Origin of the sequence: Butyricicoccus sp. OF10-2 (assembly GCF_003481925.1) — a bacterium.
Lineage (GTDB): Bacteria > Bacillota > Clostridia > Oscillospirales > Butyricicoccaceae > Agathobaculum > Agathobaculum butyriciproducens.
This window is the reverse complement of the sequence record NZ_QUMC01000002.1, coordinates 111,652-168,996: the sequence shown is the minus strand read 5'-3', so window position 1 is coordinate 168,996 and position 57,345 is coordinate 111,652. Positions and strand designations below refer to the sequence as shown.

Genomic DNA, 57,345 nt, shown 5'->3' with positions numbered 1-57,345 from the left:
GGCTGAAAAATGAGCGGGCGGACAACGCCGTGTATGATCTTGTGTCGAACGAGAATCCGGAACAGACAGCGTTCGGCATTATCAACCGCTATGTGCGTTTTGTGGATAAGGAGAGCGGAAAACCGCGTGAGGAATGGCCGCTGAACCCGATGTGGGAAACCTTTATCGGCAAGCACCGCAATACGCTCAAACTGACAACTGCACCCGAGCCGTACACGCTGGAACGGACGCTGAACTGGTTTTCGCATCAGGTGGCACCGACGGCGAAAATGCTCATGCTGATTGATGAAAAGTGTGGAACGTCCCATGTCAAGGATATTCTGGACAACACAGAACTGCGGGACAAGCACCGTAAAATCATTCAGCAGAAGATGAGAACGGTTAATGAAATGATTCAGATGGAGGATAACTAATGAATTTTGGCGTAAATCTGTATAACTGGCTGCTGTCGAACGCCCAGCCGCTGGTGCTGGTTGCTATCGTGGTGATCGGCCTGTATCTCGGCTTCAAGCGTGAGTTTACGAAGCTGATTGGTTTTCTCGTGGTGGCCATGCTGTCGGTTGGTCTGGTGTTCAACGCGGCAGGCGTTAAAGATGTTCTGCTGAATCTGTTCAATCAGATTCTTGGTGCGTAAGGCTGGCTGAAAAGTCAGCCTTTTCTTATGAGATGGAGGTGAAAACATGGAAGAAATGCGCGTTTATATTGCCAATCTCGGCAAATACAACGAAGGCGAACTTGTCGGCGCGTGGTTTGAACCGCCTATCGACATGGACGAAGTGAGAGAGCGTATCGGGCTGAACGACCAGTATGAGGAGTACGCCATCCACGATTTTGAACTGCCGTTCGAGATCGGCGAGTATACGCCTATCGAGGAGGTCAACCGCCTGTGCGAAATGGTGGAGGACCTGCCGGACTACATTCGGGATAACATGGGTTCGCTGCTCAGTTATTACAGCGGTGTCGAGGACTTCTGCGAACACGCGGACGATATTATCCTGTGGAGCGGTTGTGATACAACGGCCGATGTGGCAGAGCAGATGTTGGACGAGGGCCTGATTTCGGATGAAACACTGCGCCGGTATTTCGACAGCGTGCAGTACGGACGCGATCTCTCGATGGAGGGCGACTTTGTGGAAACCAAAGACGGCGTGTTTGAACTGGTGAGGTGAAAATGATATTAGAAATGCGAGTTTACATCGAAAAGCGGCATAAGAGCCGCGAAATTGAGCTGGTCGGTGCGTGGTTTACGCCGCCCATCGACTATGACGAGCTGGAAGAACGTATTGGCGTGACCGACCAGGAGCCGGACTACGTTATCCGTGATTACGAGCTGCCGTTCGAGATTGATGAAGATATGATGATCGAAGAACTGAACTGTCTGTGTCAGCTTGTAGAATATCTGCCGGAATCCGTGCAGAACAATACGGGTGCACTGCTCAAAGAGTATGGCAGTGTGGAAAATGTGTATAAGCACTTTGCCAAAAATCAGAATCCCGTTCTATAAAAGGAGGGCCGCTGCGAGAATGGTGAGGGGGTGAAGCACGGCTGTGTGTAACTGCCGACAAGGAGTTATACATCAACCGTGTAGGGGGAGAGGAAAGACGCCTGCGGCAGGAACTCGTTCCTCTCCCCCTATACCCTTTATATAATGTAGAAAAGTGAAAAGGAGCTGCAATTTGAAAAAACTAAGAAGTTACAGCAGTGTATGGAAAGTAGAACAGGTAATATACTCGTTCGGTGACGCAAAACTGCCGACACCTGTCACCGTGACCCAGCTGCTCTGGCTGGCGGTAAGCGGTGTGCTGGTGTTCATGTTCCGTAAAGTGCCGCCGCTGGTGCTTATTCATAACCCGCTGATTTTGTGCGGTATTCCGTTCGGTGTGACGTGGTTTATGAGCAAAAAGACCTTTGACGGCAAGAAACCGTACAGTTTCGTGTGCTCGGTAATCGCCTATGCGCTGCGTCCGAAAGTCACCTTTGCCGGAAAGTCTGTCCGGCTGAAAAAGCACCGCGAGAACGCGGATATTACCGTAGTGAGGAGTGAGATTATCCGTGCCGTATCCGATTAAATATATTGAAAATAACCTTGTTTGGAACATTGAGGGCGAGTGTTTTGCATATTACGAACTGATTCCGTTCAACTACTCGTTCCTCTCGCTGGAACAGAAAGACGCGGTGCATGACGCTTTCCGGCAGCTTATCGCGCAGAACCGTGATGGCAAGATTCACGCTTTGCAGATTAGCACAGAAAGCAGTATCCGCGCCGCACAGGAGCGTTCCAAGAAAAGCGTGACCGGACGACTGAAAGAGATCGCTTGCGCCGAGATTGACGAGCAGACGGAAAATCTGATTGCTTCTCTCGGTGATACACAGGTCGATTACCGCTTTTTCCTCGGCTTTAAGCTGGTTGTGACGGATAAGGAGTTGTCCGTGAAAGATGTGGGAAAACAGGTCAAGAATGTGCTGTTCGATGCGGCAAACGCTATCAGCAGTTCTTTCATGGGTGATTTCGTGAGTATGCCAAACGACGAAATCCGCCGTTATTCCCGCATGGAAAAGTTGATGGAAAATAAGCTGTCGCGTCGTTTTAAGGTGCGTCGGCTAAATAAGAATGACTTCGGCTATCTGCTGGAGCATATCTACGGCAGGACCGGCACGGCCTATGAAGATTTTGCGTTTACGCTGCCACTTAAAAAACGCAAGCGTGATACACTGGTTAAAAAGTATGATCTTATCAAGCCTGCCCGTTGTCTGATTGAGGAAAAACAGCGGTATTTACACATGAAGTCCGAGAATTCGGAAAGCTACGTTGCGTACTTTACGATTTCGGATGTGGTCGGTGAACTGGATTTCCCATCCAGTGAGATTTTCTACTATCAGGAACAGCAGTTTGACTTTGCGATTGATACCTCAATGAATGTAGAGATTATCACGAATAAAGCTGCATTACATACGGTTCGCAACAAGAAAAAAGAGCTGAAAGACCTCGATAATCATGCGTGGGAAAATAACTCGGAAACCACCAATCAGGTGGCAGAAGCGCTGGACAGCGTAGATGAACTCGAAAGTGTTCTTGACCAGAGCAAAGAATCCATGTACAAGCTGTCCTATGTTGTGCGCGTTACCGCGCCGGACGTGGAAGAACTCAAACGCCGCTGTAACCAAGTGCGCGATTTCTACGATGACGCAAGTATCAAGCTGGTTCGGCCGATCGGTGATATGATGGGACTGCACAGCGAATTTATTCCGGCAAGTAAGCGGTACATGAATGACTATATGCAGTATGTCACCAGTGATTTTCTCGCCGGTTTGGGATTCGGCGCAACGCAAATGCTCGGTGAGCGTGACGGTATCTATCTCGGCTACAATGTCGATACCGACCAGAATGTCTATGTTCAGCCTGCCAAAGCGGCACAAGGCGTTAAAGGCTCTGTCACCAATGCGCTGTCCGGTGCATTTCTCGGCTCTCTGGGCGGCGGTAAATCGCTGTCGTTCAACCTGCTTACTTACTACGCTGTTCTGAACGGCGCACAGGCTCTTATCCTTGACCCGAAATCCGAGCGCGGCCGTTGGAAAGAGAGGTTGCCGGAGATTGCAGACGAGATCAATATTGTAAATCTGACCTCGGACGAGGAAAACAAGGGGATGCTTGACCCATATATCATCATGCGGAAAACTAAGGATGCAGAAAGCCTTGCGCTTGATGTGCTGACTTTCCTTACGGGCATTTCCTCGCGTGACGGCAAGCTGTTTCCTGTCCTGCGACGGGCGGTGCGTGCGGTCACAAACAGCGAAACGCGCGGTCTGCTCCGCGTCATTGATGCGCTGCGGGACGATGGCTCGGAAACCGCGCTTGCGATTGCCGAGCATATCGAATCGTTCACGGACTATGACTTTGCTCACCTGCTGTTCTCAAATGGCAAGGTGCAGCAGACGATCAGCCTTGAAAAGCAGCTGAATATCATTCAAGTTGCCGATCTGGTTCTGCCGGATAAGGATACCGCGCCTGCGGACTACACCACCATTGAAATGCTGTCTATCTCCATGCTGATCGTCATTTCCACCTTTGCGCTGGACTTTATCCATTCGGACAGAAGTATCTTCAAGATGGTCGGTCTTGATGAAGCATGGGCGTTCCTCAATGTGGCACAGGGCAAAACGCTGGCAAACAAGCTGGTTCGCGCCGGTCGTTCGATGAACGCTGCCGTTTACTTTGTCACCCAGAACGCCGGTGATGTGGCAGACGAGAATATCAAGAACAATATCGGCATGAAGTTTGCGTTCCGCTCTACGGATATTAACGAGATCAAGAAAACGCTTGAATTTTTTGGCCTGGATTCCGAGGACGAAAACAATCAGAAGCGGCTTCGCAATCTGGAAAACGGTCAGTGCCTTTTCCAAGACCTTTACGGTCGCATCGGCGTTATCAAGTTCCATGTCATGTTCGATTATCTGTTCCATGCGTTCGATACGCGCCCGCCGGTTACAGGGAACGAGGTGTAACGTGTGACAAATGCCTTAAAAGTTCAGAAATTAGCCATTACAGCCTTTATCGCGGTTGTGATGGCTTTTCTTTTTCTCAATTTGTTCACCGTGCAGGCGCACGCCGCCGGACTGCTGGACGAAACCATTGATACGGCGCACGAGTTCAGCAGGTATCCCATTGATAACTACCAGCTTGATTTTTACGTTGATTCCTCGTGGGATTGGCTGCCATGGAACTGGCTGGACGGTATCGGCAAAACGGCGCAGTACGCAATTTACCTGTTCACGAATTTCCTGTGGACGCTGAATTTGTACATTTCAAATGCAGTTGGTTATCTGATTCAGCAGGCATATGACCTCGACTTCATCAGCAGTGCCGCCAGTGAGATCGGCAAAAACATTCAGTTGATCGCGGGTGTATCGGCCAGCGGATTTGACAGCACGGGCCTGTTTCCCGGTATGATGGCGATTGTCACGCTACTGGTTGGCGTGTACTGCACCTATGTTGGACTGGTCAAACGAGAAACGACAAAAGCGTTTCATGCGGCGCTGAATTTCGCCGTTGTGTTTGTGGTGTCGGTTGGGCTGATTGCCTACGCACCATCTGCAATTACCGGTGTAAACGAGTTTTCGAGCGACATCAGCAACGGTATTGTCGATGTGAGCGCGAAAATTCTTGCGCCGGACACGGCAGGCGAGAACACGGGCGTTTCTGCGATTCGGGACTGTTTGTTCGGTATCCAAGTCAAGCAGCCGTGGCTTATCATGCAGTTTGGCGATTCGAATGTGGAGAATATCGGAGAAGAACGGGTAAACAGCCTGCTCGGCACTTCGCCGGACGAGAATCGCGGCAAAGACAGGGAAGAAGTCGTGAAATCGGAACTGGAAGATTACGATAATGGCAATCTGACCGTAACCGAGGTGACAAGCCGGTTCGGCCTATCCGTGTTCTTCCTGATTTTCAATCTGATAGTGTCGGCGTTTGCGATTATGCTCACAGGCAGTATGCTTCTATCGCAGATTTTGTTTATCATCAGCGCGATGTTCCTGCCGGTGAGCCTGCTGATCAGCATGATTCCGGCGTTTTCTGGGACAAGCAGACGAGCAGTGATTTCGCTGTTTAACACAATTATGCTGAGAGTGGGAACAACGCTGCTGACCACGTTCGTTCTGGTGCTATCCTCGCTAGCGTACACGATTGCCAACGGAAAACCGTTCGTGGTGGTCGTATTGCTGCAGGTAATTGTGTTCGCGGGCGTGTACATGAAGCGCGACAAGCTGCTCGGCATGATCGGTCTGCGTGATGAGGGCACGGGTCGTGTCGGTCGAGCCATGACAAACCGGCCGCGCCGGACGATTTCTCGTGCTGTGAGAAAGGCACTGCCGTTTGCGGCAGGTGTTGGAGTAGGAAAGCGCTCTGCGCAGCGCCGTGCTATGCAGAGTACACAGAGAACAGCTTCAACTTCGGCAAGCCGTGAAACCGTTCAGCCGAAGAAGAAGAATCTTGGTCAGAGAGTAGGCGAAACGGCAGGCAAGATTGCGGATACGCCATCTCGCGTGCGGGATAAGGCGGTAGAAACCGTGCAAAAGGTCAAGGACGCACCGACTAATGCGGAATATGCTGTCCGCAGCAATGTGGAATCTGCACGGGAAAGTGTGCGGGAAACCATGCAGAAACGTCGAGAAGCGCGTGCTGCACAGATGGAATCTCGCAGGACTACCACGGCAAGCTGCCGGGAACAGTTATCTCAGCGAAAAAGAGAACGCAATGAGGGTAATACGGAAAAGCCCAGAACGGAAAGCACTCGTGTTGCACCAAAGGAGCGCCCAACTGTCCCCAAACAGCAGAAAACCGAACCGGAAAAGCCGTCTGCACCGCAGAATCGACCTCGGTCGGAACGGATTGAACCGACACCCAGACAGCGGGAAGATCGTCCGACGGTCAAGGATAAGCCGCAGACTACGGTTGCAGACCGCAAGCCGGACCGTCCGGCAGAACGTCCGATGGTGCCGGACAAGCCGAAAACACGATATACAATGCCAAAAGGACTGGACGAAGAAACCTTTGGTGTGGAGTTCAAACAGCGGAAAACCGGAGAAATCACGCGCAAACAGCGGCGTTCGGAGAGCCGAGGTGAGCGCAAGTGATGAAAAAGGCGGCAATGGCAGGTGCCTGGGCTTCGGACTGCTGATTGCTTTACTTCTGTCGATGTTTCTGATTATTGCTTCGGATGATGAGGGCGGCGGAAGTAATTCGGGACTGTATATCGGTGTGAATCTCTCAGCAGAAGTGCTCGCGCATCAACCCATGGTTGAGAAGTACGCACGGCAGAACGGTATCAGCGATTATGTCTATGTCCTGCTTGCTATTATTCAGGTGGAAAGCGAGGGCAAGCTGGAGGACGTTATGCAGTCGTCTGAATCTGCCGGACTGCCGATGAATACGCTCGGCACAGAGGACAGTATCAAGCAGGGATGCAAGTATTTCGCCGAATTGGTGACAAAGGCGGACAAACTCGGCTGTGATATGGACGCTGTAATTCAAGCGTACAATTACGGCAGTGGCTTTCTGGACTTCGTTGCGAAAAACGGCAAGCGGTACACCTTTGAACTGGCACAGGAGTTTTCTCGTCAGCACTCCGGCGGCGTGAAAGTCACCTATAAAAATGAGATTTCCACGCCGATCAACGGCGGCTGGCGGTATAACTACGGCAATATGTTCTATGTCAAGTTGGTAAAGCAATATCTGACGCAGACCGGCGGTGACGCACTCGGAACGGACGCACAGAATCGCATTGTCGAGGTGGCACGAAATTCAGAAAAGTACGGTATTTCGGCTGCTGGCGGATATTGTGAAGCATGGGCGGAAGAAGTTTACCGCAAAGCGGGTGTATCCATCGACCGGCATTGTTGTGCGGGCAAAAATCGTGCGCTGTATACGGTCGGAAAGTCCAGCAAGAATATTCCGCTCGGTGCGATGGTTTACAATGACCCGGCGGTATACCAGTCCCGAACGAACGACACCTGCGGACGAAATGCGGGTCACGTCGGCATTTACATTGGCAACGGCCAGATTATTTCCAACATCGGCGGTACTGTCATTGATACCGTAGAGGGCTGGACGGCCTACTATGGCTTCGGCGGCTGGGGCTGGGGCGGCGCTGTGGTTGCACAAAAATAAGACAAAGGAGAACGAATTATGTTTCAGAAAAAGACAGAAAAGCAGCAGAAACAAAAGAAACTGCGCGTTTACACGGTGAACAGCCGCAAGCCTGCTGTGATTGCACTGTGGCTGCTGTTCGTCTGTGGATTTGCGTTTGCATTGTACAAGAACTTTACAGCGATTGACACCCATACTGTTCACGAAAAGGAGATTGTTGAGCGCCGTGTGGAGGATACCAGCGGCGTAGAAGCGTTTGTGCGGAACTTTGCGAAAACGTACTATTCATGGAGCAACAACAAGGATTCCGTTGCACAGCGTACCGATGCGCTGACCGGTTATCTGACCGAGGACCTGCAGCGTTTAACGGCTGACACCGTGAAAAGTGACGTTGCGGTTTCCTCGTCCGTGCAGGACGTTCAGATTTGGTCTGTGGCGCAGAGAGGCGAAAACGATTTTGCGGTCGTGTTCACGGTAGCGCAAACCATTTCGGACGGCAAGAAAAAGGACACCGTATTCAGCGTTTATAAAACGATGGTCCACAAGGACGATAACGGCGATATGGTTATCACGCAAGCACCGACGATCACCGGAAAGCCTGCAAAATCTGCATATACGCCAAAAGCCGCAGAACCCGACGGAACGGTTTCTGCGGCCGAGAGCGAGGATATTACGGATTTCCTGACCACTTTTTTCACGCTGTATCCGACGGCTACGGAAAAAGAGCTGTCTTACTATGTCAGCAGTGGTTCCATGCCGTCGGTAAAGTGCGTGGACTATGCGTTCAATCAACTTAAAAGCACGGTGCTGAACAAGGACGGCGATACCGTAACGGCAACTGTGGCGGTGGAATATCTGGACAGCGTTACACAAATGACGCAGATTTCGCAGTTTGAGCTTGCGCTGAAACTGGTGGATGGGAATTGGAAAATCGTCGGGTGATGTATGCGTTTGTACGGGGAAAAGTAGCAAGTAACGAAGTGTGAAAATCGAATACCGAAGAGGAAAAAGGCTCGTCGCAGAATGTTTCGATTCTGAGACGAGCCTTCTATTCTCGCGGTGGCGAGCGCAAAAATTTTATGATTCACTTGATATTTTTATACATGGATACTTAGTTTCTTGCGTTTGTGTATTTGTTTCACACCAAACCAGATAATCTTCATCAAAAGGATATAATACATAATCAATTAACCCAGAAACATTTTCGGACAAATCCAATACTTTATTGGTTGTTATATCCCACACATAAAGTGCATTTCCAGTAATCGGACGCCATGTTATAAAATCGTTTGAAGATTGCAGTTCAGCAAATTCTAAGGTGCTGTCAATATTGTTTGGATATAATTTCGTGGTGGCGTCTATCTGTTTTGACCATTTCTTATGAGCGAAGTCATAACAGTATAACGATTCTGATTTTTGCGGCTGCCACTCCGAAACGCCTACGATAAAAGAGTTTGTGATGCATATTTCCTGCAACGGTTCGGGCGGCTCGATACACATACGTTTATGTTTTTCTATGTCATATGTCCAAAGGGAACTGCCATTAGAATCATATTTTAGATAAACAACATTTTTGTCATTCACAGACGGTGAACCAAAAGTGGTTTGCATGGAATCTGCTGTATCTGCAATTTCCAATTTATGATTGTTCAAATCATAAATTTTTATTGCAGGGTAAATACCATCTTCATTAGCTGTATAGCTGGCGTAAACAACAAAGCTGCCATTTACCGAAAGCGACCACGGGTGCGGGTCAAAATTCCGTGTTTTAGGGAAGAAATCGTTTTCGCCGTCTACGAATATGATTTCTCCTGTACGCAGGTCAGCCGCGTATACAGCCCAATTTTCACCAATAGAACTTCCTACACGCAGTTCGGCGTCTTGGCTCTCGGACCAGACAAACCAATTATCCTTATAATCAAAGGTTGTCATGGTGCCGTTTGTTTGCGTGTCCAATTTAATAAGTTCCTGTTGCTCTTGGGTATTTAAGTCAACCGACCTGATATAGTTATCAGCGTAATTTTTATATAATATCTCATGGTCGGATTTGTGACCGATATAAATGCTTTTTTCAAAATCAATATAATCTGATAAGATTACTGCGGTTTCGGTGTATGGTTCAATGGAAGCAACTAAATTTTTATTTTCACGCTCTCGATAACAATAAAGACCGAACATAGTTACTACAGCTAATAGAATGCATGAAATGGAAAGGTTCTTTTTCATTACTTTTCTCCTGCAATAGCCATTATAATTTAACTCAAATATAGCTGGTAAGACTATAAAATGCTTTACAGTTATTGTGAAAGATAATCGAGTATGTAAATTGTTTATTTCATATTTGTATTATACCATTAAAAGTGGAATTTGTACTGAAAGTGCAGAGTTCAGTATGATTTTTGCAGTAAAATGCACAGATGACGAATGGCGTTTTGGAGAGCTGTTGTCTGTTGTTTTACATTTTTAAAATAATCGCTACGGTATATCGATTATTATTCGTTGCGTGTTATGGATTTCTTGATTATCTTTTTCATATTATAGCCGACGGCAACCTAAAGGACTATCTTACTATGTTAGCAATGATTCCATGCTTACATATATGGTCAGCCAGCTTAAAAGCATAGTGTTGAACAGGCATAGCGATACTGTAATGGTAACTGTGACAGTAGAATACTGGATAATGTTATGAAAATGACGCAAATTTCGCAGTTTGAGCTTGTGCTGAAACTGGTAGATGGGAATTGGGAAATTGTCGGATAAATAAAAAGCTGAGGTAATCCTCAGCTTTTTATGGTCTTGGTTTGCATTAAAAAAGTCTATCCATGTTCTGCCGCAGCATACGAACCATGCGTTCGCAGTCCAGCATAGTATTATCAGCGCCGAACATGACAGCGGTCTGATCGACCACGCTCGTATCCGGATTGCTGCTGCCGAGCACGACCCGCCCGTTCTTCACGCGGTCCATCACGGCGTCCGCGTTATCGATGAGGAAATCCAGTTCGTTCATCAGGCTGCTGTTGTAGTAGCGGATCGGATTCTCCTGCTCGGTCATGCCGCTGCGGATGGTCTGCGCTTTGCGCTTGATGGAGTCCAGCGCCGCCATGGCGGTTGCCTTATCGGTAACTACATAGTCGGTATAGCCGCCGTTTTTCACCGCAGACGCACAATTCTTGATCTTCTGCGTATCCGTCCGCATATCAAGCAGCTGCTTCATGAGATTTGTCGCGTAGGTTTCCATTTCGGCACGCTTGCTGTCACTCAGCGGCATGCGCAGGAAGATGGCGTTCACGTCATTCTCCGCCTTGGCACTGTACCACGTTACGTCCATGCCGGTCAGCTCACCGATGTTGCGCAGCGGCAGATAGATGGAATTCTGGTAAAACAGCGGATAAATGGTCACGCCCTTCTGGTTTTTGAAGGTCTGCTGTTTGCCGTCCACGAGGACCTTTACGCCCTTATCGAGCGTAGCATGACCGGTCGCACCGACATATTTCACGCCTTCCTTGTGGTACGCATCGTCATCCGCACACGGATACGACTTTTCCGTAGTACCCGACAGGAACACCGTGCGCGATGCACCGTCCCACGAGATATTTTTGCCCATCCAGCGGCCAACCGTGCGCAGCGGCATGTAGGTCGAGCCGTTGTAGCTCAGCGCCGTGTAAACCGTCTTGCCGTCCTCGCTCGGGAAGGTGGCCGGAATGCCCTCTGCATAAATGTCCGCGCTCTGCGGATTGATTTTTACGGCGGTGCGGGGCTGTGTTGTAGTCTGTGTAGCTGCCTGTTCAGCAATTTGAGCTGTAGTGTGTGCCGGAATATTTGCGGCTTGCGCGCCAATACTTGCAGCCATTAGAGAGAAAACACAAACAATACTTCCTAATATGCGTTTCAGCTTCATACGATACACCCTTTCTCTGGTTACTATAATATTGCGTATAATATTACAACGAAGCACAACGGTTACTTTCATTGTACTTCGTTGATAGGGCGCTTAGTAGATGCCGTACAGTTCGGTAGTTACCTCACCAGAACCCGACACCGCGCTGCCAAAAGCTGTGATGTTATCGCCGGGGCTAATGATAAAATTATCTGCACCATACTGAATATCATCATAAAAGAGTACAGTGCATTCACTTTTCGTATTAACAACGCGTCTCAGCTGATAGCAGTTGCTCTGACCCATTGCAGAAGTCCAAACGCTGACGTTCATCTTAGTGATAGAACGATCAATATTATGCATATATACTGCCAAACCACTGTAGTCAACATTTCCGGCCAAGCCATCGGCTAATGTGACTCCCTGGTTGCCATCAACGTTTGTATATACTGTTGCGGTACGCGAATCGCCAAGACGACGGCCATTCGGTGCAGAGCGCGCAGCCTGAAGCATAATACCAGTAGAATCAGACGCCTGTACAGCTGCATTTACAATGATAGAACCCTGCTCATCGTTGGTCGTATCTTCGGGAATTGCTACTTCTACGGGAGTCTGCGTAGTGCTGCCATCAGCCTTGACATGAACGACATTGACAGTAACATTATCACCGGCAAATGCCGAAATCGACTGAGAATTTGCGAGTGCTGAGGACGGAACATCCTGCGAATTTACTGCGCCTGCGCTCATCATAAGAGCGGATGCGGCCATACAGCCTGCGAGCGTTGTGCTCATCATCTTCTTAAATTTGCTCATAGTGTTAATAATCCCTCCATATTCTGGTGTACTCTCGATGATTGCCATCGTATGGGTGCGACAATCATTCATGCTTTTATTGTAGAATAGTATTTGGTACATTAACAATGCGGTGTTTATCTGCATGATTGCAATTTACTTTTGATTGTTGCTCGGTGTAGCAATCTATGCAGATTTTTGTTAAACCATGGGAACCACTTCCATATGATAAAATGTGTATTAAAGAATTGTTTTTGATGTTTGCATTATAACATTTGAAGTAAAATTTTCAATAGATTTGCAGAGTTTGGTATGTCTGGTGCAGAAAGATGCAAAGGTTAGTAATTAAAGCAGGATTTGGTGGATGTATCTGATAATCAGCTAAGGATATGGCGAATAAATAATACATACTTAATAATCAATAGCTAAAAACATATGTGAACGCAAATATAAGCAGACGCCAATGCGATTGGCATTGGTGTCTGCTTATGAGTGATATTGTAAGTTTCAGAGTATGCGTTGAGAATTTAGAAACCGCTTGCAAATTCATCAATCAAGAACTGACTGCCGACCTTTTTTACATAAATCAAGCAGGTAGTGCTGGTTTGATTGGGGTCATACACCGAGTTTGCGGCGGGTTTCATTGCAAAAGAACATTCAAAAACGAGTTCTTTGGCTCTTGCGGAATAATCACCGTTATAAGTGCAGGACTTTAGTTTTGCTTCTTTCATACCGAATACGCCAATGCTGTAGTCAAATCCTGCGGCATCGCCGGTGCATAGCGTATTCATCTTCTGATACTGCTGATTGCCGAACAGCGTAAAGAACTCACTGATTACATTTTTAGCAGATGAAACGTCGCTGTCAGAAAAGACAGAATCGTTGATAAGAACAGAACTGGTGCTGCCTTGCCATGTAACCGTTTTGCCCAGCCATTCGCTGACAGCGCGTATCGGCACATAAGTCGTACCCTGATAGATCAACGGTTCTACTACCTTGCCGTTTACATCGGTAGCAACCTGTTTCTGGCCGTTCAGGTAAATGGTGATGCCGCCGTAGGTTGCAGTGATTTTGCGGCCATTGACTGCGAAAGCAATCGTACCCAGCAGCATACAGCAAATCAAGCCGATAATTGGGATGCGAAAACGCTTTTTCTTCATGTGCAATACCTCCCTGAATGATTATCGTTGTTACAGCAGGTATGCGTTAGTAGTTTTTGATTACATAGAAGCTGTAATTGCCGTTCAAATCTGCCGAGGAGAACGCAGCGTCTTTTCGATCGGTGGTGTGTGCTGTGTACGCGATTTTAGCACCATCATTGATGCTTACTAACACAATATGACCCGCACCGCTCGAAGTATAGGCAAAGCTGCCAGCCGTAGCATTGGTGTAGCTGGTTTTTGTTGCATAACCCTTGTTTACCATATACGAGGGTACTGCGGATGCACGAATCCACGAAACAGAATCGGCTTTCCAAGTTGCATCGGTGGGAATACCACCAGCATGGATACACTGAGAAACGAAATTAGCGCAGTCACCGCCGTTGCCCTTATAACTGGTATATGCCGGATTGTAAGACGACCAATACTTGTATGCGTAGTCGCGGGCGGCAATGCGGTTATAGCTGTTGTAGTTATTGATCTTGGTTGCAACCCAAGCGGGGGAAACCATCATGCTCTGAACAGCAGCCTGCGCATCTTCTGCACCATTTCGGTAAATATCATCATACGACCGCAGCTCGTACTCGTTGATATTGACATCATTGTCGAACTCGTCAAGGCCGGTTAGTGTAATGTTGTCCGGCTCGGCAACGGGTGCAGAAACCTTGATGTGATAGGTAAAATCGCTGGTTTCACCAATGTATTCGTCGAACATCTCAACAGTTGCATCCATCGACTGAACGAATGTGTCAACAACATTCTGCTGGGCCGCTGTCAGAGTAACATCCTGATCTAAGCCGAAAGTGGATTTTGCCAACTCCGCCTTATCGGATGCGGCCATTGTGGCATACGAAGAAGCGCCGAGTTCATCCAGATAGCCAGCGATGTACGGCATTTCTTCAACGCTCTGTGCTTTAAGGCGTTCGCTGACAGTTACTGTGGTTTCGTACTGAACCAAGCCGTCGGACTGGGTTACTTCACTGTCATCGAAGCGGAAGCCAACAAGCGAATAGAGGTCTTCATCGCTCTCACGGAAAAAATGCTCAATCTCGTTTTGTGCGGTTGCCTTCAACTGATTGATCGTGGCATCATCGAGTGCGTTGGGTTCCAGTGCAGCGACACCTATGTTGAGACACGAGAGAACCATTACGGAAGAAAGACTGCCTGCAAGAAACTTTTTGATAGTCATACTGCTGTTCACCTCCATGTTAGCAGTTCGGCTTGGATGAAAACTCATTAACTGAACTTACTGCATTGGAGTCATTCCCTTCATTTGGTGTATTTGTATTATACAACATACGGTAAAATACACAATGAGATTGCAGAGTTTGGCAGGCCTGATGCAGTAAAATGTACAAATAAAGAGCGGTAGCTTTGAAGCTATCGCCCTTTGTTTTACAAATTCAAAATAATCTCTACGGTATATAGATTATTCTCTTGGTTGATTTGCATCGTGCCGCCAATTTGTTCTACTGTGGAACTGACGTTTTTCAGCCCATAACCATGAATACCCTCGCGTTTCTTAGAAGAAAATTCTGGGTCATAGGGATTGGAAATGCGGTAATACAGAATACTGTCCTTTTGTCTTAAAGTTAAACTTACGATTTTAGGCGTATCGGCAGATACACCGCTGCACGCGCGAATTGCGTTATCCAATGTATTTCCGAGAATAACACTTAAAACCAGCGGGGACAGGGCAAGCTGAGGGGAAACAAAAACGTCGATTTTTAAAGTAATACCGGCAAGCGAGGATTTTCCCAGTGCATCATTCAAAATTGCGTTAATAACCGGATGGTCTACATCAACGATTTTGCTAAGCGAATTGAATGATTTGGTAATGGTTTCGAGATATAACTCTGCTTGTGATACATCACTGTCCTTGACTAATGCAGTAACAGCAGTTAATTGCTTTTTTATATCATGCCACAGGCTTCGCGTTTGCTCGTTAGCGGATTTCATCTGTTCGTAATAAGACAGCTGAGTTTCGAGTTGCTGTTCAGCCAAACGCCGCTGCTGCTCGTTTTCGTAATTTGTACGAATAGATCGCATATATACGAAGAATACAATGTTGATGTACAAAATTCCGGCAATAGAAAGTGTTAATAAAATTAAAAGAAAGTGCGATACGGTTCCGACCAATTCCAATGATACAATGCAGATAAATACACTGACGAGCTGGCAGGTCGTGAGTGGGAGCAATTCTTTGAATGGAATATCAAGTAAACCTTTTTTGCCGAACAGTGTGACAATAAAAAGAATGAGCAGCAAGTTTATCAGCTTTGCAAAGATGATAAATATGCAGCGTGCTAACCCCTGTCCGAGGATAACCGTTCGTGAAATGCCGGAGAGATAAAAAGGATATTCACATATTACGTCAACCAACACACTGAGGGTTATAAATGCTGTTGAAGTTAAAAGTGCCTTGCGAACAGTGGATTCAAAAATCGCATATGTTGATACACTGATAATGCTCCAGCTAAGTAGGATACGAAGTATACCCGGCATAGGGATACAGCTCATCACGATAATAAAAATACCTACAAGCAAGTATAAATGTCCTTTGTATTTAGTGCTGCGATATTTTGAGTAAAATCCAGATGCAAAAAGATAGAGTAGAAAAGTGTCTAATACACCACTGAGGGCTTCAATTAGCAAAGTCATATGTTTTCCCTCGCAAACTTTGTAAAAGCTGCAATGACATCTTTCTTTCGGTTTCTACTGATTTTGATGAGTTGATGGTCCTGCATTTCTATATCGTCTTTTGTTATGCGAATTACATGATGCAGATTGATTAAGAAACTGGCATGAATACGAAGAAAATTGGCTGATGATAATTGGGGTTCGACCTCTTTCAGGCTCAAGCGAGCTTTGTAAATCTGCTGCTGTGTATGAACGAAAAGCATATAATTACGAGACTCGAAATACAGAATTTCTTGTACAGGGATACGATACAATTCGCCGTTCGAGGAGAATGTAAAATACTGCGGAATAATCAGACGCAAAGCGCGCTTTAGAACTTCGTGGAACTTTGCCTCATTAAGAGGTTTTACAAGATAATGAAAAGCCACATCATAACCACGAATCGTATATTCGGTGCTCTTGGTTACAAAAACAATAAGCGGTTTTGCGCTTCCTGACATAAGTTCTTCTGCAGCATCAAAGCCATTTGTATCATCCATTTCAATATCCAGAAAAATCAATGGGAAAAATGTCGTCTTCGCTGCTGCCAGCAGTTCGTCTGCTGAGGAAAAAAGGACAATAGATAATTCGGGGGCATATCGCTTGACTAATGCTTCGATATTGAGCCGTTCCTGATCTTCATCATCACAAATTGCAATTCGCATAAATACTCCTGTTAAAAATCACATCTCGAAATAAGTTTTAACATTCCAAGGGCTAATTGTTGCTGTTTCTTTGAGAGTTTGGAATAGAGTTGTGCGTATTTTTGCTTCAGTTTTGCGCTTTCTTCGAGTGTTGATGTGCAGAATAAAGATTGTACATCAAGTTCTAATGTCTCAATCAACTGTAATAAAACCGGATAAGATGGATAACTGAGTCCGCGTTCAATTTGGCCGATATATCCGGCGGTTTTTCCGATTTTCTCAGCAAGACGCTCTTGCGTCAACCCTAACTCTTTACGTTTGACTTGAATAATTTCTCCAAGACCTGTCATTTATAATCACCTCAGGTATAGCGATACTATTATTCTAAGTAGTATGGATACCAATTAGAAGCGACTAATACTATTATTTTATAATAGTTATACTATCTTTTCAACTAATTACTGCAAAAACATGACTAAACTCTGCAAGGACATTGAAATACTTCAAGAGGTCGATATAATAGTGGGTATCAGGTATAGTAAAGTAAATAAGAGAGAATAGAGTATTTTTATGAAGAAATTTGTCGATTCTTATTGTAACTATCTCCAAAAGAAGCGGATTATTGTATCAAATGAGCAATGGGAAATCTGTGCGTATGGCTTGGAATTGATTGTTTCTGCAGTTCTAAATATTGTAATTTTGGTAATGTGTTCATTTATACTACATGAAGAAAGGTATATTTTATTTTACTTTTTGGGATTTATTCCGTTGCGCTTGTTTGCAGGGGGATACCATGCGGATAATCATTTGAATTGCTGTATAATATTTGCAGGAATTTACTTGGTATCAGTTTTTCTGAGATGTATTGCTGAGCCTCCTTTAGTTCTTTGCTTCATTGTGATTGAAACAATATTGATTTTGCTGTTATCTCCGGTCGAATCAGCTAATAAACAGATTACATACAAACGTCGTAGAATTAGCAGAAATAGAAGTATATGGATATTGCTGGCGAATGTGGTTGTATGTATAGTATTTCTTTGGGTTCAGCCCAATAACAGTTATATAGAATACTATCTTATCAGTGGATTTTTAGCATCATCTACGATGATTGCTGGAAAAATAAAATTACATTTTGCAAGTCGTAAAAAGGAGGGTGCATCTTTATGAAAAAATTTATCAACTGGTGTATTGTGCATGGTGGTCAGATTATTACTGCACTGGCAATTGTTGCAGCAACCGCTTCTGTGGGCACTACTTGTCTGTTTGAATCGTATCAGCCGGAAGTTCCAGAATGCCTTCGTGAGCGATAATATGTGGGCGGATGTACAAATATTGAAGTAAAAAATTCAAATCTGTAAAATTTGATCAGAACGCTACTGCAATCCTAATCAAGGGTGTTGTCAGTAGCGTTTTGATTTGTAAAATGTTTTATGAAGCAAAGCCATTTGTATAGCTTAATAGCTGTGCGAAAGGCTTTATTTTTTTGCCCTAAAATCAAAAAGTGCAGAGTATTTCGCTCTTTTATAGATTCCTGGCAAGCCTGTATTGCCCGCTATCCATAATCTCCAATCTCAAACAAAAACTTTGAGATTGGAGCTTGAAAATGAAAAAGTGGCAGAAAAACCGCAACTACAAGCGGATTAAAGATAAGGACGGCAACGTGGTTGCAAACATCATCACTGTGTTCGGACAGGATGTAGAGGTTTCGGACGAGATATTTGATACATACTCGCAGATGGACCGGCGTGCAAGATATATCGGAGAGGATATTCCCGCAGAGAGCGAAATATCGCTGGAACGCACGATTGAGGATGGTATACATATCAAAACGTTGGAAAACGCAGAACTGAGTGCGGAGGAATATTGCTTGCTTGAGGAAGAAGCAGAACATGAAGCAAAAATGCTGGATGAGTTGCCTAAAGTTATTGAATCACTGCCGGAAAGTGACAAAAAGCTGATTAAAGCGCTGTACTATGACGGCTATTCGACCCGAGAATATGCACAAAAATTGGGTATTACGCAGGCTGCAATGCTTAAGCGCCGAAATCGTATTTTGAAGTATCTGAAAAAATATTTTGAAAAATTCTGATTTTCAGGGTGTTCAGTAGGCGTTTTTCTTGGGGGTACAGTGAGGGGATAAATATTCTCTCACTGCTCCTTGGCAACTGAACATCAAACATCAGGTACAAATTCTGTGCGGAGAGCTGCGGCGCAAAGCCGCGAACTGTCGGGCGGCTCCCGACAAGGCGATGACCCGCATAGATGATAATGATACTCCCGATCAGTCACCGTCCGAGCGTTGAAAGCGTCGCAGGCTATGAGATCGGACAACGAGATAGGTGCAATGCCTGTGAGGTCGGTACGCTGCTGACCGCCTGATGTTTCCCGGCAGCCGGGGGTGAGGACGAATAGGCTGACAGAGAAATGCGAGGTGATGATATATATGATAGTGTAAAAATCCAGACAACAGAATAATCACAAACCGGAAGAACCGCATGGATTCCTCCGGTTTTGCTTTTACAGAGAGGTTTATCTATGGAATGGAAAAACGCAAATAAGATACTGCCGGAACGCGGTCATCGGGTTCTGTGCCTGTATCCGAACGGCAAAATGGACGTACAGCTTTACTTAGGCCGTGAGAGTTTCGTTCACGATCTGTACGGACGCTGTATTTTCTGGACGGAACTGCCGAAACGCCCGAAAGCCTATTTTAAGCTGATGGGACGCAATGAATAAAGAACAGCAGGCAATCGCTCGTCTGGCAGAGCGGGGAAGAAGTGCTGCACTGGTGGCTGCAGGACGGCGTGCTGCCGGGGCAGTTGAGTATTTCAGATTACTTAACAGAAATGGAGTGAAGGAGTGAAACAATGTCAATCATAAAGCGAATCACCTCAGCAGGACTGTCGCTGGCGATGGCGGCAACGATTATCCCAAGTTCGTTTGCCGTCAGCACGAAGTCTGCAAGCACGCTGTCCTCGGTGACGGCAAAATATCTTGACACAGAAAACGGCAAGGAGATTGCCAAAAAGCAGACATACAGCGTCACACACGAGGAAAAGTCCCCGCAGACGATCACAAACTACACCTACGCAGATTATACCGAAAGTGTTGAGTATGTGTATTCGCATAAGGACTTGACCTACATCATCGGTTATCCCGACAAGGGCGTACACCCGAACGGTGATCTGACCCGCGCCGAAGCTGCTATGATCTTCTACCGTCTGTATGACGGTGATTATCCCAGCTTCACGCGCCGTATGTCAAACAGCACCTTCAAGGATGTAAGCGCAAAGAACTGGTTCTATGAGCCGGTCGAAACGCTGTACAATATCGGTCTGCTGGAAGGTAAGTCCAAGGACAGCTTTGCACCGAACGCGCCCATCAGTCGTGCGGAGTTCGCCGCGCTGGCGGCTCGTTTCCAGAACCTCAAATACACCAGCGGCAAGGTTTTTTCCGATGTAGAGAAAGGTCACTGGGCATACAGCTATATCAACGCTGCGAGCGAAGCAGGATGGATTCAGGGCTATCCCGACGGCACTTTCCGTCCCGACAAGGAGATTACCCGAACCGAAACCGTAACGCTGGTGAACAGCATGATTAACCGCACTGTTACCCGCGAAAAGCTGAAAGCACTGAAAGTGCGAAATCCGTACAACGATCTTGCAGAATCGTTCTGGGGCTACACAAACCTTATGGAAGCAACGGTATCCCATACCGCCGAGGAATGGCATGACGCGAAGTACAATGATGGCAAGTACAATATCATCGTTGAGAAATTCGTAGACACCAACGGCAAGGAGATCGCAAAGTCTGTCACTACGGCGGGCAAGGCAGAATCCGCGCCCAAGTCCATTCCGGCGTATGAGTATCGCGGCTATATCCGCACGATCACTTATAAGTACAGCACCGGTGACGCGCTCCCGTCCATCGAAAAGACGGCAAGCGTCAAGGACGCAAAGGTAGGCGAGGAAATCACCTACACGATCAAGCTGTCGAACGATAAGAAAGCAAGTTCCGCATGGAAAAGTGTCGTGCTGACCGATAAAATTCCGTCCGGCATGACCTTTATCGAGGGCAGCATCTATGTGAACAATGTAGCGGCTACCCACACTGCAAAGAACGGCACTCTGACCGTGGGCCTCGGTGATATTGCCGCTGGCAAGACCGTGATTGCCACTTTCAAGGCAAAAATCAACGGTGATATGTACAATCAGACGATCTACAACACCGCTGTTGCCAAGGGTACGAACGGTTATGTGACCGCTGCGGACGGCAAGAAAACCAACATTTACGAGGACAAGGACGATGGCGTGTATGTCAAAAAGGGCGATACCGCGCCGTATGTGACCAAGACTGCGGATAAAGAAACCGCGAATGTCGGTGACAAGATCACCTACACCGTCAAGGTTGGCAACGGTGACGGTGCTGTTTACGAAATCGAAAACGCTAAAATGGCAGATACCATTCCGGCTGAATTTGACTTCGTAGACGGCAGCGTGCAGGTGGATGGCAAGTCCTATCCGTACAGCTATGACAACGCCAGCCGCAAGCTGTCTGTTGTGATCGGCAATCTGAAGCCGAACGCTGCCCGCACCGTAACTTTCGCTGTGACCGTGGGCAAGTCGGCTTACGGCAAGACCGTACACAACACCGCTGTCCTCTCCGGCGATAACATCAAGGACACCGAGGACAAGGACAAGGGCGTTGAGATTGGTGACGGCAAGACCAAGCCGGAAGTTACCAAGACTGCGGACAAGTCCACTGCCAATGTTGGCGATAAAGTGACTTACACCATCAAGCTGGCAAACGGCGAGTTCGCAAGCGTGACAATCAAGGGCGCTGTGCTGACCGATACCATTCCGAACGGACTGGATATTCAGTACGGTTCTGTCACGCTCAACGGCAAGCTGACCAACGATTACAGCTATGATGAAGCATCCCGCGTTCTGACCGTCAAGGTCGGTGATCTCGGCGTGGAAGAAAGCGCAACGGTAACTTTCGTTGCAGTGGTCAACACCGCCGCATACGGCAAGACTATCTACAACACCGCTGTGATGAAGTCCGACAACACGCCGGACACCAGCGGCAAGGACAATGGCGTAACCGTTGGTGACGGCAAGGCAAAGCCACAGATCGACAAGACTGCAAACAAGTCCTCTGCCCGCGTGGGCGATAAGATTGCGTACACGCTGACCGTAAAGAATGATGATACCGCAACTGTTCCGGTTGAGAACGGCGTTATCACCGATGTTCTTCCGGCTGGACTGACCTTTGAATACGGTTCTGTCACGCTGAACGGTAAGAACACGAACGATTACACCTACGATGAGAATACCCGCCTGCTGACCGTCAATGTCGGCACGATTGAGCCGGACGCAAAGCAGATCATCGGCTTCACCGTAACGGTGAACGAATCCGCGTACAACACCACCATCCAGAACCTTGCAACGCTGACATCTGATAATGCAGACCCGGTGCAGGACAAGGACGATGGCGTAGCAATCGCGGACGGTGACGCGCTGCTGACCGTTTCCAAGTCCGCAGACAAAACCACTGCCAAGGTTGGCGATACGATCACCTACACCGTAAACGCTGCCAATGCGACTGGTGCGGATGTGAATATCCGCGACGCGGTTATGACCGATACCATTCCGGACGGACTGACCTTCCGCGGCAATGTAACCGTAGACGGCTACTCCGCAGAATATCAGTACGACAATACCGGCAAGACCCTGACCGTATCGCTTGGTGAGATCGCGCCGAACCAGACCAAGGCAATCCGCTTTGATGTAACCGTCAACAGCGACGCTTACGGTATGCACATTGAAAATACCGCCCTCGTCAGCGGCAGCAATACGCCGGACAAGAGCGGTACGGATAACGGTGTGGATATTGAAGATGGTACGGCAGATGGTCATGCGAGCAGCAAGACCGCAAACAAGACCACCGCAGCAGTTGGTGATACGATTACCTATTCTATCCGCCTGGAAAACGGTGCAGCAGCTACCGCTGATTGGGAGAACATGAAAGTGATTGACGTTTTGCCTGACGGCGTAAGTTTTGCAGGAAACGTGCAGGAGAATGGTTCGGCAACGGTCAATTATTCGTACAATGTTACGATGAAAACAATCACTTTCACGCCGGATGCTATCGCAGCAGGCGCACAGACCGTTCTTAGCTTTGATGTAATCGTAGATGATGGTTCGCAGGGAAAGTTTATCGTAAACACTGCTATCCTCGATGATAACGGCAAGGAAACACCCATGCCGGACGGCGGCGTACAGATTGACGAGGGCAACGCTGCTCCGATCGTAAAGAAGTCTGCAAGCGTCACCACTGCCAATGTAGGCGATACCTTCACCTACACGATCACTGCAAAGAACGGCAACAAGGCAACTGCCGCATGGAAGAATGTCGTAATGACCGATACGCTCCCGACTGGTGTTAAGCTGGTAGGCGGCGTGTATATCAACAACGAATTTGCGCTGTATCATTTGAGCGGCAATGCGCTGTCTGTGCTCGTAGGTGATCTCGAACCGGGCGAATCGGCTGAAATCACTTTTGACGTGCAGGTGCTTGAAAATGCGGCTGGTACAACGATTACCAATACGGCTTCGCTTGATGGCGATAACGGTCATGGCACGGCAACAGATAAGGGCGTAACGATTCCTGACACGGCAGAACAGCCGGACAACACCACAGCGTTTTATGTAACCAAAGAGGTTGATAAAACTGTGGTGAATGTAGGCTCCGGCGTTCCAGCAGACCGCAAGCGTGCTATATTCACTATCACGATTGGCAACGATTCCAACCAGATGTGGAAACGGGTTATCCTCAAAGATGCGCTGGATACCACGCTGGTAACGCCGGTTTTGAAAAATAACGTCTATGTGGACGGTGTTCTGAACAACAAGTGGAGTTTCCGGAGCAAAGTATTTACTCTGGAACTCGGTGACATTGCGCCGAACGAAAAGTGCGTGGTGAAAATCACGGTTGAGTTTAAGACCGATGCGGGCGGCAAGACGTACACCAACCTTGCCGCGGCTACGGGTGACAATGGTTCGGCTTCGGGCCGTTCGCCGGAGATTGAAGTCGTTTCGTCTGGTTCGTCCGGTACACCGGTGCTGACGGATATTCACTATCAGTTGTTCGGTGGTTACGCGGACGGTCTGTGGCGGCCGAATGATCGCGTATCCCTGCAGGAAGCCTGCACGGTTGTATATCGTCTGATTGCTAACGGCGGCAACACATGGCTGCCGCGCGGCACGACTACCGTTCCGAAATACCAGTACGATATTCCGGAAGAAGCGAAGTATTTCGTTTCCATCGGCGTTCTGCCTGCATCTGCATTTGATACCACTCGCATGGACGAGGGTGACGATTACGAGATCAACTACACGATCTCGAAGAACGGCTACCTACGTATCTGGGCTGCGTCTGGTCAACTGAACTCGCTTGTGGCCTACGCGGCGCGAACGAATATCGGTCTCAGCGGTGATGTATCCCGTCTGACGTTCGCAAAGGCAATCTGCCAGATTACCGGACGCGACACCTCGCCGGATGTTTCCGGTTACAGCGGCAATCTCCGCACATGGGCGGACGCTCCCTCGTCTGTTGTGACCGAGGTTTCGCACGAACACGATTTCATCATGGACAGTGACCGCAACGAATACTGGATTTGAGAGTAGAATGAGAAAACCCGCCTGTTTTGCAGCAGGCGGGTTTTACATTAGCAGAGAGCAACATAGGCTATTCTGAAAGGAAGGGTGAAGCCGTATGGCAAAACAGCAGATCAAAGCGGTTTGCACACACGTTTTTCAGAATGGAGGGGAAACCTGCGACCGGAAACGATTTACAGAGAAATGGGTAGAGATGATCAATCGTATCGAACGGACAGAAACGAAAATTACGGAGAAAAGGCAATGACAAAAGTGCAGTTATGCGTTACAATAAAAGTAGGAAACAGCTTGTTCTTATCTGAATGAGGGATAGAACATGAAAAAAGCAGCAATTTATTGCCGTTTATCCGAGGAAGATAAAAACAAGCTATGTACGACCGATGATTCGGGCAGCATTCAGAATCAGAAAGCAATGCTGGTGCAGTATGCAGAAGAACAGGGGTGGGAAGTTTATCAGATTTACAGTGATGATGATTATACTGGTGCAGACAGGCGGCGGCCGCAGTTTAAGCGGCTGCTGAAAGACGCAGAACAGCACAAGTTCGATATTATCCTCTGCAAAACACAGTCACGTTTTACCCGTGAATTGGAACTGGTGGAAAAGTATATCCACGGTCTGTTTCCCATCTGGGGTATCCGTTTTGTCAGCATTGTAGATAATGCGGATACGGACAATAAGGGCAACAAGAAATCACGTCAGATCAACGGTCTTGTAAACGAATGGTATCTGGAAGATATGTCGGATAACATTCGCAGCGTACTGACCAACCGCCGTGTCAACGGTTTGCATATCGGTGCGTTTGCACTGTACGGCTACCGCAAAGACCCTGACCGCAAAGGGCATTTGCTGATAGACGAAGAAGCGGCAGCAGTAGTCCGTGAGGTGTTCAATCTGTTTGCACAGGGATATGGGAAAACTTCGATCGCCCGTATTTTGAACACACGCGGGATTCCCAATCCCACCGAGTACAAACGACAGCATGGCTTACGCTACAAGCAGGCGGTGAGCAAAAACAGCACCTTGTGGAAATACTTTGCGATTGCGGATATGCTGGAAAATGAAATTTACATCGGCAATATGGTGCAGGGCAAGTATGGCAGTGTGTCGTATAAAACCAAGCAGTGTAAGCCGCGTCCGAAAGATCAGTGGTATGTTGTGCGTGGTACGCACGAGCCGATTATTGACCAGGAACTGTGGGACAAGGTATGTCGGCGGCGAGCAGAGCGCAGCAGACCGTTCAGTGATGGAAAAATTGGTATTTTCGCACGCAAAGCACGGTGCGCATATTGCGGCTATACGCTTCGGTCCTCCAAGACGCAGGACCGGCACTATCTGCAATGTCCGAATCGGCATATCTCTGTGGAAGCCTGTCCCGGTGCGTTTATTGCGGTCAGCCATTTGGAGGAAGCTGTACTGGAAGAGCTGAACCGGATGGCGCAGGAATTTCTCGATAAGGATGAAGCGGCCGAGAGCGTAGCGTTCTGCAAGGATTTGCAGAAACAGAAGAAATGCCTGCAAAAGGAGATCAACACCTATCGTCAGAAGCAGGAGGAATATACAACAGGCATTCGCAATCTGTACCTCGACAAGGTAAAGGGACTGCTGACAGAGCAGGACTATCTTGCTATGTCGAAAGATTTTGCCGGAGAGCGTGATCGGCTGGAGCATGTGATCGAGGATGGCGAAAAGCAGATGCGAGAACTTGAGGAGCGAATCGCTATCGGAGATAACCGCCGTGCACTGGTCGAGAAGTACATGAACATTGAGCACCTGAACCGCGAGATGGTCGATACGCTGATTGACTATGTGACTGTCGGTCGGCGCGCAAAGGGCACGAAAACGGTTCCCATAGAGATTCATTGGAATTTTTGATCAATTATCATTCAATGAGTATACCGCGTATGATAATATACAGAAATGTGGCGATATATACGCTAAAATGGTGCGAAAAGCCTAAAGGATTGTTCTCGTAAAGGTGTAGCTTCCGCTGCCATATCCTCAAACAGATCAGTGATCGGGTCGCCTTTGGACTGGAACGTTGCGGCGCTCCACGGCACACCGGAGGCCGACTGTGGGTAAATGCCGGTCGTGTGATCGACAAAGTAGGCGTCAAAGCCGCCCTCCTTGATCTGCTCGGGCGTGAGATTGCGCGTCAGCTGGTACACGATGGCGGAGATCATCTCCATGTGCGCAAGTTCTTCCGTGCCGATGTCCGTCAAAATGCCCTTGCATTCCTTATACGGCATGGCGTACCGCTGGTTGAGATAGCGCATGGACGCACCCAGCTCGCCGTCCGGGCCGCCAAGCTGAGAAATAACAATTTTGGCGGTCTGCGGATTCGGATTCTTGATCTTTACCGGAAACTGCAATCGTTTATCGTATGACCACATCAGTCCTCAGCTCCTTCCCACGGCCACGGATCGTCGATCCACGTCCAGTGTCCGCTGCAGGTATCCACCTCGCGGGCGGTCAGCGGACCGAATGCGTCCTCGTACTCGGCGGCGGCCTTGTCAAACGCCGTGCGCATTTCGTTGTAGTATTTGAGCGCGGTAGCGTTGTCCGGATGGCCGTCGAGGTACTCGATCACCTCAACGAGCGCGAAATCGTACATGCGCACGCGCCCGAGCAGCTTCTCCTTGTCGGTCATTGCGGCACGGCCTCCTCTCCGAGAAACGGCTTGTCGAGTGCCGGAAAGATCGTGCCGCGCGAGAACGCGAGCACCGGATCATACGGCGTATCAAATTCCTGCGTCGGCACAAAGGCCATCGCAAGCGAAAGCAGACCGGCAGGGATACTCTCCTTGGTCTGTAAATGATTCTGCATGGTTATTCTCCCTTCGTATAAGGTAGGAGTTAGGAGATAGGAGTGGATAATGATTCACCCCGCCCTGCAATATCATCACGATACCGCCTAACTCCTCACTCTCAACATACGCCGTTGGGTCTTAACAAGTTCCGACATTTATGTTATACTAATAGTACTCTTATAAGGGGAGGCATGAAAAATGGAGCTTTCTAAAATCAGAGAACAAAGTGCGAAGGCGGCAGAGCAGGTTTGTGAGGCAGCCAAGCTGAAGATCGGCGACCTGTTTGTGGTCGGCTGCTCGTCAAGTGAGATTCTGGGCGAGAAGATTGGCACGCATTCCAGTGTAGAGGTAGCCGAAGCGGTATTCGAGGGCATTCACAGCGTACTGCATGAGCACGGCGTGGAACTGGCGGCGCAGTGCTGCGAGCACCTCAACCGTGCGCTGATCGTGGAGCGTGCTGTGGCAGAGCAGTTCGGTCTGGAGGAGGTCAACGTCGTTCCGCAGCCCAAGGCAGGCGGTTCGTTCGGCACGACTGCGTACAAGCGCTTTGATGATCCGGTGGCGGTTGAGTCGCTCAAGCAGAGCGCCTCTGCGGGCATGGACATCGGCGGAACGCTGATCGGCATGCACATCAAGCCGGTGGTCGTACCGCTGCGCATTGAGACCAAGAAGATCGGCGAAGCCGTTCTGCTGTGCGCACGCCGCCGTCCGAAGTTTGTAGGCGGCAGCCGCGCAGTCTATAACGAAAAACTTTTGTGAGGATTTTATGGGATTAAAAGCAGTTTTTTTCGATCTGGATGACACGTTATACACCAGCTTTCGGGCAGGGGACGCCTACGCCTACGAAAAGCTGGAGGAATGGGCCATCAGCACGTTTGGAGACAAAGGCAAGGGGTTTGCGGACGCATTCCGCGTCAACCGCAAGCGTCTGGCACGGCAGCAGCCTGCCATGCCGCCTACGCATGACCGTGTGCTGTTTGCACAGGGTGCACTCGAGCGCATGGGCCTGAACGCCGTTCGCTATTCGCGCGAGGCATTCCGCGTGTACTGGAATGCGGTGTTCGCTAAGATGACCTTGCGCCCGGGCGTGGCTGAGTTTTTGGACGAGTTGCGTGCGGCGGGCGTTAAGGTGGCCATCTGCACCAACATGCTGGCGGATATCCAGATGGAAAAGCTGGAGTACCTCGGCATTGCCGACAAGGTGGACTGCCTTGTTACGAGTGAGGAAGCCGGTGTGGATAAGCCGGGTTCGGCGATCTTCTGGCTGGCGATGCACAAATGCCGCTGTCTGCCGGAGGAGACCGTCATGGTCGGCGACAACTTCACGCACGATATTCAGGGCGCACTCGATGTTGGCATTGACGGCGTGTGGCTCAACTGGACGGACAAACCGAAACCGGTCGGTGAGCTGTCCTATACCGAGGTACGCACATTTGAGCAGGCAGCGGCGCATATCCGCACCCTGCTCTGATAAGTTAGGGAGGACAAGAAAAGACATGCAGCATTTTGACTACAAGCCGCACGGCGTATGTCCGATGAATATTTCGTTCGATCTGGACGGCGATACCGTGCACAACGTATCCTTCAAGGGCGGCTGCAACGGCAACCTGCAGGCGATCAGCCGCGTGGTCGAGGGCATGACCGTGGAGCAGATTGAAGGCTACTTCAAGGGCATTTCGTGCAACGGACGCGGCACAAGCTGCTCGGATCAGCTGGCGACAGCGGTTCGCAAGGCGAAAGACGCGGAATAACACAAAAAGAACCGATATCTTGCGATATCGGTTCTTTTTTACGCTTTACTCGGCGGAAAAATTCCGCAGAACGGTCAGCTTGGGCGCTTCTGCGCCGGTTTCGCGCACACATACGCCGAGCCTGTAGGCGGGATCGGGGAAATCCGGCACAAATAGGGAACCGGGTGCGCCGACGGTGATTGCCGGCGGCTGACAGGCGATATCTACGCAGAACTGCCGCAGCAGCCGCAGACCGCGGCCGTCGGCCTTGACGTAGCTTTCCTTGAGCGCCCACAGTGTGTAGAACGCGTTTTCGCGCTCGGCAGGCGAGAGCGAGGACAGGTACTGCACCTCATCGGGGTGGAAGAAGCGGTCGGCAATATTGGGTTTGAAGGAGCGGCACTGCTGAATGTCTACGCCGACCGGGTGGTCGCTCACCGCACAGACTGCCCATGCGGCGGAATGCGACAGGCTGAAATGGACATCCGGCGCGGCGGTCAGATACGGCTTGCCGTTCTCGTTCGCGGCAATGTCGAGCGGGCGCGGCACGGACGGACAGCAAAGGCGGATTGCCTCATCCAGCAGCAGGGAAGCAGTGAAGCTCTGCTGACGGGAGGTGCCGTGCAGGCTGTCGATATACGTCAGCCGCGCGGCGGACAGGCGGGAACGAAGCGAAATATTCATAATATCGGCGGCCGCTGTGGACAGGGCGAAAAGATGGGTCAAAGTAATGCTCCTCTTGCAACATTCATGTGATTTGCTGTCTGATTAACGAATAAATGCATCAGTTCGGTATTCATAATACCGGTTTGCGTCTGGTTTCTGTGTAAACCAATATACCTCCAACCGGTTTCGCTGTCAACAAGTTTCGGCAAGACGATTATTTTTCGCATATCTGTTTTTTGAATACCGGAAAGGCTTCACAGATGATGGCTGCACCGCCTTGCATTACAGTTCAAGATGGCAGCAAAGCGAGCGCTTTCTCAATCTTTTCAATCAGCCCTGAATCAGCCGGCAGCCATTCCACGCTTTTCAGTGTTTCCTTGGTCAGCCATCGCGCTTCGGCGGCCTCTAACAGTTCAAGATTACCGCGAACCAGCTGACACCAGAAGCAATCCATTGAAAGGTGAAAGGTCGGATAATCAAATTCAACGGTATCAATCAACTCGCCAACCGAAATCTCGGAGGCCAGTTCTTCCCGGATTTCTCTTTTTAAGGCCTCCTGCGGCGTTTCGCCGGACTCGATTTTTCCGCCGGGAAACTCCCACAGTCCCTTAAAGTCACCGTAGCCGCGCATGGTGGCAAAGATTTTTTCGCCATCACGAATGACTGCGGCGACCACTCGGATTGTTTTCATAAAATGCCTTCCTTATCCGACTACCAGCTTGTTCGTCTTGCGAAGATACTTCGCCGGAATCGGCTGGTCCAGATGCCATGTAATATTCATTGGCTTGCTGCCGGTGTGCTTCACATAGGCTGCTGTTCCAAGACAGGTATACGGTGCAGCGCCGATGCCATCCTGCTTGAACTCCCGCACGAAGAGAACGACCTTGCTGCCGCGCTGCCGGTGGTTAATATAACGCTGACCGGTGCTTGCCGTGTCGGATGTGGTGCTTTGACTTTGCCAATGGAACAGGCTTTCGTTGATCGAATAGTCGTTGTACATGGTAGTCGGTGAGTAGTCCTTGTCCGCCTTGTTGAGCGTGATAAAGAACACATTGACCTGCTTGTCCGGCAGCCACTTGACACCCTCCCGCACATTTTTCGGCACTGAAATAAATAGATGCTCCAAGCTGCTCGGCTTGAAGCTGCCCACAAAAAGCTCTCCGAAATTGGGGTCCTTTAATACAGCGCGGAAAGCACTTCGGCTCTGTTTCAGAATTTCCTCTCGATGAACGACAAACAGCAGACGGGGCTTCGAACCGGAAAAGGCTTTGCAGAACCGTCGGTAATCAAAGGCAGAGATTAAGGTTTTTCCGGTGCCGGTTGCTGCAACGACAAGATTGCGGTAATAGCCGCGAACCTCGCGCTCTGCCTGCAGGCGATCCAAAATCTCCTGCTGGTAGGGGTAGGGCTGAATATCGAAAACGAACTGCATCTCGCTTGTCGGATTGGCCTTGCCGTTTGCTGACAGTGCACGCTCCAGTCTTTCCCTGCACCCGCCCTCATAGACTTCAAAGCTGGCGGTGTTCCAATAACTATCGAAGGTTGCTTCCATCTTCTGAATGGTTGGCAGCATATCCTTGGTTGTCAGCTTAACATTCCATTCCAGTCCGCTGGACATAGCCGGATTGGAGAGGTTGGAAGAACCGACATACGCCGTGGTAAAGCCGGTTTCACGATAGAACATATACGCCTTTGCATGAAGTCTGGTACGCTCGGTATCGTAAGATACACGGATTTCTGTGTTGGGGAGCTTGCGAAGCGCTTCCACCGCTTTCACGTCCGTTGCGCCCATGTATGTTGTCGTAATAACGCGGAGCCTGCCGCCACGGTCCGCAAAATGCTGAAGATCATCGATGATTAAACGAAGACCGCTCCATTTGACAAACGAAACCAGCATATCAATGCGGTCTGCGGAGGCGATTTCTTTCTTCAGCTCGGAAAACATCTGCGGCTCATGAACTGCTCCGGTAAATAAGCTGCTTTGCGCAATCGATGTTTCGGGGCGAGGGAGGTCCTTTGCTTTTTTCCGGCCGATGCGCATCATAGGATCATCGCGGGACAGCAATGCGAATAACTGCTCGCCCTCATCGTCCACAGTAAAATCGCGCAGGTCATCCTGCGCTGTCTCCTGCGAAATCAGATCAACAATTTTGTTGACCAGATTTAACTGCGCAGAAATATCGTCACCGGCAATGCGGTCAAGACCTTTGTGAACGACTTCGGACAGGTACTGCGTTAAGACCGAGGAGGACTCGGCAGCATCGATTTTCTCGACATGCTTGCTGCCTTCCGGAAGCTGACACAGCTCATCTTTGATTTCGGTATTCACTACTTGCTCGTAAAGGCCTTGTTTAAGCATGAAAGAAGTCTCCTGTGCGATAGCGTAATTCGTAATAGGTGTTATTCCTTGAACTGTTTTGAGTAATTTCGACAATTTTATTGTACTCTAAACCGCAAGGAAAATCAATCCATTCATCAGCGTCCAACCTTCAAGCTCTCTGTGGCAGCACTGTGTTCGCTGACACGGCGTTCCAAATCCTCAAGAGAGTAAATGCCGTTTGCCCGGAGATAATTGAAGGTATCGTTCATCTCCTTTAGGTTGCTGATTTTACCTTTTTGGGAATACGCCCCGGCTTTGCGCTGGGTGTAATAGGCGTTCAGCAGAGAAACAAGGTCGGGTGCCTGCGGCTTGGCAAGCTCTGCTTTTGCTTCGGCAATCCAATCGAACAGGAGAGCGATTTTCTTCTTGATGTCTCGGATAACGGCATTGGTTGCCTTGATCCAGCGGTTGAACTCGCCTTTCTCGGTGCGGATGCCTTTCTTCTCCATTGCCCGGACGGTTGCGCCCTCATGGACGGTGGGAAGTAAATCCACGCCTTGCTGACCGTAAAAATAATCGAAACTCACACGGCTTCACCACCTTCTTTCTGCGGAAAACTTTCTGTTGTCAGCGGAATGCTGCGGAAAGCCATATCCGTCTTTTCGTAAGGACATCGGGCAAAATAGCAGAAGCGGTATTCCTGTTCATACGCATCCATATTAACGAAGCCCCACTTCACGCATGACCTTTTTCGTACACCAACCAATGCACGGGTGATCTCGCCCATAGGGACAGCCATCACATTCCGACTTGGGTTTCGGTGGCAAAGAGATTAAGTAGTAGCAATGATTTCTACCCAGACGGCAACCCTTTCTGCCATTCGTCCAGAAGTAGCAGTAATGGCAATCGCTCGGCTTGTCTACGGCATAAACAGGGTTGCTCAAATAAAACACCTCCAATCTCTTGTATTTGCCCATGGTTTTGGACAAAAAAGAGCGCCTATCTATCCCCGATGCGGGGCAAATAGACGCTCTATGTATACAACCATATTCAATTTTATCTGCCATAACAGCGTGATACTGAAAACATCTGCCTTTTTTGATTAGCAGGAGAGGTATTTTCATTAGCAAGAACAGCCCATTTTCTGCTAAACATTAGCTGGCGATTTTGTCTTATAACCGCAGTTCGATTCCGGAGGGGTTGTCAAAAATCAAATTTGGAGTAGGATTTTATCTCATATAGTGAAAGAGCTTTTTCACAGTTTTTTATATAAGAAAAGCCGAAAACCCTTGAAAACAAAGGCTTTCGGCGTTGTTAGCTGGCGTCCCAGAGAGGATTTGAACCTCCGACCCCACGCTTAGGAGAAGCCCCCCGCCGGTTTCGCCCGTGTTCACCCGAGTTCGTGGGAGTAAGTCGATGCATGCGGTCCCGTGATGCAGAGTCGCTTTGTGTTCACTGTGGTTCATGGAAGATACAGGCAAATTAGACGTTTGTTAGACAATTTCTAATACGGGGGAAGATGCGTATTTTTTTCGCGCGCCAATATTAGACGGTTTTACATGAAATACAGCACTGTTCTTCACATCATAAATCAAGCAAAGGATACTATATAATATATCATAATTCCACGCAAATGAAAAGAGAGCACTTGATCACGGGTGCTCTCTTAGATGGGGGAGGGTTAGCCAAGATTGTCGGCAAGCGCGCTCAGAATCTTGAGCAGGTCGGGGTTTTCGGAGATTTTTTTCAAAAGCGACGGATCGATGCCGGAAGGAGGATTGACAGCAGGGGATGCTTCTTGCGCATCCGGGATTTTGCCACGGTAAAAACTTGCTCGAACAGCTCGGCGTTATTTTTGCGGTTCTCGTCCATGACATGGGCGTACTGATCTGTCACCATCTGGGCTTGCGCGTGACCGGAGTCACCTTGGACTGATTTGATGTCACCGCCAGTCAGCTGCAATTTGTAAGTGATGCTGGAATGGCGAAGCGAGTGGAAAACAACTTTTGGCAGGTCGTTTTTCTTAATTAATGCTTGGAACATCGCAGTAATCCGTGACTGCTCCACCGGGCTGCCCAGACCATGGGCCAAGACCAAGTTGTAGTCAGTGTACTCGTCACCGAGCGCCTCCTTGGTGCGCTCCTGCTCGCGCTTCCATGCCTCAAGCTGGCGCGCAACAGTTTTCGGGATAAAAACTTTGCGAATGCTAGATTCCGTCTTGGGCTTTTTCAAGACGAGCATGGTTTTGTTGCGCTTCGAGCTCTGAGGGAAGATAAAGAGAACGTCCTTTTGCTCGAGGGACTTCATGGCCGTCTTGTCGACACGCTGTAGTTCTTTCGTGATAATGATGGATGCTGTTCCGTCTGCGATGCTTTTCGGAGAAATATCGACGCAGTCCCAGGTCAGGCCGAGAATTTCACCGATTCGCATGCTGCACGCAAAGGCAAGATTGATTGCCAGCTTCAGACGGGCATCATCGCAAACATCGAGTGCAAGAAAAATCGTCTCAGCATCCCAGACTTCACGTTTTTGGGGTACAGCCTTAGGAACAGTGGCATGGAGAGCTGGATTTTTCTCCATAAGCTCCCATTTGACAGCTTGATTGAAGGCGCTCCGCAGCAAACTGTGGACTTTGCGGACTGTCGCCGGCTGAACAAAACCGGAATCCTTTGCCCCGCGCTTCTGGGTGACATGGGAAACAGCGGGGGTTTTCAGCAACTGCTGATAATATTTCTCGAGGATACGCGGCGATATTTCGCAAAGATCCATTTTGCCTATAATCGGCGAAATATAATTTTTGATAAGGCGCGAATTGCTGGAAAAAACGGACAATGACCATGTTGCTTTGCCATAAAGAGAAATATACTCTTTTAAGAGATCGTTTACGGTCTTACAGGTGGGAACATCCAGCGCGCCGAGCTCCTGACGATGCTCGATCTCTGCCTTACGGCGCTTTGCATCAGCCAGGGTTCGATACGTTTCCCATTTTTGCTTGCGCTTTCCGGATACTTCATCATACTCGTAATGCACGACGAGAAAACGATCGTTTCTATGTACGATTGATGCCATTATTTCACCTCAAATTTCATGTTTATTTTCCTGTTGGAGCAAAATCCACTGGATTTCATCTCGCGAAATCAAATACTTTGCGCCGCATTTCTCCGCGGCGAGTTCGCCGCTTTGAATCATTTGGCGGACATCATTATATGTAATGTGCAGGAGGACAGATGCTTCCTGCATCGAAAAAACCGACTTTGTTTTGTCGATTTCGGTGCAAAACCTGCTCTGATCGGCATGCCAGCGCTCGAAACTCTCTTTGGTCACGCGCCGACGGCCAGCGATAAAAACGAAGTCGAATTTGTCTCGATCCGGGCCATAAAGGAGGATGTGGTAAACAGCCTTGCGAGGAATACCTAAAATTTGTGCAACTTCGGGCATTGTCATCGTCTGTGCTTCAAGAGCAGCATCTCGTGCTCGGTCGGCTCGGGTACGGTATCTGGTTTGCGTTTTATACCAATCTAAAAAATCGCGCTTGGAAATGCGAAGCCAGCTATCAACTTTAAAAGTTTTAATGTTGTAACGTTGAATAATATCGTATATGGTACTGAAGCCTATGCCTAGCTCTTCGGCAAGCTCTTGCGGGGAATAGGATTCTGCACGAAGTACTTTGCCGGGCGGCGGCCTATGGACCTTTTTGTGCTTGACTTGTCGGGCATACCAATGCTCGAAACTGTCTATTATGATTCGAATCTTGCCGTTGATAATAGCGGTCTCGAAGCATTGCTTTTTAACAAGCCAGTACGCATCGGTTTTACCCAGGCCAAGTAGGCGCTGCATCTCCGGGACGGACATTGTAGTCTTTTTCTTTTTTGTCATGGGGATTCTCCTTCGAAAATAGTAGCCAGGTCATTTGACCTAGCTATATTTTAGTTGATGTATAGCGACATTGTTAGGATGTCGAACAGTTGAGCGACATCCTTGACATCAGCAGGATTGGCCATTAAGCCATTCGTCAAAGCTGAATTTGGAAATGCGGATTGCGGTGCCGATTTTAAACCAGTGGAACTGACCGGTTTTCAGCAGCTGATAGACGCTTCCACGGCTAATGCCCAGCATTTTCTGCAACTCAGCGACCGTATAGCAACGCTTGTCGGTGCTGATAGGGATACTATCGATATTTTGCATAAAAATTACTCCTTTTGCTCGTTAGGTGGTATGATGCGGATGATGTGCTGTGGCGGCAGGCCTATGCTCTCGCGAATGCCTAGGTCGATGCACGACATATGGATTGGTCGCACATGACCCAAATAGCGGATGATTTGCGATTTACGTATTGTCTGGATCTGTTCGGCCAAGGCCATGCATGGCTTGTCCAGACCGCGTTGATGCCGCAAGACGTAGTGTGTTGGCATGTCTGTTTTTTTGATTTCAGTCGTAAGAGGAACGACGATCAGGGTCGGTGCAAATCTGTTGCCCTGTTCGTTCTGAACGACAACAACAGGACGGGTGCCTCCTTGAATGTGACCATGATGCTCGCCGAGGTCAGCAAGGTAAATGTCACCTCTGCGAAAACTCCAATTTTTGTTAATCATAGATTTCCACTCCTATTATGTAACGTGGGCGGAGAAGATCCCGCCCACGGTGAATTTCTATTGCTAAAGATTATGTTTCCCGAGAATTTGTCTCTGACGCCCCCTCAGGATCGCAGGCATTAAGCCTGTAGGGAGTCAATCAAGCGGTCGGCTGCGATAACCGACCTCATGGGAATTTCACCCCTTCACTTTCGCGTGAAGCCTCGTACGGAAGTATCTTTAAAAAACGTGAAGGATCGTTGCTGAATATCGCTCGCTCCGATACTTGCAGCGAAGTCACGCTCTTGCCAGTTGGCAATCGTGGCGATCGGTCGCTGATGTAGCTCCCCAACACGGGTTGGACTTGATTGACTGATATTGACTTGTCAAAGAACATGTAAGGATTAATGATCCTTACATAATAATTGTATATTATTGCGAAAGAAGTAACAGGTACAGGGAGTACGGATTACCCGAGTTCAGTTGTTCTGCGATTGGCAAGAAGAATATAATCTGTGCTTGCGTGGAAGAACTTGGACATGGCAATAACCAGATCAAGAGATGGTGTGCGCTTTCCGCGTTCAATTTTTCCAATATGTTCGAGACTGATTCCTAAAGCTTCGGCTAGCTTTTCCTGGGTTAACCCTTTTTCCGTACGCAGCATTTTGATGCGCAGCCCGAGTTCAATTTGAGCGAAATAGTCCATTTGTTAAACTCCTAATTGTTTATTTTAAGGCTGTTTTAGCCTTTCAGTTAAACAATTCAGTTTTGCGGTAAGAAAAGTGAATTTTTGGCGCAACTTTGCTGGTAGAAAATATGGTCGATATGAAATTGAACACTGAAGATCTGCTTCGCTTGCTATTTGTGCGGATGGATGGTAAAATCAATACATAGAGAAGTGATTACCGCTGAAAGGAGATGTTACAGATGGGGAGATTTGTAAATCCAGATAACAGTGCATTTCAGGTCGCGCTGAATGCGGAGATCTATCTCGACAAGACAGGTCTGATTGCATATGCCAACCGCGTGTTGGATACTCCGGATGCCTATATCTGCAACAGCCGACCGAGAAGGTTTGGAAAATCCTATGCAGCGAATATGCTCGCGGCGTATTACAGCAGAGGTACAGATTCCGAGAAAATGTTTGCAGATCTGGACATTGGGAAAACCCCTCTGTTTCGCACGCACCTGAACCGCTATGATGTTATTCATATCGATGTTCAGTGGTTTCGCTCCTATGCGGATGGCAATATCGTTTCAGTCATCACAGAAAGCGTAATGGAGGAGCTGCGAGATATCTATCCGGATATTCTGCCGTCCGAGGTTGCTTCTCTGCCGGATGCCTTGTCTCGTGTGCGCGAAAAGACCGGACGGAAATTTGTTATCATCATTGACGAATGGGATGTGCTCATTCGAGATGCATCGGCTGATACAAAAATCCAGAACGAATATATCAGCTTCCTGCGCGGTCTCTTTAAGGGAGTCGAGCCGACAAAGTATATTGCGCTTGCCTATTTGACGGGTATTCTCCCAATCAAAAAAGAAAAAACGCAGTCAGCACTCAATAACTTTAACGAATTCACCATGCTGAGCCCCGGTCCACTCGCTCCGTTTATCGGTTTTACTGAGGACGAAGTGCAGCGGCTTTGCAGCACATATCACCGGGACTTTGGCGAGGTGAAACGCTGGTATAACGGCTATCTACTGAACGGTCAGCAGATCTATAATCCGAGGGCAGTCGTCAGCGTGATGCAGCGGCAGGAGTTCCGCAGCTACTGGTCGGAAACAGCATCGTATGATGCGATTGTTCCGCTCATCAACATGGACTACGATGGTCTGAAAACCGCTGTCATCGAAATGCTGTCAGGCGCGTCGGTCAAAGTGAACACCGCGACATTCAAAAATGATACGGCAAATATCAACAGCAAGGACGATGTGCTGACCTATTTGATCCATCTCGGCTATCTTGGCTACGATCAGAGGGAAAGAACCGCATCCGTTCCAAATGAAGAAATCCGCCAGGAACTAACCACGGCCGTGGAGAGTAAGCCGTGGAATGAGATGCTACTGTTTCAACAGGAGTCTGATAAGCTGCTCGATGCAACGCTCGATAGGGACTGTGCCGCAGTAGCAGAGCAGATCGAGAAGATTCACAATGAATATACGTCAGTCATTCAGTACCATAACGAAAATTCGTTGAGCAGTGTTCTGACGATCGCCTACTTGAGCGCGATGCAGTATTATTTTAAGCCGGTTCGTGAACTGCTGGCCGGCCGCGGATTTGCGGATTTCGTATTTCTGCCTAAACCGGAATACCGGAGTGATTATCCGGCGCTGATTGTCGAGCTGAAGTGGAACAAGAACGCGCAGACCGCTTTGCAGCAGATTAAGGATCGAAATTACCCTGCATCGATTGTGCAGTATACGGGCGATATCCTGCTTGTTGGCATCAACTATAACAAAGACACCAAAGAGCACGAGTGCGTGATCGAAGAATATAGAAAAAGATAAGCACAGCCGTTAAGAGTAGATTTACAGCCTCTCTTAACGGCTGCGTTATATAATGCAGGGTTTTACCTATAAATTTGCGGATAAGATCTCTTTATAGCCCTATGCAGTAACTCGTGCAGGGACAGCGTTATCGTGTAAATAATGAACAATAAAATTCGCTATATTGGTGTCCAATGGATATAATAATAGCAGGGAGTGATATGAGTGTCGATAGAACAGCGCAAGGCAAAAATTTTAATCAACAAGGCAGGCGGAACGGCTGGCGCGGATGCGAAAAACTATCGCGTGGCACTGCCGTCCGCCTGGATAAACGAACTGGGGATTGACGAAGAATCGCGCGAAGTTGTGCTGCAGTTTGATGGTGAATCCATCACGATACGGCGTGCTGTATCGGGCGGCTACTCAGACTTTGTGGATACCGCTCGTCGGCACGGACATGAGCTGCTTGTCCTGCATTTTTACGATGGTAACGCACTGTGTACGAAAATCTGCGCAGACAGAACAATGCGCACGCTGGCAATCGAAAATCACACAGCGGATGTGTTACGGACGGCATTTGGTGTCAACCAAAACCCGACTTGGGACGATTTGCAGGAGCTTTTAGAAAGCCGCTGTGTGCCGCGTCAGCGAGACGGCCTGCGCTATTATTTAGCGGAACTGGGACTGGAAAAGTATGAACCGTTGGAAATCATTCGCAGGACAGAAGGCCGCATGGCAGAGGACAACTGTCGCCTTGTGATCATGGAGGGATGAGCGTGGTAATCAAGCGGACGACAGGAAACCGCATTGCAGGAACTCGTCAAAGGGCAATCAGGAGAAGTGGCAGGAGGACGGCCGCTGGTTTAAGCTGGATATGTTCGGCTATGAAGGGCTGGCGGAAACTGTGACTTCGGCGCTGTTGTCTCGAACCAATATTATTGAACTGGGTTTTCAATATGTAACCTACCGCATGGAGCGGCTAGAGGTCCATGGCCGCACCCGCAACGGCTGTTCCAGTGCAGACTTTTTGCAGCCGGGAGAATCCATTCTGACACTTGCCGATTTACTGCGCAAAGGCGTAGGCTCGGACTGGCAGTCGCAAGTAAAAAGACTTCCCAATATGCAGGCAAAAAAGGGAATTCAGCTTTTCCTCTGCGACATCGGCAGCACGCTCCTCAACCATTTCGTAATCCATCGGAACGAAGCTCCTGTCCTGCCAGCCGAGATCCTGCAGGAGCATATCTCTGCACTGCTGAATGGTGATGTGCTTCAAATCAATATCGCCGCCGTCAATTTCGCTGAACTGCCGGTCATAAACAGAGTAGTCCCAGCCGGTTTCGGTGGACTGAATGGAGAGATATTCGCGGTGCCCAATCTGCCAGGAGGCCTGGTTTGCCGTAATTTCCGGTTCGGGAGAGACTGTGCCGCCGCCGCGCTCCATCATCTCAGCGAACTCGCAGATGTGATAGACCCGGCCGGCAATTCTGGTGTGGTAATCATCAATATACACGCAGGGAGAAACAAAGTGCCTGCCTGCATAGTCGATCTGCACCTTGCCGCCGTCCGGGATACGGAACAGCTCGTTGTAGTCGCTGGTGATAAAACGGATGCTGTGATCGTGAGCATCCTCCGGATGCTCTTTTCGATAGGCGCGTCTGGCTTCCTTGATCTGCTCCAGCGTGCGAAGTGCAACTTCGGAAACCACTTCACCTTTGAGTCCGATCTCCTCAAGCGCCATCACCCTGCACAGGCGAGGGGATTGCGGATCGGGTTTTCCAGCATCTCCTCATAGGTGATCAGACCAGTGTGCTGGGCAGCACCGGTAGCTTTATCGAAGGTCTCATACGCAAACCCCGTCTGCGTGACCGTTTCCTTCACGTGCAGGTAGGATTCGTGATCCACCAGATAAAGGGCTTCTTTCTTTTCAAACATCAACGTAATCTTTCTCCTTTCGCAAAAAAATTAGCAGCCAGGCACCGAAGTGCATGACTGCTATGTGAGGAACGGTATTCTGTTTTAGGTCCGCAAACTGGAAGTTAGCGATTTCTTTTTCCGGTATTCTCTGTCCCTCGGATTTCCTCATGATAGAAATAATCTACGATCACCGGATGTCCCTGCGGGACTCTGCCATAAGGCATTTCATTATCCACAAAGGGACAATCATACTTCTTAGCCATTTCCTCAACTTTTACTTCAAGCGCTTCAAAGTAGCTGCGGTTATGCTTGTTATAAATCTCGTCGTAAAGTGGTACAAGATCAGGATATTTTCCGGCGATATAATCCATAATTGCCTTTTTGAAACCGCCTCGAAGATTGAGATTTTCGAGCCAGAACAGGTCACACTGATCCTTTACCCGCTCAAAGATGGCTTCAAAATCCGTGATGCCGGGGAATACCGGAGATACGAAACAGACAGTACGGATCCCTTCGTCATATACCTGCTTCATAGCAGCGATACGCCGCTCAATGCTAGAAGCAGAGTCCATATCGTTCTTGAAATTTTCATCTAGTGTGTTGATCGACCATGAAACGGTCACCCGTCCAAGCTTCTTCAGCAGATCAATATCCCTTACCACAAGATCAGACTTTGTGCAGATCAGAATATCTGCGTCACTGCCGATCAGCTGCTCCAGAAGTTTTCTGGTATTCCTGAATTGCTCCTCCTGTGGATTGTAGCCATCTGTCACAGAACCGATGACCACCCGCTGTCCGGCAAATTTCTTCGGATTTTTAATTTCCGGCCAATGCTTCACATCAAGGAAAGTGCCCCATTCCTCCGTGTGTCCGGTAAAACGCTTCATAAAAGAAGCATAGCAATACTTGCAGGCATGTGTACAGCTACATAAGGATTGACCGAGTAACCGCCTACCGGCAGACTGGACTTGGTCATGATGTTCTTTGTTTCCACCTCACGAATGAGGATTCCATCGATTACTTCTGCCATGATCTCTGTACCTCTAACACTTTATTAAATTCTTCCGGCATTTCCTGAATCATATTTTCATCCCCTATGATAGGGACAAGGTCTTCCTTCATAAACACCGGAATGCCGAGCGTATGTGCCTGGTCTGTCAGAGACCATGCCCACTCCGGCTCCGTATGAACCTTCCTGCTCTGAACCCCGGTCATAGTGCCGACAACGATCCAGTTGATTCCGGAAAGGTCAACTGTACTGGGATCGTCGAATAACGGCTCAAAGGTAACATGGTAATGCTTTGCTCTGACGTTTTTCCGAAGGGCGTCGATACGCCACAGTTCTGCTTTCCTCGTCACCGTAACGCCAAACCATGCGTTTTCCAGATCGGTATCAAAATCCAGCAGATCGGGGCGCTTGGTAAGAAACAGGAACTGATGCTGTGGATTTTCACGGATCTTTGCAAATACCTCGTCTCTCCATTCCGGCTTCCATCCGGAGAGATCGCTCATGCCGGTAAGAAGAAAGTTCTGCGGACGTTTCTTTTCCATCATCTTGAGCTTGCCCGGAAAGAACTCAGGATCAGCAAAGTCATCAATCATATGCCAGCGCTTTACATTGTTGCGGGCATAGCAATATGTACACCCCACTGTGCAGCCGATGACGAGATTCATGTTCTGAATCTGATCTTTGATACAAATACTCATGATTTCTGCCACTCCTCAAGATTCTTTCTGATACGGTCGAGGCATTCCTCAAACTGGGTAATTTCTTCCTCCGAAAAACCTTTGTAGTAAATACTGCCCATTTTATCAGATACAGAATCGTATTTGTCCTTTAAGGCATGTGCTTTTTCAGTCAGAAACAGGAGTGTTTTCCTTTTGTCCGTTTCAGACTGAACACGGCTTATCAGTCCTTGATGTTCCATTCTTTCCAGCATCGTCGTAAGAGATGTTATCGCTAATCCGCATTTGACCGAGAGTGACCTGATTGAGATTCCATCTTCCTGCCACAGTACATAAAGAATACGCCCTTGGGCTCCGTTAAACGCATCAATATTCTTTTCGCTGAGAATCTTCTCAAAAATCCGGTCACCAAGCTGTTTTATTTTGGTGACAAGAAATCCACCATTCATTTTCACACAAAAACTCCTATATAGTATTTTATCAAATAATACTATATAGGAGTTTTACTGTCAACAGTTTGTATGTCTAAGTAGAAGTAAATTTCTATTTGTCGCTTTGCGTATATTATATCACATATGTAAAGGCAGCCCGAAGGCTGCCCCAGAAATAAATCTTTTCTTTATTCCTTCGTGTCCTCGGGCTCGGGCATATATTCAGCATCGTCCTCGGGATAAGATTCGTCCTCGTATTCCTCCGGAAGCACGTATTCGTCCTCATCTTCCTCGGTATAATCCGCATCCGGATCAGGTCGCTGTTCAGCGGCCTTTTTCTTTTTGGTCTGCATCATGAAATATCCGCCGCCACAGGCGATCAGGATGATGAACACGCCGATGATCGGCAGCACGGGAGCGGCCTTCTTTTCTGCCTTTGGAGGCTCCTGCTGCTCGGGCTCCTCTGTTTCAGAGGGTGCCTGAGGCGCTGCTTCGGTCTCATCCTTCTCGGCATTGGCGGCATCCTGTGCCGTCTGGAAGGACTTTACCTGCTCCTCGTCCATCAAGGCGAAAAGGTCTGCCTCATCCACCATATTCAGAAGATGTACGTTCTCCTCACCCTTGTCGTTGCGGTCAATAATGAGATAGAAGTAGTTGCCGGATTTCGTGACAAGGGTAATGAACTGCTGACCGGAATCGGTAGAAGAACCAATATCATCGACCAGTGTCAGATTGCCCTCGGGCGTGAGCGAAGTGCCGGTCTGATTGATGCTGTTCATTATGAGGTAAAGCATCATGGAGAGAAATTCCTCATCGACCGTTCCGCTTTCCTGCTCCTTTTTGAGCATGCCTACATAATCCTTGTAGACATAGCCGGTTCGCTCGGGAACAACGACCTGATACCAGTCACCGTCCTTGCTGACCACCTGCACCTTCTCGCCGGGCAGCAGGTGACCGATGATTTCGTACTCCATGCCGGAGCCGGAGCGAAGGTTCAGATAGCTGTTCACTGCATCGCTGACCGTGCCGTCGGTTCTGTCCTGCCCGGCGTCCTCGGCAGACCATTTCCAGTCACCGAAGGAGAAGGTGAGCTTGCCGTTCTCATCGACATCCACCTCGTAAGGCAGCTTTTCCTGCTCGGCCTGCGCTGCATCCGAAGTGGCATCCGAAGCGGCCTCTGCGTTTTCCGTAACCGGTGCAGTCTGCTTTTCGGCAGTTTCGGTGTCGGCGGCAAAGCAGGTCGCAGGAAGTACGCCTGTCATCAGAAAGCCAGCCATAAGACCTGCCGTCATTCGCTTAATATTCATTTTCGGTTTCCTCCTTGTCATAGTCCGATACGCTGTTCTGCTGCGGATAAACACCGACAGTCCCCTGGGCGGCCAGTGAGATGATCTGTGCGAGCTGCTCCGGCGTCAGATTGGCAGCGTGCACCATGGAATGGATGACACCGTTCTCCTCCTCGCGGTAGCGGTTCTCCAGATCCTTTACGCGCTGATTCCATTCGGCCTGCTTTTCGCGGGCACGCTTCAAATCAGCGCCAATCCTTTCGAGTTTTGTCATGTCTGAGACCTCCTGTCAGGTTGGAATTCGCCCATAGCAGTAGAAATGCTCCTGCCAGTAGGACGTGTTGACGGATGCGTAGGAAATCGGGTTGCCGCAGTGAATCATCATGCCGTTGCCGACATAAATGCCAACGTGGCTTGCACCCGAGGTGTTATAAGTATTCTGGAAGAAAATCAGATCGCCGGGCCGTGCATCACTCGGCCGGATGATTTTGCAGTAGTTTCTGAGTCCTTCGGCGGTTGTGCGCCCCACATTCCAGCCGTTGCCGCAGTGGTCGATAACATAGCAGACAAAGCCGGAGCAGTCAAAGCTGGTCGATGGAGAAGAGCCGCCCCAGACATACGGATAGCCGAGATATTTCTCCGCCTCTCGGATCATGTTGGCAAAGCGCTGGTCGGTCAGAGCCTCGCCGGGAATATCGTATTTCAGATAGTCACTGCCTGCCGAAACATAGGGATCGTCGGCAAAGAGATAGTCTTTGTTGCCCTTGGTCTGCAGCAGAATGGCATAGCGCTCGGACTGATCCTCGTTCATGCCGCCGGACTCGGTGATGACATGCCCGAGATTTTTGTTCACGAGCGTGACATTGAGAATTTTCCTCTTTCGGGATACCACCTTCTCGATTTTCAGCTCATATTGCAGATCAAAGAGCGTTTGCAGGGTGGACTGCACCTCGCTTCGGCTGTAATCCTCGAACAGAACCGTCAGATAGGCGGTCAGCTGATAGGGGTCATGACCGATCTCATCGAGGTGGTAGTTATATTGATCGTATCCGGGACAGGCCGATTCGATGTTGTCGATCCTTTTCTGAAGAGCAGCTTCGAGTGCCTTGTAGTCATCGTTTGCGCCGATAATATCCTTGTCCTTTGCGGTGAAGGTGGTCGCAACGACAGCACTCGAGCTGCCCGGCAAAAACGCAGAGCAGGAGGAAAGGGCAGAGGACACCATCATGAAAAGGAGCATCACGGCTCCGACGGTGAGAAACAGCTGCGGATGCTTTGCCGCCTGCTCAAAGAGCTTATCCTTGAAATCTGTGAGCTTCTGTCCAATCGACTTGATGCCCGCAGTGCCTTCTGTGGCTGCAGAACCTGCATTTGATGCCGCCGCCTCGGCTCTTTTGGCGGCGGCATATTCCTTGCGGATCGCCTTTTTCTGCTGCCATCGGGAGAGTGGGTTGGAGAAATTCTCCGGATGCTCCGCCATGCGTTTCTGATAGAGTGCCTCGACGTTCGCGGCATCGGATTTGCCTTGCAGACGCTCTGCCTTCCGGTATGCTTTCAGCTTCCTGCTGTAAATGCTATGCTCAACGGCATGGGCGCTGAGTTCAGTCACTTGTGCTGAGGTGTCCGCCGCCTGCACGGCCGTGTTTTCATCCTGGTTGTCTGCGGCAATCTGTCTGTGAACGGTGTCGGAAACGACAGCCGCCGCAGAGCGAGCCATCGAGCGGGTGAAGCGGCGGCCCCTGCCGGTCAGTTCGCCGGCAGGGATCTCCTGCTTTTCGAAGGTAAGATGCACTTTGCGCTCAGCGGTTTTGTCTGCTTTCAGCTTGAGCCTGCGTCTTTTCGGCGCTTTTTCGGCGGCACGGTCTGCCTTGTCTGCTGCTTTTTCAGCTCTGGCGGCGGCCTGCCTGACCTTCGGACTGGCAAGCTCCTCTTTTGTAAAGCGCAGTCTGGTTGCCTTCCTTGCCATATCACGCCTCCTTCGTCTCCGAAATGTCGGACAATTTGGTCGTCATTATTTTATAAAGCGCCAAATCAGTCGGGAAGTGATCCACGAACGGAAGGATGACATTCCCGTAGAACAGCAGGCCTTCGCCCTCACCGGAATGGGTCACATAAGAGAGCTGGTGAGGGGAAATGTTCAGCTGCTGCGCCAGGATCTGGCGGTCACCGGCAGCCTGATTCAGCATATACACAAAATCAGAGTTCTCGAAAATGTTCTCCACCTCGCGGCTGGACAGCAGGTCTTTGACGTTCTGTGTGATGCCGGTGGGAATGCCGCCCCATTTACGGAAGCGCTTCCAGATCTCCACGGAGTAGGCGGCGGTCTGCTCCTCCTTCAGCAGAAGGTGAAACTCATCCATATAGTAGCGAGTGGTCTTACCTGCGCTGCGGTTGGCCGTTACGCGCCCCCACACCTGATCCTGCACGATGAGCATGCCGATCTTCTTCAGCTGCTTGCCAAGCTCCTTGATGTCATAGCAGACAAAGCGGTTGTTGATGTCCACATTGGTCCTGTGATTGAACAGATTCAGAGAGCCTTTGACGTAAATCTCAAGCGCCGTTGCCACACGGTGCGCTTCCTTTTCCTCCTGCTGCAGAAGCGCATGGTAGAGATCCTCCAGCAGCGGCATATTTTCCGGCTTCGGATCCTCAAAGTAGTGCTGATAGATCTGATGCACACAGCGTCGATGACTGTCTTTTCAATGGGCTGCAGGCCCTCCTTGCCGCCGACGATCAGCTCGCAAAGAGAAAGAATGAAATCAGCCTTCAGCGCCAGAGGATTGTCATCCTCGGAATAGGACTCGTTGATATCCATGGGGTTGATATAGTGGGTGCTGGTCGGGCTGATCTTAATGACCTGACCTTCCAGGCAGTTGACCAGCGGGGTATACTCCGCCTCAGGATCGCAGATGATGACATCATCATCGGTGACCAGAAAGGCGTTGGTGATCTCACGTTTTGCAGAGAAGGACTTGCCGGAACCGGGTGTGCCGAGGATCAGCCGTTCGGGTTCTTCAGCTTCTTTCGGTCTACCATAATCAGATTGTTGGAGAGAGCATTCAGCCCGTAATACAGGGCTTCATCGCCGTTCTGGAACAGCTCCTGCGTGGTAAAGGGGATGAAGATCGCCGTGGAGCTGGTGGTCAGCGCCCGCTGGATCTCGATCAGGTTATTCGCAAGAGGAAGGCTGCTCATCAGGCCCTGCTCCTGCTGGAAGTCCAGCCTTCTCAGGTTGCAGTTGTGCTTCTGGCGATGGAGCTGGCCTGAAACACATTGTTTTCAAGCTCCTGCTCCGTCTTGCCGGTGTTCATGATGAGAAAGGTGATCAGGAACATGCGCTCGTTCTGAGACTGCAGCTCCTTCAGAAGAGCTTTCGCATCCTTGCCGTAGGTAGCCAGATCCGAAGGGATGATGTCCATGTCATACCCGGCACGGACGGCCTTCTTCTGCTCCTCAATCTTGCTGCGGTCCAGTTCGGTAATGGTGTGCTTGATCTGCTTGATGGCAGCGGTCTGGTCCACTGACTGGATGTGCATGGTGACGATCTCGCTGGTCTCCATATCCAGAAAATCCTTCAGAAGCTGGTCGGAAAGATCCGATGCCGTGATCTGCAGATAGCTCATAGCTCCGTGGAGGCTTCCCATGGTAAAGGTTCTGCCTCCGGGAAAGGAGAAGGATGTGGGCGCGATGAAATCCTTCACGGAAAGGCCGGAACCTGCCAGCCAGTTCCAGTCGAAGTAAAAACGGTCATTGTCGCCCATGTGGAACATGGCGTGCATGAGCTGCAGGCGATCCTTGCCGTTCAGAACCTTTGCCACCACACCCAGGCGTTTGAAGTTGTTCATCAGATTGGTCTGAACATGATCCAGACGGGGCTTTGCCTCGCGCATGGACTCGGCTTCAATGCCGAAGGTGATATATTTGGTCTTGGTCAGGCCGTTATTACCCTGCGCAAGCTGCGTCTTCAGCATCTGGCTGTACTCGCTGCGGACGCTGTTGAAGTGGTCGTTTCTGAGGGGAATGCGGATGTTCTTTTCAAACACCTCCGCATCAGTTGCCATGTTCATGAAGGACAGCTCAAAGTGGATAGAGCTGTCGAAAAAATTCAGGAAGGAGCACCACTCTTCAAAGATCGCGGTCTTGTCCTCCTGCTGCGCCAGCTGGTAGTTGATGTCCTGATACTGAATGGTCTTGGTATAATACCGATCGCTCACACGGCAGATGCCATCCGGAAACATGCGCTGAAAGGGAATCGACTGCTGCGCGGTGCGGGGAATGCCGTCATCCCGCTTCGCCCGTTCGATGATCTCCTGCACCTGCCGTGCCTGCGCTTTCGTCAGATTCTTCGGCATGTTCAGATCTCTTTTTTCTGCCTTTCGAAACAGACTTTTCATCGTAAACAATATTTTTTACCTCCATTTCTGCCTGTGCCTGACGGAGCAGGACGGCATAGTAATTGTTCGTCTGATAAGGGCGAACCTTCGGCCTTACAAACTTGGCCTGAATGAACTGCTTTGCGATTTTTTCCAAAGGCTGACCGTCCCGTTCATACATACCGAGAAAGAAGAACGGCATCATGATGAGGATCATGCAGATGGATGCCATGCTGGTATTGCCGTCGGCCTTGAGCAAAAAGAAAGACGGGACACCGATCAGTGCGCCCGCCCCAAAGCAGAAAAGTTGACGTTTTGTCAGATTAAATAAGATTTTGGATTTAACCCTCGTAAGATCACGGGGGACAGGAATATAAGCTGCCACTGCGAACCGGACCTCCTTCCTTAGTGTGCCGAGAATACACTCTTTGCAAGTGCACCGGTCTTAAATAACGTGAAGCACAGAAGCACGGTGTATCCGAGAATGCCCCAGATGGATCCGATGATGTCATCCGAAACAGAAATGCTCTGGATCAGCACCGCATAAATGCCGACACAGATCATAATGAGGAAGCCTTGAAAGCCGAGCGCAAACAGGGAACGAAGGTAGTTCTGTCCCACCATACTCTGTTCGCGGTTTCCGAAGGTGGAGAACGGGATCGGTGCCATACTGGTCATCAGGTAAATCTCGATCATTCGTCCATAGACGATCACGAAGATCAGAACGCTGAGCGCCTTGATGGTAAACTGGACCACCATGCACTGCATGAACAGGCCAAAGAGTGACCCGAGTTCCATGGCTTCGAGCGTGTCCTGCATGGTTTCCAATGCAGATGTATCCACAGCCGTACTCCCGGCGATGAGTCCGCCTGCGTTATTGATAACATGCTGCGACACATCAAATACGGCCATCACGATATTAAACGTGTTGGTGATAAGCATCACGGCGACAAAGGTCTTGAAGATCCACTTGAAGAAAATCCAGGTTTCAAAGCTGGCGAGGTTGTTGTGGTCAATGATCATCTGAATCAGCTCATAGCACGCGATGAATGTCAAGATCAGACCTGCAATCGGGATAATCACTGATTCGGAAACATTCCGGATCATGGCGAAGACACCCGGCGAAAAGTTCGCCGGAGTCGTCCCCACCTGCGTCGCAATATCGCCGACCTGTGTGTTTACCGAATCAAACAGTCCCGTCAGCTGATTCATGATTGCGGAAACAAGCAGTTCCTTTAACCATTCGCCAATCTGATCGAGTACGCTGTCCAACGATCAACACTCCTTTCCTTAGCCGAACAGGCCGGAGAGCAAAGGTACCAGCGTGATGCCAATGAGCGCCACGCCGCCGCCAGCCATGAGCTGTTTTATCCCCAATTAGGTGTAAAACTCTGCTCGATGGCGGGCGGCGGCGTACAAAAAATCTATATGGTATTTTTAAGAGAACCGTCCCGGCGGGACAGGTCAGGCAGTGACCTGTTCAACCTCCGGGATGGGTTTGAGATTAAAATGAATTTCGATAGAAATGTGTCTTGTTTTATCTTCGTCAATGCGCTCATGCACGACGATTTCTTTGATTAAGCGGTTGAGGGTGGCTGCGTCCAGCTCTGTGATATTGGCGTATTCCTGAATGGCTTCCACCCATTGTTTTGCGTCATTGGCAAGCTGGACTTCATCGGACAGCCGCTTTCTGCCCTCGGACACTTTTGCTTTAAGCTCCGCTTGCTCGGTCTGTGTCTTTTCCAGCATGGTGTTGAAATTCTGTTCACTGATACGCCCTGCAATCATATCCTCATAAAGCCGCATGACCATTTTGTCCAGAACCTCAATCCGTTCCTCGTCCCTTGTAAGGGAGCGTTCCATTGCTTCCCGCTGTTCCCGCTGCTCGGCTTCACAGGTATTGGTCAGGCGGTCGGCAACCGCTTCCCCGTCCATCAGGGCAGCTCTGGCACATTCCCGTATTTTCCGCAGCACATGGCTGTAAAGGGTGTCATAATCAATCCGGTGCTGGGTGCAGTGGTTCTTTCCAAAGGCATTGTAGGTCTTGCAGGAGTATATCCGCTGGGGATGTTTTGCGTTTGTGTAGCGTACCGTCAACGACTTCCCACACTCGCCGCATTTTAACAGTCCGGCAAACAGGCTGATTTCATTGGTCTGCCCCGGACGCTGGCGGGATTTCAGCTTGTTCTGCACAATGTCAAAGCTCATGCGGTCAATCAGCGGTTCATGCTGCCCCTCCACCACAATCCAGTCCTCCGGCTTCTTTTCCCCAATCGTGCCGATTTTGAAACGGTAGTCCTTTTTCTGGGAAGCAATCGCCCCGGTGTAGACGGGATTCATCAAAAGGTCTTTGATAACGGAGAAGTCCCACATATACCGCCCGTTTTCCGGGTCTTTCTTTTCCCATTTGGTGCGGGTATTGCGAAGCCCCCGTTCCCGGTTCCACCATGTGGGGCAGGGGATTTTTTCTTCCTCCAGCCGTCTGCGGATATAGTTCGGACCATGTCCGTTCAGGGCATATCCGAAAATCAGCCGCACAATCGGGGCGGTTTCCTCGTCAATGAGCAGATGGTTTTTGTCCTCCGGGTCTTTCCGATACCCAAACGGGGCAAGACACCCGGTAAACTGTCCTTTCTGCGCTTTCAGAAGATAAGAGGAATGGACTTTCTTGGAAATATCCTTGCTGTACATCTCGTTCAGGATATTCTTGAACGGGGCAATATCGTTGTTATCCCGCAGGGTGTCGATACCGTCATTCATGGCGATATAGCGGACACCGTTTCTTGGGAAAAAGTCCTCAATCAAATGCCCGGTTTGCAGATAATTACGCCCCAGTCGGCTGAGGTCTTTCGTGATGACAAGGTTGACCTGCCTGCGCTCAATGGCTCTCAACATTCTCTGTAGATCAGGACGCTCCATATTAAGACCTGTGAAGCCATCGTCCTGATAGACTGCCACAACCTCCCATCCCTGCTTTTCGCAGTATTTTTCCAGCATATCACGCTGGTTTGCGATACTGGCACTTTCGCCTTGCAGGTCATCGTCCTTTGACAGTCTGCAATAGACCGCTGCACGATACCCTCCGGCAAGTGCCGAACCGATTGTTCTGTATTCCATTTCGTTCATCATAGCCATTTACCCACACAATCCAGACGGTATCTGGCTCTTTTGAACCTCATCTTCATTATACTCCATATCTTTCTTTTTAGCAAGATATTCTTTTATATTTGTTTTTCCGTATTTCTGGGAAATCAGGCTGACGAACACATCGGTGGCGTCCAGCTCCCCGTCAAATACAGTGGTCACATGAATCTCTGTTTTGTTTTTTGCCATAGGCAGTTATCCTCCATACATGAAAATAGCCAGACAGAGGGTGTCGGCAACGAAGTCCGGCAACGGGCTTCAAAAGACCTTGCAAACAATCTCAATCTGGCGATGGTTACTATTTATACTTTTCTTTTATTTTTCTGTTGTTTTGGTTGTCATAGGGGAGAAAAGCCCAGAAATAAGGGATTTTCCCCGGCAACCGGCTCGGCAACGGGATAGCAACAGGGGGTGCAACGGGCTGTCATTTTCAGAATGGAAGCTCCATCTGTTCTGAGACCTCCACAAAACCGTCCCTCGTTTTTTCAGACGGGTTGCCGGAGTCCGTTGCCGGGTTTTCACGCTCCCAGCCCTTTTGTCTGCCATATTCGGAAAACATTCTTGGGTTCGGGAAGTACCGCCAGCCGGAAATACACTGATTCATAATCTCGTTGATTTCCCGGATTTCCCATTGCTTCGGCTCGTCAAAGGCATGGTTTAAGGCTTCCTTGTAGAGCTGCTTGGAACAGACCATGCTCCCGGTGTACTTATCAAGATACGCCTGTATCATCCCGGCTTTGGTGTCCTCCGGCATAAAATCCCGCTGGTGTTCTTTGAGATACCGCTGCATGGCGGGGCTGAAAGCCAGCTTGAACCTGCCGCTTCGGTAAATCTCCATCGCTTCCGCCCACATCTGCTCGATATAGGCTCTGGAAGCAGCTTCGTCCTCCAAAATGTGAACCTCGGCTTGCTCCGGGTACACCATGACGGGGATAAAGCGGCGGTTGCCGGAACGGTCAAGGGGCAGGAAGTCAAGGGCATTGGAAGTGCCGCCAAACACGCACTGACGGGGGCGGTCTGCCGGGTGGGTTTCATAGGGTATCTTATAAACCTCTTTCTGCCGGCTTAAAAATGACTTGATTTCCTCAATGCTCTTGGCGTTTGCGGTTGCCATCATTTCCGACATTTCGATAATCCAGTGACCTTGCAGCTTACGGTACACATTGTCATCGTCCAGCTTCCGCAAATCATCGGAGAACCACTCGTCCCGGACTGCCAGCAGACGGAAGAAGGTGGACTTTCCAGCCCCCTGACCGCCTACCAGACAAAGCATGATTTCAAACTTGCACCCCGGCTGAAAGGCTCGTGAGATTGCACCCAGCAGGAACAGCTTCAACGCTTCATAGGTGTAATCGTCTGCGTCAGCCCCCAGAAAGTGCCGCAGACAGAAACGGATTCGTTCTGTCCCGTCCCACACAAGGGCACTTAGGTAGTCCCGGATGGGATGGTACTTGTTTTCATTCGCCACAATCCCGATGGCATTATCAATCTTTTTCTCATTGGTAAGCCCATAGGTTTCTTCCAGATAGAGAAGCAGATACTTCATATCCGTATCGTTCAGGGCTGTGCTTTCTCTGTGAAAACCGATGGGCTTTATGATGTCCTTGCGGTCGGTCAGGATGTTGTATGCGATAGCCCCGGAAAGCAGAGGGTCACGCTGGAATACGGTCAGGCAGTTCCGTATGCTCTGGCGGACACCGCCTTTCTCGGTGGTTTCCAGCCCCGCCTTGATTTCCTCAATGCTCTGGGGCGGCTGCATGGCGTTCATGGTGTTTTTTAGTTCTTGCTGCGTCTGCGGCTGCAAGCTCTGCCATTCGCTGTTCAAGCTGTATCACATCCTTTCCGTAGTCCGCAATCAAAGCCGCTTTTTCCTCTGTCTCCCCGAACAGCAGCACATCCAGCAGATATTCCACATGGGCTTGCTTTTGTAAGGCTTCCACAAACCGGGGATGAAAGGCTTCCTCTGGGGAGTGCGGGGCATATTCCGTTCTCCATGCCCGAAGCAGGTAGAGATAATCGGCAAGGATACGGAAGCAGCGGTTCTTTGCTTCCTGAAACTGTTCCTCCGGGGATTTCTGCCGGGGCTTGGGCTTTTTTGCCTTTCCCGGCGGTTTCCAGTCCTCATAGGAAAGCCCGAAGTCCTGTGCCAGTTGTACGGCGGCTTCTTTCTTTCCCAGCCCATACAGGGCGGCGGTAAAATCAATCACATCCCCATCCGCACCGCAGCCGAAGCAGTGGTAACGCCGATCCAGCTTCATGCTTGGGGTTTTATCGTTATGGAACGGGCAGCAAGCCATCCCGTTCGACCTACATGGATTCCATAATGCTCCGCAGCCTGTCTTGTTGTGACGGACTGCTTCACAGCTTCAAATACATTCAAATCTATCCCTCCTTGAAAACAAAAAAGCACCTGACATTCTCTGATTGAAAATGGCAAGTGCCTGTTAAAGTTCCATATCCTGTTGTTTGTGTTTCGTCTGTGCCGGGACAGTTCTTTGTGCTTTTTTCTCGTCAGCCTTATCCTGCAAGACTTCCTTGATAGGCTGCTTCTTGGGCGGCTCTTTGCTTTCTTCTGTGCCGGGTGTAGCTTTCCGTACCCAGTAGCGGATGTCCCGCAACTTCTTCAAATCAGCCTGTACCTCGGTCAAAGGTTCTTTCAGCTCTGCGATTTCGCTGAGAAGTTTTTCCTGCTCCTGTTGCAGTTCCTTTTGGGTGCTGTCCTTATCGTCCGGGTGCTTGGCAAGGTAGGCGGCGGCTTTCTCATACCGGGCAACCTCCGGGTGTTCCTGCTTGAATTTCTCCTTTGTTTTCTTGAAAAATATCTTCTGGTACTTCTCATAGACAGGCTTACATTCCTTGCAGTCTGTCCGGCTGGCAAGAATCCCGTCAATCACTTTGCTGCGGGCTTCCTTTGGCTTCATCTGATTGCGGTAATCTGCGGCTGATTTCCCGGAAGATTCCAGAAACGCTTCTAAGTCCTCCACAGTGGAAAGCCCCTTTTGCCGGAGATAGGACAGGGCTTCGCTGACTGCCTTTAAGTCCTGTGAAGTCCCCCGGTTCTGTCCAGCCCTCGTCCAGTCCTTCCGTTCTTCCTTTCGTATCTCCATGTACTTCATCAGCAGATTGGGAAGAAGTGTCGCTTCCTCCGCCGCTTTTTGTGCAAGCAGCTCTTTCCGTTTTTCTCCCAGCTCGGTAATCCAGCTTTTGAGGTTTTTAATGAGCTGCCGGATGGACTGCATCAGGCGGTTGGCAGCCTTGATTTCCCGGTTCAGATTGCCGATATTCGTCTGGATACCACGCTTTTCCATCTGCCGGACAGCAGCACCCTCATGGACAGTGGGGACAATATCAAGCCCCTGTCTGGCATAGGAACGCAAATCCACACGCTCCGGGCGGTTATTGGCTTCCAGATAGCGGTTCTGAATGACCTCCCATTCATGCCGCCAGATTTCACAATACTTTCTGTCGTTCCAGTCAACCGTATCTTCCTTGTGGCTTTTCCACCTGCCGGACGGAAGTTTTATCCGTTCCCCATTCTCGTCAAGGTCATAGACCTTGCGGCTCTTGGGAAGCCATTTCCCATGCCCGTCCATTGCCCGCATAGTCAGCATGACATGGGCGTGAGGATTGTGTCCCGGAGGATTTGGGTCATGGATGGCAAAATCAACAATCATGCCTTTGGAAACAAATTGCTGTTTACAGAACTCCCGGACAAGGGCGGCGTACTGGTAAGGCGGTATCTCTCTGGGGATGGTAAGCACCCACCTCCTTGCAAGCTGGGAGTTCCATTGCTTCTCCACAGCTTCGGCGGCGTTCCATAAGGTATTGCGATCTGCGTACTCCGGCGGGGCATTTGCCGGGAGCAGGATTTCATTGTGAACGATACCACGCTTTTCCGGGTAGTGCTTCACTTCCTGGTCGTATTCACAGAACAGCTTTTCGCCGCTCTGGTAAGCAGCGGCGGCAACAGCAGACTGCCGCTGGCTGCGCTGCACAATAGAAATTTCGTTGTGTGGACAGGGCATTTCGTGTCCCTCCTTCCTGTGATTGACTGATGGGGTGGCGTTTTGCCACCCCACCTTGGGCAGAAAAAAAGCAGGAGATCTTTTCAGATTTCCTGCTTGGTGTGCCACTGTGTAGGCGGCGGGTATTTAGTTGTGAAAGTTCGGGGCAAGTTGACCCGATGTGTAGGGAATGAAAAACTGGAAATTATTTTTCTTTGCATTTTATACCGTAATTTCCCCTACTACCATTTTCGTAGCCCCGATATATTTCATATCTTTTTCCATTTATCTCCACTTCGTCATCGTTAATAAATGTATAAGACTCGCCATTTTCTTCACAATATTTTGAAATTGCTTCCATAGTTTTTGCAAGAGTTGGGTAATTGGTACTATCCTCATAAGGAACCCAAAAAGCCTTTTTAAACATATAAAATACCTCCTTCTAATTTGTTAAATAATCCACGAATTTTCAAATCTTTGTAAAATAATAGTATCATACAACTTCGCAAAAGTCCACTTATAACTTCTAATTTGTTGCTGTCTTTATTATACTGCATTGCCTATCGAAAAGATAGTATATTTTATAAAACTTGTCGGCTGGGAACAGCTTGCAATGCAAGGTGTCCCCAGATGGCAAGTCCACAAAAGGGTAGCTGGCGAAAGCCAGCGCAGGGGAAGCGTAGCGTCCCCTGTTTGATTTGGAGCAGACCATGACTGCGGAAAATCACAGCCCTCCGGCGAGGAGCCTTCGGAGAACGCAATGCACCACCTCTGGGTGGTGTATAATTGCGCCCTTAGTAAACTAAGGGGTTTCCGGCTTCTCCCGTTCCAGCAGTTTTTTCAACAGTTCCTGTGTGTCCTGTCTGTGAAAAATGAGTTTCAACAACAGCATGACATCATCATCTGTCAGGCGTTCCGGCTCTTGTAGAAAACTTTCCAGCATACCGCCACGAGTACAGAGCCGGTGCGTCCGTTCCTTTCGGGTAAGCTGCTTTAACTGGTGCTGCAATGCCTTTTCATCATGGATGGCTTTCCGCAGTTTCTTTTCGCTTTTCTCCAGCTCCCGGTTTAGCTTTTCCAGCTTTGAGGTATCAGGCAAGGGCAGCGTCCCCCTTTCCCGGTATCAGCACATAAATCCGGTTTGGTTCTCCAACGCCCTGACGCACCCGCATGATAAGTCCGGCGGTTTCCAGTTCATTCAGAGAACGCTTGACCGTCATAGGACTGCGGGACAGGACTGCGGCAAGGGCTGTGACAGGGAAGCAGACAAACAGGATTCCGTTCTCGTCCTCCTGCCCTTTGGATAGCATAGCGTCCAGCATCCGGCAGTACATAACCTTTGCGGTGCTGCTGACTGGAAATCCTGTTAACGCTCTGGGAAAGGGCATACAGAGCGGCAATGGTGTGTCTATCGTCATAAATTCAAAATTCATTCGGTGTGTTCCTC

The 57,345-nt window shown here is 49.3% G+C and carries 58 protein-coding genes and 5 pseudogenes (2 of these 63 cut by a window edge); 21 read left to right on the top strand and 42 right to left on the bottom strand.

The genetic code is table 11. The features are described 5' to 3' along the window. The 9 genes from DXB00_RS02530 to DXB00_RS02490 all read left to right on the top strand — a co-directional run. Positions 1 to 413, top strand: the 3' end of a protein-coding gene (locus DXB00_RS02530) for a replication initiation factor domain-containing protein (RefSeq protein ID WP_243038521.1). 742 nt of this gene lie to the left of the window's left edge; the window shows 413 of its 1,155 coding nt (coding positions 743–1,155); the start codon falls outside the window, past its left edge; the stop codon is at positions 411 to 413. After that, positions 413 to 634 carry a hypothetical protein gene (locus tag DXB00_RS02525; protein ID WP_110437264.1) on the top strand — a complete coding sequence of 74 codons (222 nt, stop codon included), beginning with the start codon at positions 413 to 415 and terminating at the stop codon, positions 632 to 634. The genes DXB00_RS02530 and DXB00_RS02525 overlap by 1 nt, the downstream gene beginning before the upstream one ends. 46 nt (positions 635 to 680) lie before the next feature. After that, positions 681 to 1,169: an antirestriction protein ArdA gene (locus tag DXB00_RS02520; RefSeq protein ID WP_199677292.1), complete on the top strand. Its 489-nt coding sequence runs from the start codon at positions 681 to 683 to the stop codon at positions 1,167 to 1,169. Positions 1,170 to 1,171: 2 nt separating this feature from the next. Then, positions 1,172 to 1,504, top strand: coding sequence for an antirestriction protein ArdA (locus DXB00_RS02515; RefSeq protein ID WP_243022699.1), 333 nt, complete (start codon positions 1,172 to 1,174; stop codon positions 1,502 to 1,504). A gap of 172 nt (positions 1,505 to 1,676) precedes the next feature. Beyond that, the gene (locus DXB00_RS02510) at positions 1,677 to 2,069 is read left to right on the top strand and encodes a conjugal transfer protein (RefSeq protein WP_118360191.1); all 393 of its coding nucleotides are present in this window, start codon (positions 1,677 to 1,679) and stop codon (positions 2,067 to 2,069) included. Next, entirely contained in the window at positions 2,053 to 4,503 is a 2,451-nt protein-coding gene (locus DXB00_RS02505) for an ATP-binding protein (RefSeq protein ID WP_118360190.1), read from the top strand. The genes DXB00_RS02510 and DXB00_RS02505 overlap by 17 nt, the downstream gene beginning before the upstream one ends. A gap of 3 nt (positions 4,504 to 4,506) precedes the next feature. Continuing rightward, positions 4,507 to 6,633, top strand: coding sequence for a CD3337/EF1877 family mobilome membrane protein (locus tag DXB00_RS02500; RefSeq protein WP_118360189.1), 2,127 nt, complete (start codon positions 4,507 to 4,509; stop codon positions 6,631 to 6,633). Further along, positions 6,620 to 7,666 carry a lysozyme family protein gene (locus DXB00_RS18090; RefSeq protein WP_442861356.1) on the top strand — a complete coding sequence of 349 codons (1,047 nt, stop codon included), beginning with the start codon at positions 6,620 to 6,622 and terminating at the stop codon, positions 7,664 to 7,666. Before DXB00_RS02500 ends, DXB00_RS18090 begins: the two co-directional genes overlap by 14 nt. Before the next feature lie 18 nt (positions 7,667 to 7,684). Next, positions 7,685 to 8,587: a conjugal transfer protein gene (locus DXB00_RS02490; RefSeq protein ID WP_118360187.1), complete on the top strand. Its 903-nt coding sequence runs from the start codon at positions 7,685 to 7,687 to the stop codon at positions 8,585 to 8,587. Positions 8,588 to 8,722: 135 nt separating this feature from the next. Here DXB00_RS02490 and DXB00_RS02485 read toward each other — a convergent pair whose 3' ends face one another. From DXB00_RS02485 to DXB00_RS02450, 8 genes are all read right to left on the bottom strand, one after another. Continuing rightward, complete coding sequence (locus DXB00_RS02485; RefSeq protein ID WP_118360186.1) at positions 8,723 to 9,871, bottom strand: hypothetical protein; 1,149 nt, start codon at positions 9,869 to 9,871, stop codon at positions 8,723 to 8,725. Between the two features lie 580 nt (positions 9,872 to 10,451). Continuing rightward, positions 10,452 to 11,495, bottom strand: coding sequence for a stalk domain-containing protein (locus DXB00_RS02480; RefSeq protein WP_158579335.1), 1,044 nt, complete (start codon positions 11,493 to 11,495; stop codon positions 10,452 to 10,454). A gap of 141 nt (positions 11,496 to 11,636) precedes the next feature. Then, positions 11,637 to 12,335, bottom strand: coding sequence for a hypothetical protein (locus DXB00_RS02475; protein ID WP_117491610.1), 699 nt, complete (start codon positions 12,333 to 12,335; stop codon positions 11,637 to 11,639). A gap of 506 nt (positions 12,336 to 12,841) precedes the next feature. Continuing rightward, a complete protein-coding gene (locus tag DXB00_RS02470) occupies positions 12,842 to 13,474 on the bottom strand; it encodes a copper amine oxidase N-terminal domain-containing protein (RefSeq protein ID WP_117491608.1) in 633 nt (210 codons plus the stop codon). A 46-nt stretch (positions 13,475 to 13,520) separates the two neighbouring features. Further along, a complete protein-coding gene (locus tag DXB00_RS02465) occupies positions 13,521 to 14,663 on the bottom strand; it encodes an amidase domain-containing protein (protein WP_158574627.1) in 1,143 nt (380 codons plus the stop codon). Between the two features lie 206 nt (positions 14,664 to 14,869). Continuing rightward, on the bottom strand, positions 14,870 to 16,135 hold the full coding sequence (locus tag DXB00_RS02460) for a sensor histidine kinase (RefSeq protein WP_119214475.1): 1,266 nt from the start codon (positions 16,133 to 16,135) through the stop codon (positions 14,870 to 14,872). Next, entirely contained in the window at positions 16,132 to 16,818 is a 687-nt protein-coding gene (locus DXB00_RS02455) for a LytR/AlgR family response regulator transcription factor (protein WP_117491603.1), read from the bottom strand. Before DXB00_RS02455 ends, DXB00_RS02460 begins: the two co-directional genes overlap by 4 nt. A gap of 11 nt (positions 16,819 to 16,829) precedes the next feature. After that, positions 16,830 to 17,147 (bottom strand): helix-turn-helix domain-containing protein, encoded by a 318-nt coding sequence (locus DXB00_RS02450; protein ID WP_119214474.1) that lies wholly within the window; start codon positions 17,145 to 17,147, stop codon positions 16,830 to 16,832. Positions 17,148 to 17,367: 220 nt separating this feature from the next. Between DXB00_RS02450 and DXB00_RS02445 the strand changes: the two genes are divergently transcribed. From DXB00_RS02445 to DXB00_RS02415, 7 genes are all read left to right on the top strand, one after another. Continuing rightward, entirely contained in the window at positions 17,368 to 17,964 is a 597-nt protein-coding gene (locus DXB00_RS02445) for an accessory gene regulator B family protein (protein ID WP_118360182.1), read from the top strand. Further along, a complete protein-coding gene (locus DXB00_RS02440; protein WP_117491597.1) occupies positions 17,961 to 18,107 on the top strand; it encodes a cyclic lactone autoinducer peptide in 147 nt (48 codons plus the stop codon). The genes DXB00_RS02445 and DXB00_RS02440 overlap by 4 nt, the downstream gene beginning before the upstream one ends. Before the next feature lie 350 nt (positions 18,108 to 18,457). Then, complete coding sequence (locus DXB00_RS02435) at positions 18,458 to 18,886, top strand: sigma-70 family RNA polymerase sigma factor (protein WP_158578159.1); 429 nt, start codon at positions 18,458 to 18,460, stop codon at positions 18,884 to 18,886. Between the two features lie 446 nt (positions 18,887 to 19,332). Beyond that, positions 19,333 to 19,533: a hypothetical protein gene (locus DXB00_RS02425; RefSeq protein WP_110437253.1), complete on the top strand. Its 201-nt coding sequence runs from the start codon at positions 19,333 to 19,335 to the stop codon at positions 19,531 to 19,533. Positions 19,534 to 19,664: 131 nt separating this feature from the next. After that, positions 19,665 to 24,479: an isopeptide-forming domain-containing fimbrial protein gene (locus DXB00_RS02420; RefSeq protein WP_119214473.1), complete on the top strand. Its 4,815-nt coding sequence runs from the start codon at positions 19,665 to 19,667 to the stop codon at positions 24,477 to 24,479. A gap of 94 nt (positions 24,480 to 24,573) precedes the next feature. Next, the gene (locus DXB00_RS16590; RefSeq protein ID WP_188885711.1) at positions 24,574 to 24,723 is read left to right on the top strand and encodes a hypothetical protein; all 150 of its coding nucleotides are present in this window, start codon (positions 24,574 to 24,576) and stop codon (positions 24,721 to 24,723) included. Positions 24,724 to 24,792: 69 nt separating this feature from the next. Then, complete coding sequence (locus DXB00_RS02415; RefSeq protein ID WP_119214472.1) at positions 24,793 to 26,349, top strand: recombinase family protein; 1,557 nt, start codon at positions 24,793 to 24,795, stop codon at positions 26,347 to 26,349. Positions 26,350 to 26,411: 62 nt separating this feature from the next. On the opposite strand, the gene DXB00_RS02410 is transcribed toward DXB00_RS02415, so the two are convergent. Genes DXB00_RS02410 through DXB00_RS02400 form a run of 3 tightly spaced genes read right to left on the bottom strand, consistent with a single transcriptional unit; the run spans position 26,412 to position 27,300 of the window. Further along, the gene (locus tag DXB00_RS02410; protein ID WP_119214471.1) at positions 26,412 to 26,867 is read right to left on the bottom strand and encodes a manganese catalase family protein; all 456 of its coding nucleotides are present in this window, start codon (positions 26,865 to 26,867) and stop codon (positions 26,412 to 26,414) included. Next, a complete protein-coding gene (locus DXB00_RS02405; RefSeq protein ID WP_119214470.1) occupies positions 26,867 to 27,124 on the bottom strand; it encodes a spore coat protein CotJB in 258 nt (85 codons plus the stop codon). The genes DXB00_RS02410 and DXB00_RS02405 overlap by 1 nt, the downstream gene beginning before the upstream one ends. Beyond that, positions 27,121 to 27,300, bottom strand: coding sequence for a spore coat associated protein CotJA (locus tag DXB00_RS02400; protein WP_117491585.1), 180 nt, complete (start codon positions 27,298 to 27,300; stop codon positions 27,121 to 27,123). Before DXB00_RS02400 ends, DXB00_RS02405 begins: the two co-directional genes overlap by 4 nt. 181 nt (positions 27,301 to 27,481) lie before the next feature. On the opposite strand from DXB00_RS02400, the gene DXB00_RS02395 reads away from it, so the two are divergent. Genes DXB00_RS02395 through DXB00_RS02385 form a run of 3 tightly spaced genes read left to right on the top strand, consistent with a single transcriptional unit; the run spans position 27,482 to position 29,034 of the window. Further along, positions 27,482 to 28,042 (top strand): TIGR01440 family protein, encoded by a 561-nt coding sequence (locus DXB00_RS02395; RefSeq protein ID WP_110437247.1) that lies wholly within the window; start codon positions 27,482 to 27,484, stop codon positions 28,040 to 28,042. Between the two features lie 7 nt (positions 28,043 to 28,049). Next, positions 28,050 to 28,754, top strand: a complete 705-nt coding sequence (locus tag DXB00_RS02390) for an HAD family hydrolase (protein ID WP_118729725.1) — start codon at positions 28,050 to 28,052, stop codon at positions 28,752 to 28,754. A 25-nt stretch (positions 28,755 to 28,779) separates the two neighbouring features. Continuing rightward, complete coding sequence (locus tag DXB00_RS02385) at positions 28,780 to 29,034, top strand: TIGR03905 family TSCPD domain-containing protein (protein WP_118729724.1); 255 nt, start codon at positions 28,780 to 28,782, stop codon at positions 29,032 to 29,034. Positions 29,035 to 29,079: 45 nt separating this feature from the next. Here DXB00_RS02385 and DXB00_RS02380 read toward each other — a convergent pair whose 3' ends face one another. From DXB00_RS02380 to DXB00_RS02330, 10 genes and pseudogenes are all read right to left on the bottom strand, one after another. Then, complete coding sequence (locus DXB00_RS02380) at positions 29,080 to 29,739, bottom strand: 4'-phosphopantetheinyl transferase family protein (RefSeq protein WP_118729723.1); 660 nt, start codon at positions 29,737 to 29,739, stop codon at positions 29,080 to 29,082. Positions 29,740 to 29,968: 229 nt separating this feature from the next. Beyond that, positions 29,969 to 30,370 carry a (deoxy)nucleoside triphosphate pyrophosphohydrolase gene (locus DXB00_RS02375; protein ID WP_118729722.1) on the bottom strand — a complete coding sequence of 134 codons (402 nt, stop codon included), beginning with the start codon at positions 30,368 to 30,370 and terminating at the stop codon, positions 29,969 to 29,971. Between the two features lie 12 nt (positions 30,371 to 30,382). Then, a complete protein-coding gene (locus tag DXB00_RS02370; protein ID WP_118729721.1) occupies positions 30,383 to 32,038 on the bottom strand; it encodes a DUF3427 domain-containing protein in 1,656 nt (551 codons plus the stop codon). A 128-nt stretch (positions 32,039 to 32,166) separates the two neighbouring features. After that, positions 32,167 to 32,568, bottom strand: a pseudogene (locus tag DXB00_RS02365) (MobQ family relaxase); the annotation flags it as partial. A 14-nt stretch (positions 32,569 to 32,582) separates the two neighbouring features. Continuing rightward, positions 32,583 to 32,786 (bottom strand): hypothetical protein, encoded by a 204-nt coding sequence (locus DXB00_RS02360; RefSeq protein ID WP_243022698.1) that lies wholly within the window; start codon positions 32,784 to 32,786, stop codon positions 32,583 to 32,585. Positions 32,787 to 33,745: 959 nt separating this feature from the next. After that, positions 33,746 to 35,068 carry a tyrosine-type recombinase/integrase gene (locus DXB00_RS02350; protein ID WP_243107138.1) on the bottom strand — a complete coding sequence of 441 codons (1,323 nt, stop codon included), beginning with the start codon at positions 35,066 to 35,068 and terminating at the stop codon, positions 33,746 to 33,748. Positions 35,069 to 35,077: 9 nt separating this feature from the next. Next, positions 35,078 to 35,875: a helix-turn-helix domain-containing protein gene (locus tag DXB00_RS02345; RefSeq protein ID WP_118729718.1), complete on the bottom strand. Its 798-nt coding sequence runs from the start codon at positions 35,873 to 35,875 to the stop codon at positions 35,078 to 35,080. A gap of 108 nt (positions 35,876 to 35,983) precedes the next feature. Beyond that, on the bottom strand, positions 35,984 to 36,184 hold the full coding sequence (locus DXB00_RS02340) for a helix-turn-helix domain-containing protein (RefSeq protein ID WP_118478688.1): 201 nt from the start codon (positions 36,182 to 36,184) through the stop codon (positions 35,984 to 35,986). Between the two features lie 5 nt (positions 36,185 to 36,189). Beyond that, positions 36,190 to 36,591 carry a type II toxin-antitoxin system PemK/MazF family toxin gene (locus tag DXB00_RS02335; protein ID WP_243022697.1) on the bottom strand — a complete coding sequence of 134 codons (402 nt, stop codon included), beginning with the start codon at positions 36,589 to 36,591 and terminating at the stop codon, positions 36,190 to 36,192. A 448-nt stretch (positions 36,592 to 37,039) separates the two neighbouring features. Next, the gene (locus DXB00_RS02330; protein ID WP_118729717.1) at positions 37,040 to 37,276 is read right to left on the bottom strand and encodes a helix-turn-helix domain-containing protein; all 237 of its coding nucleotides are present in this window, start codon (positions 37,274 to 37,276) and stop codon (positions 37,040 to 37,042) included. A gap of 221 nt (positions 37,277 to 37,497) precedes the next feature. On the opposite strand from DXB00_RS02330, the gene DXB00_RS02325 reads away from it, so the two are divergent. Next, positions 37,498 to 39,081, top strand: coding sequence for an AAA family ATPase (locus DXB00_RS02325; protein WP_118729716.1), 1,584 nt, complete (start codon positions 37,498 to 37,500; stop codon positions 39,079 to 39,081). 204 nt (positions 39,082 to 39,285) lie between these two features. Beyond that, a complete protein-coding gene (locus DXB00_RS02320; RefSeq protein WP_118729715.1) occupies positions 39,286 to 39,834 on the top strand; it encodes an AbrB/MazE/SpoVT family DNA-binding domain-containing protein in 549 nt (182 codons plus the stop codon). Positions 39,835 to 40,123: 289 nt separating this feature from the next. On the opposite strand, the gene DXB00_RS02315 is transcribed toward DXB00_RS02320, so the two are convergent. From DXB00_RS02315 to DXB00_RS02210, 21 genes and pseudogenes are all read right to left on the bottom strand, one after another. After that, positions 40,124 to 40,798, bottom strand: coding sequence for an LPD16 domain-containing protein (locus DXB00_RS02315; RefSeq protein ID WP_118729714.1), 675 nt, complete (start codon positions 40,796 to 40,798; stop codon positions 40,124 to 40,126). Then, positions 40,798 to 40,995 (bottom strand): hypothetical protein, encoded by a 198-nt coding sequence (locus DXB00_RS02310; RefSeq protein ID WP_147358095.1) that lies wholly within the window; start codon positions 40,993 to 40,995, stop codon positions 40,798 to 40,800. The genes DXB00_RS02315 and DXB00_RS02310 overlap by 1 nt, the downstream gene beginning before the upstream one ends. Before the next feature lie 101 nt (positions 40,996 to 41,096). Continuing rightward, positions 41,097 to 42,004: pseudogene (locus DXB00_RS02305) on the bottom strand (radical SAM mobile pair protein B). After that, positions 41,992 to 42,681 carry a radical SAM mobile pair protein A gene (locus DXB00_RS02300; protein WP_118729711.1) on the bottom strand — a complete coding sequence of 230 codons (690 nt, stop codon included), beginning with the start codon at positions 42,679 to 42,681 and terminating at the stop codon, positions 41,992 to 41,994. Before DXB00_RS02300 ends, DXB00_RS02305 begins: the two are co-directional and overlap by 13 nt. After that, entirely contained in the window at positions 42,678 to 43,115 is a 438-nt protein-coding gene (locus DXB00_RS02295) for a radical SAM mobile pair system MarR family transcriptional regulator (RefSeq protein WP_118729710.1), read from the bottom strand. Before DXB00_RS02295 ends, DXB00_RS02300 begins: the two co-directional genes overlap by 4 nt. Before the next feature lie 164 nt (positions 43,116 to 43,279). Continuing rightward, positions 43,280 to 44,398 carry a CD1107 family mobile element protein gene (locus tag DXB00_RS02290; RefSeq protein ID WP_158578332.1) on the bottom strand — a complete coding sequence of 373 codons (1,119 nt, stop codon included), beginning with the start codon at positions 44,396 to 44,398 and terminating at the stop codon, positions 43,280 to 43,282. Then, positions 44,388 to 44,651, bottom strand: coding sequence for a DUF4315 family protein (locus tag DXB00_RS02285; RefSeq protein ID WP_118648705.1), 264 nt, complete (start codon positions 44,649 to 44,651; stop codon positions 44,388 to 44,390). Before DXB00_RS02285 ends, DXB00_RS02290 begins: the two co-directional genes overlap by 11 nt. A 15-nt stretch (positions 44,652 to 44,666) precedes the next feature. After that, complete coding sequence (locus tag DXB00_RS02280) at positions 44,667 to 46,343, bottom strand: C40 family peptidase (RefSeq protein ID WP_118729708.1); 1,677 nt, start codon at positions 46,341 to 46,343, stop codon at positions 44,667 to 44,669. Between the two features lies 1 nt (position 46,344). Continuing rightward, positions 46,345 to 48,729 (bottom strand): annotated as a pseudogene (locus DXB00_RS02275) (VirB4-like conjugal transfer ATPase, CD1110 family). Then, positions 48,659 to 49,135, bottom strand: a complete 477-nt coding sequence (locus DXB00_RS02270; RefSeq protein WP_118729706.1) for a PrgI family protein — start codon at positions 49,133 to 49,135, stop codon at positions 48,659 to 48,661. Before DXB00_RS02270 ends, DXB00_RS02275 begins: the two are co-directional and overlap by 71 nt. 20 nt (positions 49,136 to 49,155) lie before the next feature. Beyond that, on the bottom strand, positions 49,156 to 50,022 hold the full coding sequence (locus DXB00_RS02265) for a VirB6/TrbL-like conjugal transfer protein, CD1112 family (RefSeq protein ID WP_118729705.1): 867 nt from the start codon (positions 50,020 to 50,022) through the stop codon (positions 49,156 to 49,158). 18 nt (positions 50,023 to 50,040) lie between these two features. Further along, positions 50,041 to 50,124 (bottom strand): annotated as a pseudogene (locus DXB00_RS02260) (Maff2 family mobile element protein); the annotation flags it as partial. Between the two features lie 90 nt (positions 50,125 to 50,214). Continuing rightward, positions 50,215 to 51,885 (bottom strand): recombinase family protein, encoded by a 1,671-nt coding sequence (locus DXB00_RS02255; protein WP_118729704.1) that lies wholly within the window; start codon positions 51,883 to 51,885, stop codon positions 50,215 to 50,217. Further along, positions 51,886 to 52,083 (bottom strand): hypothetical protein, encoded by a 198-nt coding sequence (locus DXB00_RS02250; protein WP_117963110.1) that lies wholly within the window; start codon positions 52,081 to 52,083, stop codon positions 51,886 to 51,888. It lies immediately after the preceding gene. A gap of 241 nt (positions 52,084 to 52,324) precedes the next feature. After that, positions 52,325 to 53,662: a virulence-associated E family protein gene (locus DXB00_RS02240; RefSeq protein ID WP_015573976.1), complete on the bottom strand. Its 1,338-nt coding sequence runs from the start codon at positions 53,660 to 53,662 to the stop codon at positions 52,325 to 52,327. Continuing rightward, positions 53,631 to 54,274: pseudogene (locus tag DXB00_RS02235) on the bottom strand (CHC2 zinc finger domain-containing protein). Before DXB00_RS02235 ends, DXB00_RS02240 begins: the two are co-directional and overlap by 32 nt. A 64-nt stretch (positions 54,275 to 54,338) precedes the next feature. Next, the gene (mobQ, locus tag DXB00_RS02230) at positions 54,339 to 55,919 is read right to left on the bottom strand and encodes a MobQ family relaxase (RefSeq protein ID WP_119214469.1); all 1,581 of its coding nucleotides are present in this window, start codon (positions 55,917 to 55,919) and stop codon (positions 54,339 to 54,341) included. 184 nt (positions 55,920 to 56,103) lie between these two features. After that, the gene (locus tag DXB00_RS02225; RefSeq protein ID WP_006876003.1) at positions 56,104 to 56,325 is read right to left on the bottom strand and encodes a DUF4318 domain-containing protein; all 222 of its coding nucleotides are present in this window, start codon (positions 56,323 to 56,325) and stop codon (positions 56,104 to 56,106) included. 375 nt (positions 56,326 to 56,700) lie between these two features. After that, positions 56,701 to 56,997, bottom strand: coding sequence for a DUF3847 domain-containing protein (locus DXB00_RS02220; protein WP_117685615.1), 297 nt, complete (start codon positions 56,995 to 56,997; stop codon positions 56,701 to 56,703). Next, complete coding sequence (locus DXB00_RS02215; RefSeq protein ID WP_119214468.1) at positions 56,990 to 57,331, bottom strand: DeoR family transcriptional regulator; 342 nt, start codon at positions 57,329 to 57,331, stop codon at positions 56,990 to 56,992. Before DXB00_RS02215 ends, DXB00_RS02220 begins: the two co-directional genes overlap by 8 nt. Next, positions 57,328 to 57,345, bottom strand: partial view of a hypothetical protein gene (locus DXB00_RS02210; RefSeq protein ID WP_003533394.1) — the 3' portion only. Its footprint extends 171 nt past the window's final position; only the last 18 of its 189 coding nucleotides appear in the window; its start codon lies off the right edge, out of view; it ends in the stop codon at positions 57,328 to 57,330. The genes DXB00_RS02215 and DXB00_RS02210 overlap by 4 nt, the downstream gene beginning before the upstream one ends.

Excerpts from the sequence above, each read along its gene's own strand:
- DXB00_RS02255 (WP_118729704.1), bottom strand. The coding sequence starts at position 51,885 with ATGGCTATGATGAACGAAATGGAATACAGAACAATCGGTTCGGCACTT.
- DXB00_RS02405 (WP_119214470.1), bottom strand. The coding sequence starts at position 27,124 with ATGACCGACAAGGAGAAGCTGCTCGGGCGCGTGCGCATGTACGATTTC.
- DXB00_RS02465 (WP_158574627.1), bottom strand. The coding sequence starts at position 14,663 with ATGACTATCAAAAAGTTTCTTGCAGGCAGTCTTTCTTCCGTAATGGTT.
- DXB00_RS02300 (WP_118729711.1), bottom strand. The coding sequence starts at position 42,681 with ATGAGTATTTGTATCAAAGATCAGATTCAGAACATGAATCTCGTCATC.
- DXB00_RS02395 (WP_110437247.1), top strand. The coding sequence starts at position 27,482 with ATGGAGCTTTCTAAAATCAGAGAACAAAGTGCGAAGGCGGCAGAGCAG.
- DXB00_RS02400 (WP_117491585.1), bottom strand. The coding sequence starts at position 27,300 with ATGCAGAATCATTTACAGACCAAGGAGAGTATCCCTGCCGGTCTGCTT.
- DXB00_RS02315 (WP_118729714.1), bottom strand. The coding sequence starts at position 40,798 with ATGGCGCTTGAGGAGATCGGACTCAAAGGTGAAGTGGTTTCCGAAGTT.
- DXB00_RS02415 (WP_119214472.1), top strand. The coding sequence starts at position 24,793 with ATGAAAAAAGCAGCAATTTATTGCCGTTTATCCGAGGAAGATAAAAAC.
- DXB00_RS02325 (WP_118729716.1), top strand. The coding sequence starts at position 37,498 with ATGGGGAGATTTGTAAATCCAGATAACAGTGCATTTCAGGTCGCGCTG.
- DXB00_RS16590 (WP_188885711.1), top strand. The coding sequence starts at position 24,574 with ATGGCAAAACAGCAGATCAAAGCGGTTTGCACACACGTTTTTCAGAAT.
- DXB00_RS02455 (WP_117491603.1), bottom strand. The coding sequence starts at position 16,818 with ATGCGAATTGCAATTTGTGATGATGAAGATCAGGAACGGCTCAATATC.
- DXB00_RS02215 (WP_119214468.1), bottom strand. The coding sequence starts at position 57,331 with ATGAATTTTGAATTTATGACGATAGACACACCATTGCCGCTCTGTATG.
- DXB00_RS02385 (WP_118729724.1), top strand. The coding sequence starts at position 28,780 with ATGCAGCATTTTGACTACAAGCCGCACGGCGTATGTCCGATGAATATT.
- DXB00_RS02420 (WP_119214473.1), top strand. The coding sequence starts at position 19,665 with ATGTCAATCATAAAGCGAATCACCTCAGCAGGACTGTCGCTGGCGATG.
- DXB00_RS02490 (WP_118360187.1), top strand. The coding sequence starts at position 7,685 with ATGTTTCAGAAAAAGACAGAAAAGCAGCAGAAACAAAAGAAACTGCGC.
- DXB00_RS02375 (WP_118729722.1), bottom strand. The coding sequence starts at position 30,370 with ATGAAAACAATCCGAGTGGTCGCCGCAGTCATTCGTGATGGCGAAAAA.
- DXB00_RS02350 (WP_243107138.1), bottom strand. The coding sequence starts at position 35,068 with ATGGCATCAATCGTACATAGAAACGATCGTTTTCTCGTCGTGCATTAC.
- DXB00_RS02250 (WP_117963110.1), bottom strand. The coding sequence starts at position 52,083 with ATGGCAAAAAACAAAACAGAGATTCATGTGACCACTGTATTTGACGGG.
- DXB00_RS02470 (WP_117491608.1), bottom strand. The coding sequence starts at position 13,474 with ATGAAGAAAAAGCGTTTTCGCATCCCAATTATCGGCTTGATTTGCTGT.
- DXB00_RS02445 (WP_118360182.1), top strand. The coding sequence starts at position 17,368 with ATGAAGAAATTTGTCGATTCTTATTGTAACTATCTCCAAAAGAAGCGG.
- DXB00_RS02525 (WP_110437264.1), top strand. The coding sequence starts at position 413 with ATGAATTTTGGCGTAAATCTGTATAACTGGCTGCTGTCGAACGCCCAG.
- DXB00_RS02280 (WP_118729708.1), bottom strand. The coding sequence starts at position 46,343 with ATGGCAAGGAAGGCAACCAGACTGCGCTTTACAAAAGAGGAGCTTGCC.
- DXB00_RS02515 (WP_243022699.1), top strand. The coding sequence starts at position 1,172 with ATGATATTAGAAATGCGAGTTTACATCGAAAAGCGGCATAAGAGCCGC.
- DXB00_RS02440 (WP_117491597.1), top strand. The coding sequence starts at position 17,961 with ATGAAAAAATTTATCAACTGGTGTATTGTGCATGGTGGTCAGATTATT.
- DXB00_RS02480 (WP_158579335.1), bottom strand. The coding sequence starts at position 11,495 with ATGGCTGCAAGTATTGGCGCGCAAGCCGCAAATATTCCGGCACACACT.
- DXB00_RS02345 (WP_118729718.1), bottom strand. The coding sequence starts at position 35,875 with ATGACAAAAAAGAAAAAGACTACAATGTCCGTCCCGGAGATGCAGCGC.
- DXB00_RS02285 (WP_118648705.1), bottom strand. The coding sequence starts at position 44,651 with ATGACAAAACTCGAAAGGATTGGCGCTGATTTGAAGCGTGCCCGCGAA.
- DXB00_RS02360 (WP_243022698.1), bottom strand. The coding sequence starts at position 32,786 with ATGGGCGAGATCACCCGTGCATTGGTTGGTGTACGAAAAAGGTCATGC.
- mobQ (WP_119214469.1), bottom strand. The coding sequence starts at position 55,919 with ATGCCCTGTCCACACAACGAAATTTCTATTGTGCAGCGCAGCCAGCGG.
- DXB00_RS02370 (WP_118729721.1), bottom strand. The coding sequence starts at position 32,038 with ATGCTTAAACAAGGCCTTTACGAGCAAGTAGTGAATACCGAAATCAAA.
- DXB00_RS02390 (WP_118729725.1), top strand. The coding sequence starts at position 28,050 with ATGGGATTAAAAGCAGTTTTTTTCGATCTGGATGACACGTTATACACC.
- DXB00_RS02460 (WP_119214475.1), bottom strand. The coding sequence starts at position 16,135 with ATGACTTTGCTAATTGAAGCCCTCAGTGGTGTATTAGACACTTTTCTA.
- DXB00_RS02240 (WP_015573976.1), bottom strand. The coding sequence starts at position 53,662 with ATGAACGCCATGCAGCCGCCCCAGAGCATTGAGGAAATCAAGGCGGGG.
- DXB00_RS02450 (WP_119214474.1), bottom strand. The coding sequence starts at position 17,147 with ATGACAGGTCTTGGAGAAATTATTCAAGTCAAACGTAAAGAGTTAGGG.
- DXB00_RS02425 (WP_110437253.1), top strand. The coding sequence starts at position 19,333 with ATGGAATGGAAAAACGCAAATAAGATACTGCCGGAACGCGGTCATCGG.
- DXB00_RS02290 (WP_158578332.1), bottom strand. The coding sequence starts at position 44,398 with ATGAATATTAAGCGAATGACGGCAGGTCTTATGGCTGGCTTTCTGATG.
- DXB00_RS02335 (WP_243022697.1), bottom strand. The coding sequence starts at position 36,591 with ATGATTAACAAAAATTGGAGTTTTCGCAGAGGTGACATTTACCTTGCT.
- DXB00_RS02410 (WP_119214471.1), bottom strand. The coding sequence starts at position 26,867 with ATGTGGTCATACGATAAACGATTGCAGTTTCCGGTAAAGATCAAGAAT.
- DXB00_RS02330 (WP_118729717.1), bottom strand. The coding sequence starts at position 37,276 with ATGGACTATTTCGCTCAAATTGAACTCGGGCTGCGCATCAAAATGCTG.
- DXB00_RS02485 (WP_118360186.1), bottom strand. The coding sequence starts at position 9,871 with ATGAAAAAGAACCTTTCCATTTCATGCATTCTATTAGCTGTAGTAACT.
- DXB00_RS02475 (WP_117491610.1), bottom strand. The coding sequence starts at position 12,335 with ATGAGCAAATTTAAGAAGATGATGAGCACAACGCTCGCAGGCTGTATG.
- DXB00_RS02225 (WP_006876003.1), bottom strand. The coding sequence starts at position 56,325 with ATGTTTAAAAAGGCTTTTTGGGTTCCTTATGAGGATAGTACCAATTAC.
- DXB00_RS02340 (WP_118478688.1), bottom strand. The coding sequence starts at position 36,184 with ATGCAAAATATCGATAGTATCCCTATCAGCACCGACAAGCGTTGCTAT.
- DXB00_RS02520 (WP_199677292.1), top strand. The coding sequence starts at position 681 with ATGGAAGAAATGCGCGTTTATATTGCCAATCTCGGCAAATACAACGAA.